This window comes from Pelosinus sp. sgz500959 (assembly GCF_042610375.1).
Lineage (GTDB): Bacteria > Bacillota > Negativicutes > DSM-13327 > DSM-13327 > CTSoil-075.
On record NZ_JBGJZL010000020.1, the window covers coordinates 1 to 54,740 of the forward strand.

A 54,740-nucleotide genomic window follows, 5' to 3' on the forward strand; every position below is an offset into this window, starting at 1 on the left:
TTAAAGGCTGTCGTTTTACCTGCACCATTAGGGCCAATGAGACCAATCAGTTCACCTTTTTCAATGATCACTTCAAAGTTCGATACGGCTTTAAGTCCGCCAAAGACTTTTGAAAGTTTAGTTGCCTTCAGTAGTGCCATGTTTCTTACCTCCCATCAGCCGACTAAAAAGCTTCAGGCTTATTTCTTTATTACCAAACAGTCCTTGCGGACGATAGAGCATGAGGATAATGAGCATCAAGGAATAAATAATCATACGCCATTCTGGATAACCAGCAAGAGCGGCTGAAACGAAGGTCAAAAGAACAGCAGCTGTGATCGAACCACTGATACTGCCTAAACCGCCAAGAACCACAATGGTTAAAATATCAAAGGATTTCATAAAGGTAAAAGACGCTGGATGAGCGATATAGAAATAATGGGCAAAGAGTGCGCCTGCGACACCAGCGAAAGCAGCTCCCATGGTAAAGGCCATTACTTTGTATTTAGTTGTATCAACACCCATGGCTTCGGCAGCAATTTGATTTTCACGTACGGAAATACACGCACGGCCATGAGTGGAGTTAATGAAGTTTCGAATAAAGAGCACGGTAAATACGGTGATAAAGAACACCCACGTAAAAGTCGTATAACGAGGAATTCCCATAAAACCAGAAGCGCCGCCTACATAAGGAATGTTTAAAATGCTAATGCGAATAATTTCACCAAGACCTAAGGTCGCAATGGCTAGATAATCCCCGTCAAGACGAAGGGTAGGAAGACCAATCACAAAACCTAGAAAACCGGCCGTAGCGGCACCGCCCAAAATTGCAGCAATAAAAGGAAGTTGCATTTTAACAGTCAGTACTGCACTCACATAGGCACCCACTGCCATAAATCCAGCATGACCGATGGAAAATTGCCCTGTGAAACCGTTAATCAGATTGAGACTTACAGCCAAAATGATGTTAATGCAAACCAATACAATATTCAGCTGCCAAAATGGCCCGATGATATCAAATTCAATGAGCATTTGCATGGCAGCATATACTGCAAGGCAAGCCCCAAGGGATTGCCAGACTTTTTTATTATTTCCCATTATCGCTCACCTACACTTTCTCACGAACATTTTTACCCAGTAACCCCGATGGCTTAAAGAGTAAAATAATAATCAAAATGGCAAAGGCTGCAGCATCACGGAAGGTTGAGGAGATAAAGCCACTCACTAACGCTTCAACGATACCCATAATCACACCGCCAAGTATCGCGCCTGGAATGATACCAATACCACCAAGAACGGCAGCAACGAAAGCCTTGAGACCTGGCATAATGCCCATGAGTGGATCAATGGAGTTATAATACACACCTACTAGCATACCAGCAGCGGCAGCGAGAGATGAACCAATGGCAAAGGTGATGGAAATAACTCGGTCTACATCGATTCCCATAAGACGTGCAGCATCTGTATCAAAGGAAACAGCCCGCATGGCTTTACCAATTTTAGTCCGTTGAACGACATATGTTAGAATGATCATTAAGGATAAGGCCACTGCTAAGATCAAAATCTGTTGACTATTCACAACGATGTTACCAAAGGTATAAACTTCTGCTTGAAAAATCGCTGGGAAAGTCCGTGGTTGAGGAGAAACGAGAAGAATACCACCGTATTCTAATAATAAAGACACACCAATAGCGGTAATGAGTACTGCAATACGCGGTGCATACCGTAGAGGACGATATGCCAACTTTTCAATCACGACTCCAACAATAGCGGCAACTACCATGGAGAGAATAAGTGCTGGAAAAAAGGATAATTTTAACGCCGTTGTCGCAAAGAAAGCCACATAAGCACCAACCATATAAATATCACCGTGGGCAAAATTGATCAATTTGATAATGCCATACACCATGGTATATCCTAAAGCAATCAGCGCATAAATGCTTCCGAGAGATATACCGTTAATTAACTGTTGNCAACCATATAAATATCACCGTGGGCAAAATTGATCAATTTGATAATGCCATACACCATGGTATATCCTAAAGCAATCAGCGCATAAATGCTTCCGAGAGATATACCGTTAATTAACTGTTGCAGCAATTGCTGAGTAAATGTAAATTCCACGCCCTTGCCTCCTTTATTTTAAATAAGTTTTCTTAAGTCTACAAAAGGGATAAGACTGCCGCCTTATCCCTTTAACTTTTTTAATTAGTATACTAATTAGGGATTAATTTTTTCCTTGAATGTTTGCTTACCCTCTTTCATTTCAATGATAACAGCACTTTTTACAGCATCATGTGTTTCATTAAGGGTAATTTTTCCTGATACTGCATTATAATCTTTGGTTTTTGCCAATTCATCTTTAATTTTAACAGTATCCACACTATTTGCTCTTTTGATTGACTCAACAACCATCATCGTTGCATCATACGCAAGGGCAGCAAAAGCATCTGGAGTTTCGTTATATTCTTTTTTATACGCTTCTACAAAACTTTTAATGGATTCACTATTATCATCAGGAGAATAATGATTTGCAAAGAAAGTATTATTGAGAGCTTGCCCTCCAGCAATTTCTGGAAGTTTAGCAGAATCCCATCCGTCACCACCTAGAATTGGCATATTAAGTCCAATTTCACGTGCCTGTTTAATGAGCATCCCAACTTCTTGATAATAACCAGGAACAAAGACTACATCTGCATTAACAACTTTAATTTTAGTTAATGTCGCTTTAAAATCAGTATCTTTAGCTAAATACGCTTCCTCAGCAACGATCTGTCCACCATTTTTGATAAAAGTTTCTTTGAAGAACTGACCAAGACCTTTAGCATAATCACTTGAATTATCAATATAAATGGCTGCAGTTTTAGCTTTTAATGTTTTTGTTGCAAAATTAGCCATAACCGATCCTTGGAAAGGATCAATAAATGCGGCTCTAAACATAAAGTCTCTCACTTTATTAGTAGCAGGATCAACTGTTACTTTTGGATTGGAGGCCGTTGGACTAATGGCTAATACTTTATTATCTTGATTAACTTGAGCACCAGCGATAACACTTGAAGAAGCAATTGGCGCAATAACAGCCACCACTTTATCTTGCGTAATCAACTTTTGCATAGAATTGGCTGCTTCAGCTGCTTCACTTTTATTATCAGCTACAACTAAGGATAGCTGTTTTCCAAGAACACCGCCATTGGCATTGACTTGTTTAATGGCCAATGCAGCACCGTTGCTCGCAGATTTACCAAAAGTCGCATTATTACCTGTCATCTCTAAATTAGCACCAATTTTAATGGTGTCCGCGGACTTTTGACCGCCACCACACCCTGTCATGGCAACCGCTAACATGGCAACTGCTGCAAAGACGCTCGCTAACTTGTGAATTTTTTTCATAATCATTCTCCCTTTGTATTATGAATAACAAACTAATAAAATGTAACATACCAACGTTTACATCAGAATATTCAACTTTATTTAGTTTTTCATAGGTAGCCATTTCACATGTCTTTAAAGTGAATAATTCTATGTAATACAAGGTATATTATAGATAGATTACTTTATACTGTCAATGCTCCTTAAAGAGACTTTTGGCTAATTGTCCTTTCAGTGTGTACATTTCGTGTTTTACACTGTACGGGACAATTAGCCAATTTGTCTTAAGGATTAATTTTTTCTTTAAATACTTGCTTACCATCTTTCATTTCAATAACTACACCACTTTTAATTGGGTTATGGTTAGCATCCATTGTAATAACACCTGTTACTACTTGTAAATCTTTAGTTTGTTCTAAAGCATCTCTTAATTTCGCTGGATCTGTACTATTAGCCCGTTTAATTGAATCGATAACCATCAATGCTGCATCATAACCTAAGGCTGCCAATGCATTTGGTTCTTGACCATATTCAGCTTTAAAAGCTGCAACAAATTTTTGAATCCGTGGATCAGTATCTTGAGCTGAATAATGGTTGCTGAAGAACGTATTATTTAGTGCTTCTACACCAGCAATTTCTACCACTTTAGGATCATCAAAACCGTCTGTACCAATTAGTGGTACATTGATTCCAAGTTCACGAGCTTGTTTTGCAATTTTACCCACTTCTTCATAATAAGCAGGAATAAAAATAGTGTCAGCATTCATAACTTTTATTTTTGTTAATGTGGATTTGAAATCTTGGTCTTTTTGTAGGAAAGCTTCTTTACCTACAATTGTTCCACCATCTTTTACAAACTGGGCTTCAAAAGACTCTGCAAGCCCTTTTGAATAATCTGAGCTATTATCAATGAAAATAACTGCAGTTTTTGCTTTTAGGGTTTTAGTTGCAAAGTTCGCCATTACAGTTCCTTGGAATGGATCGATAAAGCAGCTGCGGAAAGCATAAGGTCTTACTTTACCATTATCCACTGTAATTTTGGTATTTGTACCTGTAGCAGTAATCACTGGTATCTTGTTATCTTGACCAACTTGTAATGTTGCTAACACGTTAGAGCTGGCAACAGGCCCCATGACAAGAGACACTTTATCTTGTGTAATAAGCTTAGTAATTGCATTTGTGGCTTCAGATGGTTCTGACTTATTATCCGCAGTAACTAAGACAATCTTTTTACCAAGGACACCACCTGCAGCATTGGCTTCTTTAAATGCCAATTGGACTCCATTCATGGTTTGCTTACCATAATTGGCAACTCCACCAGTCAACTCGAAATTACCGCCAATTTTTATTTCTTTAGAATCAGCTGCTGGAGTTGATCCGCAACCTGTCAACATAACCCCTAATAAACTAACTGCTGTTAATAAACCGATCAATGATTTTTTCTTTAACATTGTTATTCCTCCCCCTACTATAAACCTTAAGAAACCGATAATTTATGATTTACGTTTTTAGATTACCACTCCTTTATGACCTATCACTTTCTACTTTGCTAAGTGTCTTCGAAAGATTTTCAAACTGTCCACACTCAATTGTACTGTATTTACATTTTAAAAATCTTAGTGTGCGCCCTCAAAATATATTTGTGCTTTAATGCTATTATATTTGTTCACTGAAATACTGTCAATACTCTTTACCTCGATCTGTCTACTAAAAATAATAAAACCTATGATTTTTCGTATTTTTTAAGTTTTTTTGGCGAAAAATGCATAAATACTATGAATTATAATTACTTTTATAAACATCAGGGCGACGATGTTTTAATAATGGCAACTGTTCTCGCACTGTGCACATTTTCTCTAGGTTAATCTCAACGATTAAAATTTCTTCTTCTATCCCTGTGCTGCCTATGATATTCCCCCAAGGATCGGCTGCCATAGAGTGCCCATATGCCTGACATGCCGATTCTATAGTGGTCGCCGGCGCAGCTCCCACTACAAAGACTTGATTATCAACAGCTCTCCCTCGTATTAGTAATTCCCAATGATCTGGTCCAGTTGACACACTAAAAACAGCTGGAAAAATCAGCATATTTGCACCTGCTAATGTCATCAAACGTGATAATTCTGGAAAACGGATGTCATAACAAATAGCAATTCCTAAGGTTACCCCTGCAATCTTAACAACTGTACAATCCTGTCCTGGAGCTAATATGCTCGACTCTTTAAATACAGTTCCACCTTTAATCTCTACATCGAATAAATGTATCTTACGATGACGTCCTATTAAAGTTCCTGTTTCATCAAAAATAAAGCTCGTATTGTAAACATTTCCAAACTTATCTTTTTCGGGTATTGAACCACCTACTATTCCAATTTTTGAATCAGCTGCTGTTTTTGATAGCATCTGAATGGTCTCACCCTCAGGATAAAATTCAGCATATTGAGAAAACAACTCTGCTTTATAAGGACAATTAAACATTTCAGGTAAGATTGCCAATTGACAATTTTGCTGTGCTGCGGCTTTGATCATGGACTCAGCCTTACTGAGATTCACCGTTTTATTATCAGTAATAGCCATTTGGCAGATTGCCAATTTCAAAATATGATTCATCATAACCAGCCTCCTATTTTGAAAAAGGCATCAATACTATTGGTAAGTATTGATGCCTTTTTGTGTAAAGAGTTACAAACTATATAATTATTTGTTGTTTATTATCATGCATAGACCAGATACCGCATGGGCAGACCCCTGTGCAGATTCCACAACCTATACATTTATTAGGATCGGAGATATATTCAAAATTACCTTCTGGATGAACGATGCGCGTAATTGCTTTTTCTGGACATGATTTTTCACACATATGACAATCACGACAAGTACCACAGCTAATACACCGTAAATGATCTTCATTTGCTTCAGGTACTTCACAACTATGACACTTATTGAAATATGCCGTTGTTAGACGCTTAGCATCAATTTTGGGTTTTGCTATAGACTCATGTGTTTTGCCTGTCAGATAAGTGTCAATGGCTAGCACTGCTTGACCTGCTGCACCAATTGCATCAACTAATCGACCTGGTTTCACTGTATCACCCGCAGTATAAACACCTTCAGCAATTTGATAATCCTGATTTGGTTTTAAATAACCGCGTTCTGTAATAATATCTTTAGGCAAATAGTCAAGATCAGGCATTTCACCAACATTGATGATAACCGTATCTGCCTCAATAAGTTCACCACTTTTGGTAATAATACCTTCAGCAGTAATTTCTTGCGTCAATACTGGCCACATGATTTTACCACCTAGCTCTTCAACATGAGCAATTTCAATCGCATCAGCAGCTGGCCGTTGAACGTCAATACAGGTTACTTGCTCTGCGCCCATTTGGTAAGCACCAACAGCTGCGTCCATTCCAGAATTACCACAGCCAATAACGATGACACGTTTACCAACTTTAGGATTTTTCCCTTTGTTTACAGCTTTTAAGAATTCAATACCTTTTACAAGTCTTTCATGACCTGGCCAAGGGAAAACTCTACCAATATGTCCACCTGTTGCCACAACTACAGCATCAAAAGTAGCTCTCAGTTCTACAAACTTTTCTTTATCAATTGTCGTATTTGTTTTAAATACAACGCCCATATCTTCAATTCTTTTAAGTTCCTTGGCTAGTGTCTGCCCAGGTAAACGCGTACGTGGAATAACCTGTTCCATTTTTCCACCCATACGTTCATCAGCTTCAAAAACTGTAACATCGTGTCCTTTGCGAACCAATTGCCATGCTGTAGTAAGCCCTGCAGCACCACCGCCAATAATGGCTACAGTCTTGCCAGTCTTAGCTTCAGCTTTCGGCAATGTAACATCGACAGAATAGGTGCCAAGCTGACCAACCTGTACGGAAATATCAACTTTCTTACGAGTACACTCATCCATACACAAATTAGGGCATACAGCTCCGCATACTGAGCCTGGAAAAGGGGTATAATCAAGTACAAGTTTATAAGCTTCATCAATATTACCTTCACGCAATAAATTGTACCTACGTTGTGAAGGAATGGATGCTGGACAATTAAATTCACAAGGTGCTGCATAAAATCCATTTTCCCATACAGGCACACGTTGACGATATACGTTAGTCGTTACAAGCCCAATAACATTGAAGTTATCACTGCATACATCGCTAAAAATCCCACCAGTTACCCATTGTTCTTTACGGAATGGTTGAACATTCGTATTGACCATTTTAGGACGTTCATCATATGTCAATGGCACCACTTTATGCCAGTCTGCCCACTGACTTAATTCTTCTCTAATTTCCGGCCTAGCAATTGAAGTAAGAAAATCATCCATCTTGCCATCAAGATAAGCAATATCCTGGACAGCAAGTGGTAGAATCTTAACATCTTTTGTGGAAATCCCTGAGGCATTTCCCCGGAAATATAAAGTCCCACCTACCATACCGACACAAGAGCGATCACCTAATATTGATGTAAATTCTTCACTATCATAACCACAGACAACAGCAATACCACCCGACATAAATTCAAAAGAAAAACTACCTGAGTTTTTTAAAACCCAAAATTCAGGTGGTGCATATAAAGGATCATGTTTCATCATAGAACCAGATCGCGTACCTGCACGCCCACCAATATAAATTGTTCCCGCTGCCGCACAATGTGCTGCCGTATCACCAGCATCACCACGAACGACTATTTTACCACCAGCATTTAACCAGCCCACATCGGCTGAAGCTGAACCATCAACAATGATTTCCGTTCCTTCTAAGCACATGGAACCAACCCGTTGCCCTGGATTTGTAACAGAAAAGGTTAGAGTTTTTCCTTCAGGATGCCATAATGGTCCGCCAATATCATGCTGACCGGAAGCATCAATTTGAAAGTCTGTTTCGCCTTCCGCGATGGCCATATTAATGGCCTCTAAAAGATCTTGGGTTGACATACGTTGATTTCCATCAAGACTCGTTATCTTTAACATGCTGCTTCCCTCCTAACACACATATTGGATAGCCAATTTTTCAGCAATCCCGCGATCAGTTGTCACCAAGGCATCAGAACGGCCTACAGGCACTGAGCTATTACCAATTGGTGCCATCAATTTTTTCAATTCACTATCAAGTGCTAACATATACTCAACAATATTTTGGGCTGCTTTATCAATATCAAGGCGTTGTACTAAACGTGGATCTTGCGTACAAATACCAGCTGGACATTTACCTGTATTACAAGAGTTACATCTACCTTGTTCATTACCAACACAACCCATTAACTGGATCAATAATTTACCAATAAAGACACCATTGGCGCCCAAACAAATCATTTTAAAAGCATCGGCTGCTGCATTGCCAGTAAGACCAACACCGCCACCTGACCATAAAGGAATTTGTCCTTGACGTCCTTGTTTCACTGCTGATAAATAACATTCACGAGTTTTAGATACAATAGGGTGTCCAGTATGATCGAGAGAGATTTCGTTGGCGGCACCAGTACCACCTTGAATACCGTCTAAGAAAAACCCACCGCAGATTTTATAAGGATCACGAAGCAAGTTATTATATACGGATACGGAAGTTGCTGAAGCAGCACACTTAATGGCAACTGGTACTCTAAATTTAAATGCAGCATTCATCGACAAGAACATCTTTTGTACTGATTCTTCAATAGAGTAAAGTCCTTGATGATTTGGTGGTGACATAAGGTCAGCCTTTGGCACACCACGAATGGCCTGAACATGGGAAGCAACTTTCGCTGCAGGTAACAGTCCTCCATCACCAGGCTTTGCCCCTTGACCAATTTTGATCAAAATTCCTGCTGGGTCAACTTTCATTTTAGGAATTGACTTCACAATCCGATTCCAACCGAAATGACCTGATGCAATTTGTAAGATCATATATTTAAGTTGTTCAGACTCAAGTAGTTTAACAGGCATACCACCTTCACCAGAACTCATACGTACAGGCATGTTATACTTTTCATTCAAGTATGCAGTCGCTAACGCAACAGCTTCCCATGCTCTTGTCGATAAAGCCCCAATCGACATATCACTAAAAATGACTGGATAAATCCAATTCACTGGTGGTAATTTTCCCGTCAGGTTTATTTCACCATTTTTTACACTGAGAGGTAATTCATTGGCAGGTAATACGCGACCAAAAGGTGCTAAGATATCAAAAGTATGTCTTTCTGAGTCAAGAGCCGGATCTGTCATCTGAGAGATACGACCGATAATAATATTATCAAGTGTCCGAGCACTATTTAAATTGCTACGTCCACCACGTTTGATAGGAGAACCACCTTTTCTTGCTAGCAAATTAAAACGTGAATCTTGATTACGTACAGGTTTAATTGCTTGATTTGGACATGTTTTTTCACACATGCCACAGCCAGTACAGGACTCTGTTATGCTATTTTTTTGTTTGATTACAAGTACTGCACTATGTTTACTAGTGGGTTCAGGTTGATTGCCTGTGGAAAAAGTTGTCGAGCGGCGCTCCATTACTGGCTCAATGGCCTTAAAAGTACAGGCTGCTACACAATTACCGCACATGGTACAGCGTTCTGATTTATATTCAATTTTCCATGGCAAATCGTTGACCGTTACATCCTGAGTTGCTACTGTTTCCATCGCTCTACCTCCAATGCTTCATTAATAACAACCACTTCGCGTTCGTTAGGATAGATATCTATTTCCTGATTTCTGTGAGGCAAAATAGCATTTAAGCCACATACTTCAGATGAAATGGCTACCATATTTTCATCTCTCCCCACGACAACAGGGCGTAATTTTTTTGAATCACAGCAAGTCATCATATTGCCATTCGGTAACATAGCAATAATCGTATTTGGACCATTAATTTCCATATGCCCAAGAGATTGACGAATGGCTGTGAGTTCTGCACGATCAGATCGTTTGGCAATATCACTAAATGGTAATGGCGTAATAACATGCTTATAATATTTAATCGGCCATTGTAATTCATGAAGTACATAATGCAGTGTATAAAGGAAATTTTGAGAATCTGATTCAAAACCAATGTATCCACGATGAAGTGTTTTTTGGTATTCTTTATTTTTAGTATAGAAAGTATTTTCTCCATTGGCGCACAAAGTATATCCCTGCATAAAGAAAGGATGAGCTGCATAACGCACAATATCATAGTTAGTATTTTGGCGACATTGTGTCACAATATTTTTTGCCATCAACGCCCCATTGTCATCCCATAATTTAAAATAGGTAGCAATGTCACGAGGATCGCCGATTTCCTTTAATGTAAGGGCATCAGGCCAAAAAGAATATACATATCCTTGATCATCTTTTTCTAATAAAGCTCTGAGTGCAAGCCGAGTATCTAGTAGTAATGTCTCTTTCGCTTCTTGACTTGCATCGTTATAATGTTCAGGATAATCATAGTTACGGAATATATAATAAGGCATGGCTTCGATATCTAACTTAGTATTTTTCACACCACGAGGAATCCACTCTGCTAATTGAACAAAGTTGTTTGTTTCCATATATTCTTCGACAAGTCTAGCCCCAGTTTGCGTACAGGCTAGGGACAACAATGGCTTATCTTTATGTTTTAAAAATACGCCTCCCAAATCCTGCATAACCATGGCAAAACCTGAGTTATCATGTCCTTCTTGCTGTGGCAACATTAAATGTAGGGCTGCCGATGGATGAATAAATTCCTTACTTTTAATCGCACCAATTCTGCACATATGTCTTTACCCACCCCTTCAAAATAATTTTATTATTTTTAAAATATAGCCTCACTATTTTCGCAGAAAAGCCCTGGGGGAAGTGCTGGATGATTAATTTTGGCTAGATAATGGTACCACACTAACGGCTATCACCATTAAGCCTCATTGATCCAGGACTTTCCGCAGGGCCTTTTCTACCCACGGTGTTGTGCTCTTTGCACCTGTACCGCTCGGACCAGCCCGCTATATAGCACGGAACCCTAGGTACACTCCTAAAATTCTTTTGTCTTAATACAGGGAACTTAATTTACATACTTTATTATAAAAACCAAATGCTATACTGTCAATATTGTATATAAAATAATACAATATACCTTTAATATGAATATAAAATAGTTCATTCTTCTGAAAAGTCCACTATTTTCAAGCCTAGACGGCATGTATCATCAATATTGATTGTATATTTATTCACATTCATTGATTTAAGTGGCTGTAAGGTCATTTTGTTGGAAGTGTTAAGCACGACTTCCTAATAAAGATACTTCCATTAGTGATGAAGATTTTTCTTTATAAAATAAATATGTCATTTTAATTGTAAAATTATTACATTTATATTATTTCACTCCTCCTCTGTTTTCTCTTCTAATAATGTATAACATTCTTCATCTTTGCTTATAATAACTTTATACTTCACACCATGTACTTGATATCTAATTTGCAAACAGGAGTTATAACATGTTTAATAATATTTTTAAATTTCCAACATTAACATCTGAATTTAAGTCAAATATCAATCAACCTACTGCTCTTTATGATCTTTCTACCCATTTGAGAACAATCATGCGTGAAGCTTCTACAGATCAACAAGATTTAGTTATTTTATGTATTGGTACAGATCGTTCAACTGGTGATGCTTTGGGACCATTAACGGGCAGTAAACTACGCTCTTTTAACCCTTATCCTCATATATATGGCACATTAGATGATCCTGTGCATGCTTCTAATCTCCATGAACATATACAATCGATTCAAAGAACTTTTGACAATCCCTTTATTATTGCAGTCGATGCTTGCCTTGGAAGATTGGAAAGTGTCGGTTGTGTATCCTTAGGTCGCGGTTCATTAAAACCAGGAGCTGCAGTTAACAAAGATCTTCCTGCCGTTGGTAATGCTTATGTCACTGGTATTGTGAATGTCAGTGGATTTATGGAACATCTCGTACTTCAGAGTACACGATTAAGTTTGGTTATGAAAATGGCAGATACCATTGCCCATGCTTTTTCATATAGTTTACGTACCTACTCTCGGTAGAATCCTCAAGGAATCATACATCCTATTTGAGGTATTCTTTATATTTTTCAATCACAAAAAATAACAGTCGAAGCGATTATACTTCGACTGTTATTTTTACATTAGTTCTACATTATTTGGTTTCATGATTATCAAACTAAGCACCATCAATATTCCATCATTTAATTTAAGAAACTCGCTGGATTAACGGCAGTACCGTTTACTCTAATTTCATAATGAAGATGTGGACCAGTCGTATACCCTGTATTACCAAGATATGCAATCAATTGACCTTTTTTCACTCTTTCGCCGGTATGTACTACAAGTCGAGAATTATGCCCATATAAGGTAGTAATCCCATTACCATGATTGATTTCAACAGTCTCGCCATAACCACTGGACCAACCACTTTCTGTGACAATACCATCAGCAGTAGCAATAATCTGTGTACCAATATCATTCGCAATATCAATCCCTGGATGGAAATTACTACCGATCCCCCCAGGTGAATTACGCGACCCAAAACGTGAAGTCACTTCTCCCCTTGTCGGCCAGATAGAGGGTCTTGATGCTAATCTAGCTTGCTTGGCCAATAATTCTTCTTTCAGTTCAACCAAACTTTCTTCTCGCGCTTTAACCGCTATCTGTAAATTATTAATCATATTATTAATTTGGTTAATCTCCATTTGTACTTGCTCTTTATCTTGATTACTATAATTTACTGAAGGACGTACTAAACCAGCACGAGATGTCGCTATCGTCTCTTCATTGTTAACAATACGCCGTAACTCCACATCAAGAGAATTTAATCGCTCCATATCTTTTTGCAAGATAGCAGTCGCTTGGGCTAATTCTTGAATTTGTTTAACCTGTACGCCATTAGTCTGCCGTAACATCTCTAATTCGATTTTGTCTGCATTTGCTGTATTTATCGTTTGCTTATAATTTACAACTAACCCAATCATTAATATGATCAACAAGCCCACTGCACCAGCGATACATTTAGCAACCCTCATCGGTATACGAATACTCTCTAACTGCTGTCTAGGATTTGTACTATTGATTATTTTTTTCTTAGAATCACTCACATTTTTATTTTTTTTTGTCAAACTTTTTCCTCCTTTTATCATTCATTATAACGAGACTATTTTTACCTTCGCCCTAAATTGGATAATTCCTGCCATTTTATTTTTTTTCTATTGCCTGTGTTAATGCTTGCTTTTCTTCCTCAGTCAAAAAATAAGATGAACTACCCGAAATAATTGGTTTTGCATATGTATGAGATTCACTACGACTATAAATGCTAGAAATAATAACACCATTATTCTGATAATCCAATAAAGCAATCGCGAAGCTCAAGTCACTCCCCATATCTTCAAAAGCATTAAATCGAATTACACCAAATTTTTGGATGGCCTTTCGCGAAGAGATATCTAACTTTTGGCATTCAATTGATAAATTGTCTACTTTGTGTACCACTTGCTTTACTTCATCAATATGGGCAAGCAACATTTGTTCAACATTTACCCCTTCCATTCCCTTCATCATTGTGCGGTATCGTTTATTCATCTTAGCAAGTTTTATATTAATGCTAATAAATATAACCAATGCTAATAAAATCATTACTGTCATTCCCAAAAGTACATATTGTACATTACTCATAATTAAATTAGATAACTCTGCCAACTGATCCATCATATCATACCTTTCTCTTTACACTCGAATTTGATTTAACTGATTTAATATTTTCTAAGACCATAATAAAACAATCACTGCCGCAACAGGTACTGCAGGAAGTAAGTTAGCTACTTTTATTGTCTTAATTTCCAATACAAGTAAACTTATCCCAATAATTAACAAACCACCTACGGCTGTCATTTCTCGAATCATTGCTTCAGAAATAAAACCGCTCAAACTACTTGCTAATAACGTCAGTGTCCCTTGGTATAGTAATACGGAAATACTTGATAAAGCTACACCAATTCCCATACCAGAAGCAAATACAACTGATGCAACAGCATCAAGCATGGATTTTGCATATAAAGTGCTCGCATCACCTGTTAAGCCATCTTGTATAGAACCCACAATTGCCATTGCACCTACACAAAACACTAAACTACCAGTAATGAAGCCTTCTCCGACACTACCATACTTGTTTCCCATTTTCATTGTCAACCATTGTCCAACCCGATTTAAACACCGATCGATGTCCATAAATTCGCCAATCAGACCACCAATGACGATACTAATGATGATAATCAGTATATTTTGTGTCTTTAAAGCCATCTGTAACCCAATCAACCCTATTGATAATGATAAACCTTGCATCACGGTTTGCTGATATTTTACTGGGACATTCTTTTTTAATAAAAGCCCAATTAATGATCCACAAACGATCCCAACGAAATTTACTAATGTCCCTTTCAATTCAGCCCCCAACTCCTTGAACAATCTATTTTACAGTTTCAAGAGCCTTAGTGCAACTATACATTCACAAAACGTAATCGCCAAGACCTATTTATTAAATTTAAAAGTTCTTAAGACCATCAAAATTACTATATCTCATGAAAATTTCATATAATGTTTCACGTGAAACATTATATGACCCTTTTCATTTCTATACAACAAATATCCCCTTCGGTTTATTTGATATTGCTGTCGATTCTCCACTTAGAATGTCAAGAATACGCTCAAAATCTTCAGGGGAATAAAATTCAATTTCTATTTTGCTTTTTAGTTTACCAGGTTTTATTTTCACCTGTGTCCCCAAAATTAATTTTAATCGATCTTCAGCTTCAACTACAAAAATTCCTTTTTCATCTGATGATTTCATCGTTTGTTTAGCTGGTTTAGGAATTTCACATAATCGTTTAACCAATTCCTCTGCACCACGCGCTGACAAATCATCTTCAATAATGATCTCTGCTGCTTCTAGTTGTAATTCACTGGTCTCTAATGCCAATAAGGGGCGAGCTTGTCCCATTGATAATGTTCCACGTGAAACATATTCTTGAACTGTTGGATGCAAATTTAACAACCGTACCATATTGGCGATCAGAGAGCGACTTCGTCCGACTTTACGACCAACTTCTTCCTGTGTTAATGAAAGTTCATCCATTAGCCGACGATAAGCTAACGCTTCTTCAATTGCATTTAAATCTTCTCGTTGTATATTTTCAATGAGTGCGATTTCAGTCATTTCCCCATCAGTATATTCTTTAACGATTGCTGGGATCTCATTCATACCAGCTTGCTTAGAAGCTCGCCAACGACGTTCGCCAGCAACAATTTCATAACCATTTAATACTTTTCTAAGAACAATTGGTTGCAATATGCCATATTGCGCGATGGAATCTGCTAGTTCAGTGAGTGCCTCTGGATCAAACACACGCCGTGGTTGAAATTTGTTAGGACTTATTTTTTCGATGGGAATATTATTTATAATGGGTTGTTCTTCACCATTACTACCACCTGAAAATAATGCATCAAGCCCCCGCCCGAGACCTCGCTGAGTTTTATTCATGATCGATCACCTCTCTTGCCAAATCAAAATATACCTGTGCTCCTTTAGATTTAGGATCATATTTGATTACGGGTTGACCATGACTCGGCGCTTCGCTAAGACGGACATTACGAGGAATAATTGTTTGATATACTTTATGACGAAAGTGATTCTTAACTTCATCAACAACTTGAATTGATAAATTTGTTCGTGCATCAAACATGGTTAACACGACTCCTTCTAAAGACAATGCTGGGTTTAAATTTTTCTGCACAAGTGTTACAGTATTCATTAATTGAGAGAGACCTTCTAATGCATAAAATTCACATTGGATAGGCACCAATACAGAATTAGCTGCCGTTAAGGCGTTAATTGTCAATAATCCTAAAGATGGAGGGCAATCAATAATCACATACTCATAGTTATATTTGACATTATCCAACACCCGTTTAAGTTTAGTTTCTCTTGACATAATTGACACCAATTCTATTTCGGCACCTGCTAATTGAATTGTCGCTGGTAAAAGCATCAAATTTTCAATCTGGGTTTTTAAAATAACATTTTCTGCTGGTATGTCATTAACTAAAATATCATAAATAGATTGTTTAATTTTGGTTTTATCGAAACCAAAACCACTCGTAGAATTACCTTGGGGATCAAGATCAACTAGTAATACTTTTTTGCCTAACTCAGCTAAACAGGCACTCAAATTAACAGAAGTCGTTGTTTTACCTACGCCACCTTTTTGATTGGCAATTGCAATAACCTTTAACAATCAATTCACCTCATCTTCTTATTTATATTTCAAATCTAGCCCTTATTATCTTAATAGCCACCAGCCACGAAATATTTGATATTTTTAGTCATTCCACACTCTCAATAACATTTCCTGCCGAAAATAGCATGGATAAATAGAAGTCCTAGTAAAAACCCTTCTTTTGAAGTAAACTTTTCTAATCTCAAGCCTTAGTATAAAGAAAAACCTCTATTTACCTCACTTTCAACTGCCAATATAAACTAAATCCTTTCTACTTAACATCAAGAAGATCATCTATTTTTTATTTATAAAAACATTGACATTTATGACATTCTGCTTTATTATAAGTTAAAATTTTATCATTTGTTCTCTTATCGAGAGTGGTCGAGGGACTGGCCCTATGACACCCAGCAACCAGCATAATGCAAATGGTGCTAAGTCCAGCAGAGTCTCATCATTCTGAAAGATAAGAGGAAAGAATAGTTTATATAAAATAAGCCTCTTTCCTCAAGGAATAGGGCTTATTTTTTGTATAAAGAAAACTTGACTTTGGTCAAGCCTTAGCGCAGACCAAAGTCTTAGTTGCTCTTACTTGTAATCAAGAAAGTGCTATACTTTCTGATTACGCAAAAAATATCTCTTTTGAAACTGCTGGTTATTGTTTTCAAGAATAGAGTAAACTGATAAAATGTACTTATAATATGAAGTGAAAATCTAATCATTATTTAAGAAATTTTTTTGATAAACTGACTAAAATAGCTATAAAAAATAATACGAGGAGGAATACAATGCCAGTCTATAACCCAGCTTTAAAACCTCTCAATCTTAGTGAGATAAAACGTTATTCCGGTTTAGATCAATATGCGGAATTTCCTTCTGAATTAATTGACCAAGCTTGTACAGAATCATATCTTCTAGTTCAGCCTCAGGCCACATGGCAAATATATGATTATGATGCGAATACCGCTACAATTATGGGATCTCCTCCCCTTACATTACACGCACCTAAAATTATTAATTATTTGTCTCAAGCTATACAGATTGCAGTAATAGGTTTAACGATCGGTCCAAAGCTTGAACAGAAAGTCAGTAACTATTTTTCCAATGGTGAATATACATCAGGCTTGTTACTAGACGCCGCAGGTACAACAGCCGTCGAAGTAGCAGCCGATCAAGTATGTGATTTTATAAAAAATCAAGCTATGCGCCAAGGCTATCTAACCCTCCCCCGTTTTAGCCCTGGATATGGAGGATGGGATATTACTGTACAACCTCTTATTTTAGATTTAGCCAATGGAGATGCTATTAACTTAAAAGTTACAGAATCGTGTATGTTATTACCACGTAAATCAATTACTGCAGTCATTGGAATTACTGCTCATCAGCATGATACAAACGTTGGCTACATGTATCAAGATACAACTTGCCCTCAATGTACACAAATAAATTGTCTGGCTAGAAAGGATTGAAATAACTATGATTTATATTTTTGATGGTGCTATGGGAACTATGCTACATGATGCCGGTTTGCCAACAGGTGCCTGCCCTGAATTGTGGAATATTGAGCAACCAGCAGCCATAACAGCAATACATAAAAGTTATGTTGATAGTGGTGCTGATATTATCGAAACCAATACCTTTGGTGCCAATCGTATCAAATTAACACATTATGGCCTACAAGATAAGGTCGCTGCAATCAATGTGGCTGCTGTTCATGCTGCTCGAGCGGCATGCGGCCCCCACACCAAAATCGCAGGGTCCGTAGGTCCTACTGGTAAATTAATTGCGCCGTTAGGGGATTTAACTTTCGACTATGCTTATGAAGTCTTTTTCGAACAAATTAATGCCCTCGATCAAGCTAATGTTGATATGATTATTATTGAGACAATTATTGATATTCAAGAAATGCGTGCTGCCCTCCTTGCGGCTAAAGCAGCAACGAAGAAACCCATTATTTGTCAAATGTCTTTTGAAGAAGATGGACGCACAGTTACGGGTACTGATCCTGTTACTGCAGCAATTATACTCGAAGCAATGGGTGCTGATATTATTGGTGCAAATTGCTCTTTAGGCCCATCTCAATTATTGACTATTGTTGAAAAATTATCCAAAATTATTACTTGTCCCATTAGTATTCAACCAAATGCAGGAATGCCAAAACTGGTAAATAAACAGACAGTCTTTCCAATGACTCCTGAAGAAATGGGCACATGGGCTAAACGATTGGCTAAGGCTGGCGCCAGCTATATTGGTGGCTGCTGCGGTACTACCCCTATGCACATCAAAGCTATGAAAGAAGCATTAAAAAATATTTCTATCCCTATTCTTCCTATTCCAAAATGTTTGAATAAAAATACAGCCTTAACAAGCCGCAGTAAAACCATCTATATTGGCGCTGGTCAACCTACGGCTATCATAGGGGAACGTATTAATCCTACTGGTCGTAAGCAATTAGCTGCCGATATTCGAGAAGGACAGTTCATGTCAGTGAAAAAAGAAGCGTTAGAGCAGCTTCGGGCTGGAGCTCATATTCTAGATGTGAATATGGGAGTACCAGGAATTGACCAAGCATACGCTATGCAACACGTCATAGAAGAATTATCAATGCTTGTCGATGCCCCCCTCGTCATCGATACAACAGACCCAGTTGCATTAGAAGCTGGCCTCAAGGCATACCCTGGCCGGGCGCTTATTAATTCAGTCAGCGCAGAACCTGAACGATTGGAAACCTTCTTACCTTTAGCGAAAAAATATGGAGCTGCTATATTATGTTTACCCATTGCACCAGGTGGTGTCCCCACTACTGCCATGGAACGATTGCATATTATTAGACAAATTACTCAAGCTGCTTTCGCAGTTGGCCTTCGCCCCCAAGATTTTGTACTTGACGCTTTAGTTCTCACAGCTGCGGCTGATTCAAAAGCTGGTTCTGAAGTACTTTCTGCACTAAAACTATATAGAGAACAATTAGGTTACCCCACTACCATGGGACTGAGCAATATCTCCTTTGGACTACCACGTCGCGATATTATTAACTCCACCTTCTGTGCAATGGCTCTAGCCTCCGGTCTTGACGCACCTATTTTAAATCCTTATGATTCACTTATGCAGGATACCTTAGCTGCTTCAGCTGCACTCCTTGGTCATGATGCTAACGGTCGAGGGTACAGCATGCATTATGCACCAAATAGACAGGAACAACAAGAAGTCACTCCCTCAGTACCTAAAGGACTTGTAGAACAAATTCGTCATGCTGTGATTTCAGGAGAAAAAGAAGCAGTAATTCCTTTAGTTAAGCAGGCCCTCTCTGAAGGCATCAACTCAAATTCAATTACCGAAGAAGGCTTAACTGCCGCTATGAATGAAGTCGGTATCGCTTTTGGTAGCGGTCGCTGTTTTCTCCCCCAAGTACTCTTATCTGCTGAAACTATGAGTGCTGCCTTTGCTACTATCAAACAAGTTTTACCTGCTCATACTATTACTAGCCTTGGTACAGTTATTTTGGCAACCGTTAAAGGTGATATCCATGATCTAGGCAAAAATATTGTCTCTGCCTTGTTAGAAAATAGTGGTTTTCATATTATCGACTTAGGTAAAGATGTTTCCACTGAAGAGATTGTTCAAGCAGCTTTAACCCACAATGCAGATATTGTAGGTCTATGTGCCCTTATGACAACAACAATAACACAAATTGATCAAACGATTGCAGCACTTAAAGCTGCAGGTAGTACAACCAAGACTCTCGTAGGCGGAGCGGTGGTTACCCAAGAGTACGCTACACAAGCTGGAGCCGATGCCTATGCCGAAAATGGCGTAGAAGCGGTAACTATAGCTAAAAAACTTCTTCTTAAATAAAAACCTTAGTAAGCATTTTTATTTGGAAACAAAATAACATATATTCTTAATTTATAAAAATAGAGACATCGTGCTTATCGAGCACGATGTCTTTATTTTTATAAAATCTACTTTTTATGAAAAATACTTACAAAAATTGCAGGATTTTTCATAACATAGCAAGAATTTTCATTATACATGTATACATGTAAATACTAATAATTTAGCTAACGAATAGGCAGGGTAGCATATGAATAATGAACAGGAACTGGACCAAAAATCGATTGATGAGTTGCTAGCTGCTGCTAATAAAGAATTATCAGAATCCGATATCCCTCCCACATCAGAAATAACTGAAGATCAACAACCATCAATTACAGAAACATCGACTACGTCGGAAAGCACTGAGAACGTTATACAACCAAGAAAAAAAATTTTTACGAAAAAGGTCGTTTCAGTTATTATTATCTTATTTACATCCGTGAGTACAATTGGTGGAATCCTAGGTTACAAAATGGCTGATCATGCCATTGCATCAAGATCTCCTCTCGAAAAACTCATCCAACAAGGCATCACTTTCGAGGAAAAAAATTTTGTTGCGTACGCAGGACGTGGTGACAAAGATATTGTCACTGCCTTCTTAGAGGCAGGTATGCCGGTAAATGTAGTTCGTGATACTGATGGATGGAGTCCCTTAATCGCTGCTAGCTTTTACAAAAAGACAGAAATAGTAAAACTTCTACTTGAAAGACAAGCCACTGTTAATCTACAAGATAAGTATGGTAAAACAGCTCTCATGGAGGCGTCGGCAATGGGTGCTGAAGATATTGTACTTATGTTGATTGAGTATGGAGCCAATCCTAACGTGCAGGACAATAATGGACGTACTGCCCTTATGGAAGCCTATTTTAAAAAACATGCCAAAATTGCTGAAACACTCAAAAGTCTTGGAGCACTTCCAACGATTCAAGCGAATGACATCGCAAAAGCTCCTCCTGCACCTCACTCCTTACCAAAGGAAGAGTTACCTCCTTCTCCATTATCATCAGCAACGTCTGATGAAACTCGCCTGAGTATGAATAAAGCTGGTTCTATACAAATTGGTATGCCACTAGAGGATATACAAAAAAAATATCCAAATCTCACGATCACTGGAAAATATATTGATGGGCTGAAAAAAACAATTGCTACTATTTATTTAAAAGATCCCAGTACTCCTTCATTACAGTTAGAACTATCTAGCGGTAAGCTAAAACTTATTTCTACGATTAGTGTCTATGATGAGCAATTTTCAACAGATAAGCAAATTACAATTCACTCCACAGTGGGTGATATTCGCAATCAATATACAATCAATGATATTAAAGTAATTAATAGTTCTTTATTTCTTGTCGTGAAAAGCATTAAAATGCTCTTCGAACTTGACTTAAATAAAGGGTCAATCCCTACTGAATGGCTAAATACCGGGAATCCTAACTCCATACCTCCTGATACAAAAATTAAACGTATCATCATTTATTGACAAAAACACCTGATATAATCAAGTGTTTTTGTCAATTTTTTATATCGTTATCTTTGTTTTGGAATACGCAAATTAATATGAATATATTCTTCATCTTGTTCTTGCTTTACCTTGATTTTAAGTCCTGTTTTTTTCATTTCACCAACTACACTATTAATGGTGTTGATAAAAATCCTCACATCTCTAATTACTTTTACCACACTACGCTTTGGTCTATTTTTTTCCTCAATTTGTTTGGCAATATCTTCTAAAAATTCTTCAATTAGTTCTTCTGTCTCTCGGACGTTTAAACCTTTCTCGCGAATTAATTCCAATACTTCCATTTGTAATCGAGAATCATCTATTTTAAGTAGAGAACGAGCATGACGTTCTGTCAATTTTTCTGCTGCCACTACAGCTCTAACCTCTGGTGCCAATTTTAACAACCGCAGTTTATTAGCAATGGTTGACTGTTTTTTCCCCATCCGCTTAGCCAATTCTTCTTGAGTAAAAGAAAAGCTAGTAATGAGTTGTTGAAAACCTTCCGCTTCTTCCAAAAAATGTAGATCTTCACGTTGTAGATTTTCAATCATGGCAAGTTCTGCCACTTCTTTATCCGTAAAGTCTTTTACAATGACAGGTACTTGCTCTAATCCTGCTAATTTTGAGGCTCGCAGTCGGCGTTCGCCGGCCACCAATTCAAAACCATTTAAGACATTACGTACAATTAAGGGCTGAATTACACCATATTCTTGAATGGAAGCAGCCAATTCTTGCAATGAATCATTGTTAAATATCTTACGAGGTTGAAAAGGATTTGGCATAATATCAGCACTATTGATTTGGTGTACATTATCTGCCTCATCACCGTGACCAGCAGTTGTAATGCTTTGTATACAGTCTAGATCTGTTTCAATAGGTTTTTCGTCTTTAGTCTGCGCGACTATTTTAGAGGGTGCTGAGCTCAACCCCAATAATCTGGCCAAATTTTTCATTTATACACCACCTTATCTATAATAGCCTCACTAATATGGTAATATTCGCCATTATTGAAATAATTCCTCTTGAAATGCATTTACTATAATGGATTTTTTTCTGCCATACCAGGACGGCGGGGATAAGATAGTGGGGTTTTTCTTACTTTTTTTATATAGATAACTGCCCGCACGTCATCAAGTCCCGGTAGCTTTACATTCTCTACTTTGACGATTTCTCCTCCTAAGAGCTCTAAGGCCCCTCTGGCCTCATCAACCTCTAGGCTATACTGTGACCCCTTAAGTGCAATAAAAAAACCACCTACGGCTACGAAGGGCAGACACCACTCACATAAAACATTTAATCTAGCGACTGCTCTTGATACTGCTATATCATACTGTTCTCGCAGTTGTTTATTTTTTCCACCATCTTCAGCGCGACTATGTACAAAATTAATATCCATAATTCCTAACGCATTTGCAACAGCTTGTAAAAACAAGATTCTTTTATTTAAAGAATCAAATAATGTTAATTTAAGATCTGGCCTGAAAATCTTGAGAGGCAATCCTGGAAAACCAGCACCAGTCCCCACATCAATAATCCTTGCACCCTTTTTGAAAATTGACGGTTCATAACAAGATAGGGAGTCGATCATATGCTTAACAGCTACGTCTTGAGGAGCGGTAATTGCTGTTAAATTAACTTTTTCATTCCATTCGACAAGCAATTCAAAATAAGTATTAAAATCTTCAACTTGTCCGTCGGTCAATGTCAATCCATACTCACAAGCAACTCTTCTTATTATATCTTTAAATATCACTTCTCACCTTCCCCCTTCCTACGCCATTGTTCTAAATAGACCATTAACATTCCAATATCAGCAGGTGATACTCCAGAAATTCGTGATGCCTGCCCAATTGATAATGGACGAATCTCATTTAATTTTTCTTGCGCTTCTACTGCCAAACCGCTCAACTGAGTATAATCAATCGTTGAAGGTAGTAATTTTTCTTCTAATTTGGAAGCTCGCTGCACTTGTTCAAGTTGTTTGCTAATATATCCATCGTATTTAGCAGAGATCTCAACTTGTTGCCGTACTCCAGGGCTGAGATCAGGAATTTCAAAATGTTGCTGTAACATTTTATAACTAATCTCCGTGCGACGCAATAAATCATAGAGTGTGATACCTGTTCTAAGTTCTGCTGTACCCATTTCTTTCATTTTTTCCTGTGTTTCAGGAGTCGGTGTAATGACCATACTACGTAAGGTCAAAAGAGCAGCACTAATCGCATCACGTTTAGTGATAAATCTTTCATATCGCTCATCCATCACTAAGCCAATTTGTCTTCCTTTTTCCGTTAGGCGTAAATCCGCGTTATCTTGTCTTAAAATAAGCCGATATTCAGCTCTTGATGTCATAATACGATAGGGCTCATTCGTCCCCTTTGTCACTAAATCATCAATCAATACGCCAATATAGCCATCAGCCCTTGATAAAATAAGCGCCTCTTCACCTTTTACTAAACGAGCCGCATTAATTCCCGCAATCAGCCCTTGCGCCGCAGCTTCTTCATAACCTGATGTTCCATTAATTTGTCCTGCTGAAAACAATCCTGTAAGTTTTTTAAATTCTAAGGATGGTTTCAATTGAGTCGAATCAATACAATCATAATCAATCGCATAACCCGGGCGCATAATTTTAACATTTTCCATCCCAGGGATCGTTTTTAAAAATTCATACTGAACATCAATTGGTAAACTTGTCGACATTCCCTGAACATACATTTCATGAGTATTATATCCTTCAGGCTCAATAAAGAGTTGATGGGCTTGTTTATCTGTAAACCGTACAATTTTAGATTCAATTGATGGACAATATCGTGGACCAACGCCCTCAACGATACCTGTATACATGGGTGCTCTATGTAGATTGTTACGTATAATCTCATGAGTTTCTTCATTTGTGTATGTAAGCCAGCAGGGTAATTGTTCACGTGTTTCAATATCACTCATAAAAGAAAAATTATGAACCTCTTCATCTCCAGGTTGAATATGCATTTTTGAAAAATCTAAGGACCGTCTATCTACACGTGCCGGTGTCCCGGTTTTGAACCTCATAATACGAATACCAAATTCCTTAAGAGAATCTGTCAACTTCTCTGATGCCCGTTGCCCGCTCGGACCACCGCTATAAGCAAGTTCGCCAATAATAATTTTTCCACCTAAATAAGTACCTGTAGCCAAAATAACACTTTTACCATAATAAATTTCACCGGTTTCTACTTGTATACCATATACAGCTTGATCTTTAACTAAAAGTTTATCAACCATTAACTGCTTGGCTTCCAAATTAGGTTGGTTTTCAATAGTCTCTTTCATGACTGCCTGGTACAATTTTCGATCAGCTTGTGCCCGAAGTGCATGTACTGCAGGCCCTTTACTGACATTGAGCATACGCATCTGTAAACTAGTTTTATCACTATTGATTCCCATTTCTCCGCCTAGTGCGTCTAGCTCTCTAACCAAATGTCCCTTCGCTGGTCCGCCAACTGACGGGTTACAAGGCATTAATGCTATATTATCAAGATTTAAAGTCGCAAGTAATGTATTACAACCAATACGAGCAGCTGCTAATGCAGCCTCGCATCCGGCATGCCCTGATCCAATAACAATGACATCATAACTTCCTGCAATAAACAAAATTTGTCACTCCCTTATTTACCAATACAAAAATTCGTGAATATCTGCTCAATAATATCCTCACCAACAGTATCACCAGTAATTTCACCAAGGGTATCCCAAGCATCCCGCAAGTCAACAACAATACAATCTGGTGGCATATCATTATCAATGGTTTCAAGCACTGCGACGAAATGCTTTTTAGCAACTTCTAGCAAACTCGCCTGGCGCAAATTATTCACAAATGCACCTTCTTTTTGCTGAACTTGTCCACTATACACTAGATCAAAAATTCCTTGCTCAAGTTCAGCTAAGCCGATATTTTCAACGACTGATATTTTAATAATTTGTTGATCTGATACATAACGATGGACTTCATCCATATCTAAAAGAGTCGGCAAATCACTCTTATTGACTAATACAATGGCTTCCCGCTGAGAAAGCAGCTGCAATACTTCTCGATCTTCCTCCGATAGCGGTATGGATGCATCAAGTAATACAAGAATTAAATCCGCTGTAGTAATAAATTCTCGTGATTTTTCCACTCCTAATTTTTCAACAATATCTGTCGTTTCTCGTATACCAGCAGTATCTACAATTTTTAACGGTATACCTCGAATATTGACAAACTCTTCAATACTATCTCTCGTTGTACCTGGTACATCTGTGACAATCGCTCTTTTTTCTTTAAGCAGAGCATTCAACAAACTAGATTTTCCAACATTGGGCTTACCAATAATCACAGTTTCAAGCCCTTCTCTTAATATCCTACCAGTTTCTTTCGTTGCTAACAAATAATCGATTTCTTCCACCAATGCGATAACAGCCTTTTGTACATCATGAGCTGCTAATTCTTCAATATCTTCTTCTGGAAAATCAATTGTTGCTTCAAGATTGGCGATCATTCCTAAAATCTCATGTCGCATAGTACGAATTTTTTCTGATAATGCCCCGGCTAGCTGTCCTAATGCCATACGTAGTGAAGCATCTGTTTTAGCCCTGATAATATCAATGACAGCTTCTGCTTGTGCCAAATCCAGCCGTCCATTCAGAAAAGCTCTTTTAGTAAATTCACCTGGCTCCGCCAATTTCGCCCCATACCGCAAAGTTAGTTCTAAGATTTTTTTAAGTGGTATACTCCCTCCGTGACAATGAATTTCCACAACATCTTCTCTCGTATATGACCGCGGTGCTCTCATCACCACTACTAATACTTCATCAATTATTTTTTGATTTTCTGGATCTACAATATGACCATATGTCATTTTCTGCGATTCAATCTCCATTGTTTGTTTAAGCTTAAGTCCTTGAAAAATTTCATTTAAAATCGAAATCGCTTTATTACCACTCATACGAATTATGCCGATAGCACCTTCACCTACTGCTGTAGCGACTGCACTAATTGTTTCCTCTTCAAACACTTCACACACTCCTGACTTATCCATCTTTTTAACTATTTTATCACACATAAACTTGATTTATTTATAATACTCAAAACAAGATTTCTGATCTTATAAGAAAAGACTTGGCTTGTGCCAAGTCCTCAGACTTAAGGCACGAGCCTTAGTCTTTCTTACTTAGAATCAGAAAAGTGTTATATTTTCAGATTCCGCTAGTAAAACCCAGCAATAAATAATTATTACTGGGTTTTATATTATGAACATTTTTATCTTTTTAAGGCAATCACAACTTTACGATAAGGTTCTTCCCCTTCACTATACGTAACAATGCGTTGATCGTTTTGTAAAGCCATATGAATAATTTTACGTTCATTTGAACTCATCGGTTCTAATACTACTTTTTCTCCACGTCGCTTAACATTATCGCCCAAACGACTAGCCAAACGAATCAAGGTATCAGTACGACGTTGACGATAATCTTCTACATCAAGCACAATGCGTACTTTACCTTCAGCATCACGGTTTGCCGCTAAATTAGTTAGATATTGTAATGCATCTAAAGTCTGACCATGTTTACCAATCAAAATTCCTAAATCATTACCGCGAATATTGAATGTAGTAATATCTTGCTTGGTTATCTTCTCGATCTTTATTTCTAAATTCATTAAACTAAAAATTTTTTCCAAAAAATCCTGAGCAACCGTCATTGGATCAATCGGCTTAACTATCACTCGTACTTTTGCTAATTTGGTACCAATAAAGCCAAGAAAACCCCGACTTGGTGCTTCTAACACTTCATAATCAATGCGATCTATACTTACTTCGAGTTCACTCAAAGCTGAAGCTATCGCATCTTCAATGGTTTTACCAGTTTTTTCCACAGAAGTCATCGTGTTAATTAGCCTCCCTTATTTTTGAGGTGTACCACGGTACATCCACCACTGTTGGGCTATTTGGAAAGTATTACTCACTACCCAATATAATACTAAACCAGCAGGAAACGTAATGCTGATGTAGCCAATAAATAGCGGCATAAAATTCATCATCATTTTAGTTTGTTGGTTAGTATCAGTAGTTGTCTGCTTTTGTTGAATATAAGTAGTGGCTGCAGATAATATCGGTAACACATATAAATGATCTGGCCCAGATAAATCAGCAATCCATAAAAAACTCGGCAAATGGGCATATTGATAATCCCGTATGGCATAAAAAATCCCCATAAGGATAGGCATTTGCACAAGCAGAGGTAAGCACCCTGCCAAAGGATTGACTCCAGATTCTTTATATAAAATGGCCATTTCCTTATTTAATTTTTCTGCATTACCTTTGTATTTTTCTTGCAATTCTTTCATTTTAGGCTGCAAATCTTGCATTGCCTTCATACCCTTAACCTGTTTAACGGTCAATGGATACAATGCTAATTTGATAACCAAAGTAACCAAAATAATCGCTATACCATAATTGGCCATGCCGAGAGAAACCGTTACACCATAAAAAAAGGTCAATAAATCCTGCAAAAGACCAATGGCCGAGTCAAACAAAACCAAAATCTCACGTCCTCAATATTAATTTGGCATAAACCAATTTAAAATAATCTTTTATTCAATATATATTAAACAGGATCATAACCACCAGGATGAAATGGGTGGCAACGTAAAATTCGTCCCACAGCTTTTCGTCCTCCTCGTACTATCCCGTATTTTTCAATTGCTTGTAATGCATACTCTGAACAAGTCGGCACAAAACGGCAAGTAGGTGGTTTAAGCGGTGAAATAAATAAACGATAAAATTTGATCATTATTATTGCTATTTTTTTCATTACTCACTACCTACTTAGCCAAAATTTTTGCCTTATTACACAAATGGATAAAAGACTTCGTAACAGCCATACGATCAGCTTTGATGGCAGCTTGTCTACCTACCAATATTAAATCAACACCATCAATCAGTTGAAATTGATTTAAACGATAGGATTCACGCAACAAACGTTTTACACGATTGCGTACTACCGCCCCACCCAATTTTTTTCCTGCCGCAAATCCGACTCGGCGCACATTGTCGCAATTGGGCAATACATACAATACAACCATTCGATTGGCATATGATTTACCTGATTTATATACCGTTTGAAAATTTTTATTTTTGTGTAACATCCCTTGCTTAGATAACTTATATATCACAATTCATCATCCCGCCATATGGACAAAATAAGCCACTTTTAAGGGACCTACTATGCAGATAAAGTTTTTCTGCCTCTAGCACGTCTTTTCTTGAGAACCAATTGGCCACCTCTAGTTTTCATACGTTCACGGAAGCCGTGTGTTCTTTTTCTCCATAATGTGTTTGGTTGATAAGTACGTTTCATTTATTTACACCTCCTTGCTAAAATACAAAAGCTTTCAAGTTAAAATACCTATTTTTAACTACTAAACATTATAGACTAAATACGCCTGAAGTGTCAAGAAAATTGCACTTTAACTTTTATCTAAGCTTTCTCTAAGCTGTTGATAATTTTTATATCATAATGTTCTAATTTGTAAAAACCTGTTGATAACTTATATTCTTTTTGTTAATATAACATATATAAGTTATCAACAGGCCTTTTTTATATGTTAGTTATCTACATATATTTAAAGTTATTCACATTTCGACCTATTTATTAACAACCTTATCCACAAAGAAAATTAACGCTAATTACTCTAATAAATACAAGGCTGCGAATTTATTTTTGCCTTCGCTATTGTATTTTTTTTTCGCTAAAAAGTATCTTTTTGAATATAGTTATTCACATTTGTTGATAACTATGTGGATAACTTATCTAGATGTTAATAAATTTTGTTGATATGTTATATTATAAGGTATAAAAACAGTATTAACGCTAAACCTACTAGCTCTATACTCTAACCTTTTCTTCACCAATCTAGTTATGAGTCGGATAGCATTAGTTATTATTTGTATAAACAGAAAGGATTGAATGTATGGACACCCTACAAGCAACAATAGTGTGGGAACAGGTATTAAAAAAATTAGAACAAGAATTGTCCAAGCTCATGATTGATACCTGGCTCAGACCAACGGTTCCCTTGAATTTAACTGAAACCACCCTTGAAATAGGAACTCCTAAACAAATTATCAAAGAATGGTTAGAATCTAGATACCTACCAATTATTCTATCGACCGTCCATTACATTACCAATAAACCTTTAGATGTCATTTTTATTAATTTAGATGTAGAGGATCAAATTAATAAAAATGATCTTAATGAAGAACTCAAAACTGACACAATTGAAATTGAAGAGATTCCTGAACAATTTCTACAACCAGAAAAACCTAAAGTAACACCTCCTCCCAAAACCCTCATGCGAAATGTAGCGCAACCTCAAGTATATAAGCCATCTCCTGATGCGGAACAAAAACTATCTCTACAAGACAATGTCGCAGAAGAATCAATGGCAATACTCAATCCTAAATATATTTTTGAAACATTCGTTATTGGTAATTCAAATCGATTAGCTCATGCTGCATCTTTAGCCGTCGCCGAAGCACCAGCAAATGCCTATAATCCCTTCTTTATTTATGGAGGTGTTGGTCTCGGTAAGACTCACCTTATGCATGCAATCGGTCATCGAATTTTACAAAATCATCCCAAACTTAAGCTATTATATATTTCTAGTGAAAAGTTTACGAATGAGCTAATTAATTCGATTCGTGATGGTAATCCTGAAAGTTTTCGTCAAAAATATCGAAATATTGATGTTTTATTAGTTGATGATATTCAATTTTTATCAAAGAAAGAACATACTCAAGAAGAATTTTTCCACACTTTTAATACGCTTCATGAAGCAAATAAACAAATCATTATGTCTAGTGATCGTCCGCCTCGTGAAATTCAAACATTGGAAGATCGCTTGCGTTCACGCTTTGAGTGGGGACTCATTACTGATATTCAGCCTCCTGATTTGGAGACAAGAATTGCAATTTTACGAAAAAAAGCAATGATGGAACACTTAAATGTCCCAAATGATGTCATGGTGTATATTGCTAGCCGCATTGACAACAATATTCGTGAGTTAGAAGGTGCCTTTATTCGTGTCATTGCTTATGCTTCTTTAACAAATCAAACTGTCGATATTGATTTAGCAACAGAAGCATTGAAGGACATTTTTCCACAAGGTAAACCAAAGCAAATCACGGTTGAATTAATACAGGAAATTATTGCGTCCTACTTCAAACTTAAAGTTGATGAATTATTAGCGAAACGAAGAACACGCAACGTCTCTTATCCAAGACAAATCGCCATGTATTTATCTCGAGAATTAACAGAAACTTCATTACCCCGTCTTGGTGAAATGTTCGGAGGACGTGATCATACGACGGTCATTCATGCCTATGAAAAAATAAGCCGTGAACGTAACGAAGATGTCAAACTAAGTAATACCATCAAAGAATTAATCAAAAAAATTGAAAATAATTAGAATTTCTATAGCCCATAACTCCTAAAATCCGCTATTTTACTAACATCGCGGACTATCGTCGACACAAATAGTGTATAACCTTGTTAATAACCTACATGTTTCCCTGTAGACTATTTGTTATCAACTTAATTATACGAAAATCCTGTGGATTTGTGGATAACCCCTATATTGTTTACTGACAGCTTATTAACAGTCTTCTTGTTAATTCGACAAGGGGCTGTCGATAGTTATCAACATATCTACAGCCCCTACTACTATTACGACTATTTTATTATAAAAACGTACTTTTAGTACTAATATACCGATTGGAGGTCACAAAATGAAAATTTCCTGCACAAAAGATATGTTAAACCACGCAATACAAACCGTACAAAAAGCAATTGCCACTAAAACACCTATGCCTATTCTGACAGGTATTTATTTATCTGCTAAAGATGCAACTCTAGAACTTCAAGCTACTAATTATGAGATTGGTATCAGTTGTATCATTGATGCAATTGTGGATGAACCTGGTGATATTGTATTATCTGGTCGTTATTTTCAAGAAATAATACGAAAGCTGCCAGGTGAAAACATTGAAATTTCTTCTAATCAAGAAGATCGAACAATCAAAATCACTTCAAATCAAGCACAATTTAATTTATTAAGCTTACCAGCTGAAGAATTTCCAGTATTAAATAAACCAACAAGTGATACCGTATTAACAGTAAAAGATAATATTCTACGTGAATTGATCAAAAAAACGGTGTTTGCTTGCGCAAATGATGAGTCTAAACCAATCTTTACTGGCGGATTATTAGAAGTTGATCAGCATAATATCACAATGGCTGCTACAAATACTCATCGGATCGCTATTAAAAAAGACCATATTGGTCATAATACTAATACGGTTAAAATGATCATCCCTGCCAAAATCTTAAATGAATTAGCACGAGTGATGGTCTCAGATGTCCCTATGGATGTAACAATTTATTATCAAAAAAATCAAGTATCCTTTGCTTTTGATAATGTATATATTTTGTCACGCCTAATTGAAGGAAATTTTCCTGATTACAATAAAGTAATCCCTCCTAATTTTGCTACTATTATCACGACTAAAACTCATGATTTTATGGATGCTGTTGAACGTGTCTCTTTATTAGCTCGTGACACAGATTATAATATTATTAAATTGGCTTTTAAAAATGATTGTGTTATTATTACATCTAACAATCCTGATATCGGAAAAGCATCTGAAACAGTACCGATTAGCATGAAAGGGAATGAAATCGAAATTGCGTTTAATGCTAAATATGTCACTGATATTCTGAAAAATATTACGAGTGAACAACTCATTTTTTCACTGAATACCCCACTCAGTCCAGCAAGTATTAAACCAACAGATGATCAAACCTATAACTATATCATTACGCCTGTGAGGATTAATTAAATGGAAATAATAAACATATCAACACCAACAATACAACTCGATCAACTATTGAAATGGGCTGGTATTGCAGAATCAGGTGGACAAGTTCGATTGTTTATCGATGATGGCTTAATTTCATTAAATGGAGTAAAAGTCCATGAACGCCGTAAGAAAATTCAGCCTGGTGATATCATTGAAATTCAAGAAATTGGAATATGGAAAGTTATGGCTGAATAAAAGGTGTAGCAATGAAAGTAACTAAAATAATATTGCGAAATTTTCGTAATTATGTAAACATCACATTGGATTTTACGCACAGTATTAATATTTTTATTGGTGAAAATGCGCAAGGTAAAACAAATATATTAGAATCAATTTATTATGGTGCAATGGGGCACTCTCACCGTACAAATACAGATACTGAATTAATTCGCTGGGAAGAAGAGAATGCTAGTATTAGTATTTTTTTTTCTCGCTTATCCATTGAAAATAGTTTATTATTTAAATTTAATACCCAACAAAAAAAAGAAATTATTTCCAACAATTATACGATAAAGCCTAAAGAATTAATGGGATTATTGAATGTTGTATTATTTTCTCCTGAAGATCTAATGCTAATAAAAGGTATGCCAAACTTACGTCGACGATTTTTAGATATGGAAATATCACAAGTTAACCCATCATATTATCAACAATTATTAAAATATAATCGCATTGTATCTCAACGTAATACACTTCTTAAGAAAATTAGAGAGAATAAAGAAACACCTGATATGCTTGATGCTTGGGATGAGCAGTTGGCAATTGTAGCTACTCAAATTGTTACTAAAAGGCAATCTGCAATTAAAAAACTTGCTATGCTCGCAAATTTGATGCACAGAAAAATTACTAATAGTAAAGAAAATCTGACAGTGGTTTATCAAAAACACGGTATTGATGAAATTGATAGTAAAAATCTAGCTGCTGAGTATAAAAATAAATTAATACATTCACGGCAAAATGATATTTGGCGAGGGAGTACAAGTGTAGGACCCCATCGTGATGATTTGATATTATCAGTGAATGGAATTAATTTACGAACCTTTGGTTCTCAAGGGCAGCAACGTACAGGGGTACTGGCCTTAAAATTAGCAGAATTAGAATTTATTAAATCTGAAACTGGTGAGTATCCAGTTTTATTACTTGATGATGTCATGAGTGAATTAGATGCTTCTCGTCGAGAACATTTAATCTCATTCATCCAAGATCGTGTACAAACATTTATTACTGCAACTGAAGAAAAATATTTCCCTGATCGGAAATTTGGAAAATTTCATCATGTAATAAACGGTACGATTGTGGAGTGATAAATATGCAGAGAATGGTGGATATAGTTCCAATTACGATTCGAAATATGGGGTTACAAAAGAAATATAATAGCCAATCTATTATTGTACATTGGAAAAAAATTGTTGGTGATGAGATTGCTACTCATGCTTACCCCACCAACGTACAAAGTGGTATCGTGGTCCTTAGTGTGAATAATTCAGTGTGGTCCCACCATTTATCAATGATGAAAGAAAGTATTATTTCAAAAATTAATGATTTTATTGGTGAAAAACTTATCTTAGATATTCGATTTCAAGCAGGATATTTAAAAAAGTTACAGAATGAAGAAGATACTAATACGGATATGCACTCTTCACATAAACATAAATTTAATAAAATAAAATTAGAAGAATCTGATCTTAAACTTATCCACCAAACAGTCGAACCTATCCATGACAACTATTTAAAGCAAAAAATAGTACGTATTATGCGTAGAGATTTTTTGCTGAAAAAAATAAAAAAACAGAGTAACTGGCACCAATGTGCCAGTTGTACTGTTTTATGTCCACCAGATCAGTCTTACTGTAGTGTATGTAAATTGACAAAAAAACATGAAGTCATCACTCGAATTATAAGTACTTTAAAACAAATTCCATGGATACGCCATCATGAGCTCAACGAACATATACCTTGTACAGATGAAGAATTTCATCAAGCAAAATATACATTAGTATCATCGATTGGTAGGGCGATCCAAGATGGAGACACTGATAAATTTAACATCATGATTTTTATTATGTTAACTACTGGAGCTAAAATTGAAGCCATTAATGAAGCTGTTATCAACAAAACTTTGGATAAATTCAGGAGGAAAAAGTAATGTTTTTACATCTAGGCGCTGATATCGTTGTTCCTTTGCGTGATGTTATCGCGATTACAGATTTTAAATCTGGTAAATCCGGTATTAATAAAGAATTTTTAAATAAGATGCAAGATGAAAAAAAAATGATTGATATCTCAGAAAAAAATTGTAAAAGTTTTATCATTACGAATAAAACAGTTTATTTGTCAGCCATTTCATCGTTAACATTAAAAAAGAGAGCTAATAGTTTTTCAATGTCCAATTCCTTAATAAGTATATAAATATACATAGTTGTAGTTGATTTTAGGTTGGAGGTAAACAATGAGTATTGAACAAGATATGACAGTAAATAGTAATTATGGTGCTGAACAAATACAAGTATTAGAAGGTTTAGAGGCTGTACGTAAACGTCCAGGAATGTATATTGGTAGTACTTCTGCTAAAGGGTTACATCATTTAGTTTATGAAGTTGTTGATAATAGTATTGATGAAGCATTAGCTGGTCACTGTAATAAAGTTGATGTTACTATTTGTCATGACAATAGTATTATTGTTTCAGATAATGGGCGTGGTATCCCAGTCGGTATGCATGAAACTGGTAAACCCGCTGTAGAAGTTGTTCTGACAATCCTACATGCTGGTGGTAAATTTGGCGGCGGTGGCTATAAAGTATCAGGCGGTCTTCATGGTGTAGGTATATCTGTCGTGAATGCTCTCAGTTCTTATTTAGAAGTTGAAGTAAAACAAAGTGGCAAAGTTCATAGTATTCGTTTTGAAAAAGGTTATACTGCAAGACCTTTAGAAATCGTTGGTGATACTGAAGAAACAGGCACTAAAGTAACTTTTAAACCAGATGGAGAAATATTTGAAGAGACAGTATATAGTTTTGATACGTTAAAACAACGTTTAAGAGAATTAGCATTTCTAAACAAAGGTCTTACAATTACGTTAACGGATGAACGCACAGCAACAGAAAAAGTCTTCTTTTATGAAGGTGGTATTTGTTCTTTTGTTGAGCATTTAAATAAAAATAAAACTGTATTACACGTAGCGCCTATCTCTATCTTTGGTTCAAAAGATACGAGTATTGTAGAAATTGCTTTACAATATAATGAAAGTTATGTAGAAAATATTTATAGTTTCGTTAATAATATTAACACCCAAGAAGGTGGTACTCATTTAAGTGGTTTTAAAATTGCACTGACACGGACTGTCAATGATTATGCCCGTAAATTTAATATATTAAAAGATAATGATGAAAATCTAAGTGGTGAAGATGTTCGTGAAGGTTTGACTGCGGTCATTAGTTTAAAAATTGAAGAACCACAATTTGAGGGACAAACTAAAACTAAATTAGGAAATAGTGAAGTCCGCGGTATTGTAGATAGCGTTGTTTCTGACCGTTTAAGTGAGTTTTTTGAAGAAAATCCAGCGGTTACTCGGAAAATTATTGAGAAGTCTGTTATGTCTGCCCGAGCTCGTGATGCAGCTCGTAAGGCACGAGAGCTTACTCGTAGAAAAAATGCTTTAGAGGTAAGTTCATTACCAGGAAAACTAGCAGATTGTTCTATGAAAGATCCAATGCAGACTGAGATTTATCTTGTTGAGGGAGATTCAGCAGGCGGTTCGGCAAAACAAGGGAGAGATCGTCGTTTTCAGGCAATCTTACCTCTTCGAGGTAAGATTCTTAATGTCGAAAAAGCTCGCCTTGATAAAATCTTAAATAACGAAGAAATTCGTGTTATGATTACAGCCTTTGGTAATGGGATTGCTGAAGATTTTGATTTAGAAAAAAGTCGTTATGGAAAAATTATTATCATGACAGATGCTGACGTTGATGGTGCCCATATTCGTACTTTATTGTTAACTTTCTTCTATCGTTATATGAAACCTCTGATTGAAGCTGGGCGTATTTATATTGCTCAACCACCTTTATATTTAGTTAAAAAGGGTCGTGAGAGTTGGTATTTATATAGCGACGATGAAATGACTAAATTATTAAGCCGCATTGGCCGCGATAATATTAATGTACAGCGCTATAAAGGTCTTGGTGAAATGAATCCTGATCAGTTGTGGGAAACTACAATGAATCCTGAAGGGCGTACAATTCTTCAAGTCGAACTTGGTGATGCCTTAGCTGCTGATGAGATGTTCTCTGTCCTTATGGGAGATAAAGTAGAACCACGACGTAAATTTATTGAAGATAATGCCCATGATGTTAAAAATTTAGATATTTAATAAAGTTAATACGTGGTATATTACTGATTCCACAAAAAAAGCACAACATATCAAAATGACATGTTGTGCTTTTTTACAATAGATGGTTTATTTAAGAACGGCCCCTTTGCTCGATGAGGTGACAAGTTTTGCATAACGAGCAAGATAACCTTTTTTTACTTTAGGCTCAGGTTTAATCCAAGCAGCGCGACGTTTAGCTAATTCTTCATCACTCACTTGGAGGGTTAAAGTACGACCTGGAATGTTAATACTAATGATATCTCCATTTTCTACGAAAGCAATTGGCCCCCCATCCATAGCCTCTGGAGAAACATGACCAATACATGCACCGCGAGTGGCACCGCTAAAACGTCCATCTGTCAGAAGAGCGACCTTCAGACCCATCCCAGTAATAATAGCGGTTGGATTTAACATTTCTTTCATACCAGGACCGCCTTTTGGTCCTTCATAGCGAATAACGACAACTTCCCCATGATTAACTTTTTTCGCAAGTAAAGCATCAAGGACTTCTTCTTCAGAATCAAAAACATGAGCTGGTCCTTCAAAGACAAGCATATGGTCTTCAACAGCACTTTCCTTGACAATACAATTTTCAGGAGCAAGATTGCCAGATAAAACAGCAATACCACCTGTTTTGCGATAGGGATTGTCTGTAGTATGGATTACATCAGGTCTCGTGATGTGGGCTTCTTTGATTCGGTCAGCTACGAGGCCTGTGACAGTTAAAGCATCTGTATGAATGATGCCAATCGTTGATAATTCTTTCATGACAGCACTGATACCGCCGGCTTCATTAAGGTCTTGCATATGGTGTGTACCACCTGGGCTTAGTTTTGTAATATAAGGTGTTTTTGCACTTAAGCTATCAAATAAAGATAAAGGTAACTCAATTTCAGCCTCATTCGCAATGGCTAATAAATGAAGAACCGTATTTGATGAACCACCAATTCCCATATCCACAGTAATTGCATTTTCAAAGGCTTTGAGAGTCATAATATCCCGTGGTTTGATATCTTTTTTAACCAAATCGATAATGACAGCACCAGCTTGTTTAGCTAATTTTTTACGTGCTCCCAAATAAGCAGCTGGTATAGTACCATTACCTGGTAGGCCCATTCCTAAGGCTTCAGTGAGGCAGTTCATGGAGTTAGCGGTAAAAAGACCAGCGCACGAGCCACAGCTAGCACAGGCTGCTTGTTCCATATTATCTAGTTCTTCTGCATCAATTTTTCCACTTTCGTATTTTCCAGCTGCTTCAAACATCGTACTCACGCTAATATCTTTAGCTTCATATCGACCTGCAAGCATTGGACCACCGCTTACAACAACACAAGGGATATTAAGGCGAGCAGCCGCCATGAGCATACCTGGAACAACTTTATCACAGTTCGGGATGAGGACAAGACCATCAAAGGCGTGAGCTCCAGCAACTGCTTCAATGGAATCTGCAATGAGTTCTCGACTGGCTAATGAAAAATTCATGCCTTTGTGTCCCATCGCAATACCGTCGCATACACCAATTGCAGGAAATTCCATTGGTGTTCCGCCAGCTGAAGCCACTCCGAGTTTAGCTGCTTGGGCAATATCTCGAAGATGGATGTGACCGGGTATAATTTCATTAAATGAGTTTACAATTCCGATCAAAGGTTTATCAAGATCTTCTGGCGTATAACCCATAGCATAAAATAGTGAGCGATGAGCTGCTTTTGTTGATCCTTTTTTTACAATATCACTGCGCATAAAAAAAAGCCCCCTTAAATATAATTTTTTAATAAATGTCTTGCTATATTTTGTGCAAGAAGTATCGATCAGATGGTTCATATAGAGTTACAATATTTTCATTATATTTCATTTGTTACTCTTGTCAAGTATACAATGTTTTATAATTTTAATATATATGTTTTGTGAAAAAAAACATATATACAAACAAATGTTCTTAAAAGGTTTGTAGAGTACTGTAAATGAATGGTATAATAATAGTAGCATAAATGAAAAGGAATTAGGTGGTAAGCATTGGCTAAAAGAAATTCTACAAAAAAGATAGATGACAAAAAAGAAAGTCATATCAATCCGCGTTTGCCTTCTGAAATCATAGGGATTGTACTCTTAACAGTAGGTGCTATTTCAATCTTTAGTTTATTTAACTTTAATACAGGTTGGGTTGGATTATATATTTCTAAATTTTTACAATATGCATTTGGTTTAGGGGCTATCGTTATACCTATTTTAATGATTATTATTGGAATATTTTATATAAAAACTGACCATGGAATTGTATATAGTATACGTTTTTGGGGATTAGCCTTATTATATATTTCATTATTAGGAATCATACATCATTTTATTATTATTGAAAATCAAGAAATTATGCCGGAGAGTTTGGTGAATGGTGGTGGTTTAATCGGTGGTATGTTGCTCTTTATGTTACGTAAATTTCTTGGATTTTATGGAAGTTTAATTATATTATTAGCTTCTAGTTTATGTGGCGTGTTAATTGCAACAACATGGTCATTATATCAGACTTTTATTGCAGCTCGGGAGCAAGCTCATCAAGGGATATCAACGGCTTATGAACAAATAGAGAAAGTCGGGAAAATTTATAATCAAGAAAGAGATCGACGTTTTGCAAAAAAAATAGTGCAGGAAAAAGCTATTTCAGAAGAAATGGTAGCTACAGTCGAAGAACCTATGAGCAGTGTTGAGAATCCTTTATTAGAAAAATTATTAGAACAAGCAGCTTTACAAGAGCAGGCCGAGGCAAGATCTGCCTCTCGGGTTGAAGAAAAGACTCGAAGTTCAGAACCAATTATTAAAGAAAAAATAAAACCATCCACACAAAGTCAAGTGATAGATGATTCTTCTATATTAAATCCAGAACAGGCAATAGTAACTGGTTATGTAATACCTCCTCTATCCTTATTAAAACAAACAATAGCTCCAACAGATGGTAAGCTCGTTAAGGAAGTAGCTAATAATGCAAAAATTCTTGAACGGACATTAGAGAGTTTTAATATTAAAGCGAAGATTGTCAATATAAGCCAAGGACCGACAGTGACTCGCTATGAATTAGAACCAGCACCTGGAGTTAAAGTGAGTAAGATTGTTAATTTGGCCGATGATATTGCACTCAGCTTAGCGGCATCAGGTGTGCGGATTGAAGCTCCTATTCCAGGTAAAGCAGCAATTGGTATCGAGGTACCAAATAAAGTGACATTAAGTGTCCCCTTACGGGATGTTCTCGAAAGTGATGAGTTTTTAAAATCTTCATCAAAATTGATTGTGGCTTTAGGAAAAGATATCGCAGGTCAAACGGTAACGGCTGATTTAGGCAAAATGCCACATTTATTGGTAGCAGGATCAACGGGATCAGGAAAAAGTGTTTGTATCAATACATTATTGACCAGTATTTTATTTAAAACTACACCTCAAGAAGTAAGGCTTATTCTTATTGATCCCAAGGTAGTAGAATTGACGAGTTATAATGGATTACCTCATTTATTGACACCTGTGGTAACGGATTCAAAAAAAGCAGCTTCATCACTACGTTGGGCAGTACAAGAGATGGAGCGACGGTATGAAACCTTTGCTGCTGGTGGAGTACGAGATATTGGTCGATATAATGAAATGATCGATCAATTTCCAGCTGGATCAGGCTCAAGTGGAGAAAAGATGCCTTATATTGTGATCATCATTGATGAATTAGCAGACTTAATGATGGTGTCACCAGTAGATGTAGAGGATGCTATTATTCGTTTAGCTCAGAAAGCAAGGGCTTCAGGAATTCATATGGTTTTGGCAACGCAGCGTCCATCCGTCGATGTTATTACAGGCTTAATTAAGGCAAATGTACCATCAAGAATTTCCTTTGCAGTATCTTCACAAATTGATTCTCGAACCATTCTCGATATGGCTGGTGCAGAAAAATTGCTAGGTAAAGGGGATATGCTATTTTATCCAATTGGTATGTCGAAGCCACTTAGGGTACAAGGGGCATTTATCGCTGATAGTGAGGTAGAGCAGCTTACTGAATATATCAAAAAACAAGTTGAGCCACCAGAATATCTTGAAGGAATCACTGCTTGTGAAGTGGGCAAAAAAGAAGAAAAAGAACAGAGTCTATATGAGGATGAATTATTTCCAGAAGCGATCAGAGTGATCATTGAAAATAATCAAGCATCTGCTTCCATGTTACAACGAAAGTTTCGCATTGGTTATACTCGGGCATCAAGATTAATTGATACGATGGAAGAAATGAAAATTATTGGTCCCAACATAGGAAGTAAACCTCGCGAGATTATCATGAGTTATGAGCAAATACATACACGTTATCTTGCAAAAGAGGTTCAGCCTAAGGGTGATGATGAAGATAATGTGAGGTGATATTGTGCTAGGGAAGCATAAATATAATACGCAAAAAGTAGGTATGCCACCAGGTACTCTCTTGCATATTGGGGCAATGAGAAGTGAAAAAGTAAAAATATCAATGCTGTGTTATAGCAAAGATGTATGGACTGAAGAACAGTTTAATCATGTTGATGAATTATTACAATATAAATCTACAGCAGATGTGAATTGGGTGCATATCAGTGGTATTCATGTTGTTGATGTGATTGAAAAAATAGGAAATAAATTTAATATACATCCATTAATTTTAGAAGATATCGTAAACACAAATCAGCGACCAAAATTGGAAGAAAGTAAGGATTATGTATATATTGTTCTAAAAATGATTCATTATTTTGAACAACGCAGCAATATAGAGTTTGAACAAATCAGCATGATCGTTGGTAGTCATTATATAGTATCTTTTCAGGAAAATGATAATCAAACCTTTCAGCAAATTAAAGATAGAATAAAAAAAACCAATGGTAAAATTAGAACCAAAGGTGTTGATTATTTAGCATATGCATTAATTGATTGTATTGTTGATCATTATTATTTGGCTCTTGAATATTTAGGAGAAAAAATAGAACTTTTAGAAGATCAATTAATGTCAGATCCAGGACCGGATGTACTTAAGGAAATACACCGATTAAAAACAGAAATGTTATTTGTTCGTAAAGCGATATGGCCTTTAAGAGAGATTATTAATGCTTTATCAAGGGGAGATTCGGCATTATTTAATCATGATACTCTAATTTATCTTCGCGATGTTTATGATCATATTATTCAAATTATTGATACCATTGAAATGTATCGTGATATGGTCACTGGAATGTTCGATATTTATATATCAAGTGTGAGTTATAAACTAAATGAAGTCATGAAGGTACTAACCATTATTGCCACTATTTTTATACCGCTGACTTTTATTGTTGGGCTATATGGTATGAATTTTAAATATATGCCTGAACTTGAATGGGAGTGGGGATATCCAGCTGTTTTAGTTTTAATGCTGCTCATTAGCATATTTATGATACTATATTTTCGCAGGAGAAAATGGATAGGCAAATAGAAAAGACTTGGCAAAAGCCAAGTCCTTTCTTTACGTAATCAGAACGTATAAAACTTTCTCGATTATAAGTAAGGGCAACTAAGACTTTGGTCTACGCTGAGGCTTTACCAAAGTCAAGTTTTCTTTATATTTTTGGTGCAATATCAAAGTACTTACTTGTGAATTTTAGCCACTCTTTAGCAGCAAAAGATAAATAACGATCTTTTTTCCAAATAATTCCTAAATTCCAACGAATCATAGGCTCGATGACTGATATGATCTTAACACGCTTTGGATCAATATCTTGACAAACTGTTTTTGGCAATAAAGCAACACCAAAATTAATCGCAACCATTTCAGTAATAAAATCCCAATGATTACTTTTGAATACAATTTTAGGCGTAAAACCACTTTCAATACAGCGATTGATAATACGATCATGAAGAGTAAAACCTTCACGGAAGAAAATAAAATTTTCATCTTTAAGCTCACGTAGCTCAATAGTTGTTTTTTTAGCTAAAAAATGATCAGGATGAACAATAAGTACGACGGGTTCATTGATAATTGAAATGACTTCAAAGAGACTTTCATCAATAGGTAACATAACAACACCAATATCCAGGTGCCCATCATCGACACCTACTTGTACTTCTTGTGAGCCAACTTCAAGTAAAGTCAGTGAAATTTCTGGATAGGTAGCTGTGAAATCAGAAATAATTTTTGGGAAAAATTTAGCACCCACCATGGGTGGTAAACCAACTGTAATTGAACCCTTTTTAGAGTTAATAACATCCGCTAAGTCAGAAGTTAAATTTTGAAAGGAGTTTACAATTTGTTGAGATTGATGTAATAAGGCTTTTCCAGCATCAGTGAGTTCAATTTGCTTAGCTGAACGGTAAAATAACACTACATCTAATTCTTCCTCTAATAATTTAATCATTTTACTGATTGACGGCTGAGTTATATGTAATGCTTGGGCAGCCTTAGTAAAGCTACGATGTTGAGCGACTTCAATAAAGTATGTCAAATGACGAATATCCAATAGAATGACTCCTTTCAAGCATTTAATCGATGAATGTGCGAACTTTATAAGTATTATAATCTATGTACAATTTATATGGTAGATAAGATTAATTTTATAATTAAATAAAGCCAGAGTCTATTATTTTAATTATAAAAAATATTGTAATCATATACATATTACCAGATTTTTTTTAGGAAAGAAAAATAAGTTCATTTAATTTCAAATATATTTTAATTAAATGAATAAATCTGCGATGTAAAATCCATATAGATATCCTATTTATATTAAATATAAATAGGATAATGAATTGACCCAAGAAAAACTAGTACATGAATGTGTTATAATAAATAAAAAAGCATTATATTTATGTACATATAATAAGGGGTGATACTATCAAGTGGATATTATCTCACTCCTTATTGTTTATTTTGGAGGTAATGTATGGAAAATGCAAGCATTGATATGATTTTATTTTTAATTGTTTCTGGTTTTATTGCTTCATTTATTGATTCTGTCGTTGGTGGTGGTGGATTAATTTCTTTACCAGCATTATTATTAGTTGGATTGCCACCTACCATGGCATTGGGAACAAATAAAGTGGCGAGTGTGATGGGAAGTTGTACGAGTACTATTTCTTTTTTACGTTCAGGAAAAATTGACATTCATCTTATTAAATTTTTATTTCCTTTGTCTTTTATCGGTTCAGCTTTTGGAGTCATTATTGTACAACAAATACCTTCCCAGTTTTTAAAGCCATTAGTTGTTGTTATGCTACTAATTGTGACAATTTATACTTTTATGAGAAAAGAGTGGGGAGATATTTCAACTTATCAAGGAATGACGAAAAAGACAGCTTATTTAAGTGGTTTTGTAGCTTTGGCTATTGGATTTTATGATGGATTTTTTGGACCTGGGACAGGCTCATTTTTCATTTTTGCATTTTTAATGATTGGTTTTGATTTTGTAGTAGCTGCTGGTAATTCTAAAGCTCTTAATTTTGCAAGTAACATTGCTGCTGTTATTATGTTTATTTATTTTGGTTCAGTTAATTATTATTATGCAATTCCTATGGGCATATCAATGATTTTAGGTGCAATCGCTGGCTCTCATTTAGCAATCAAAAAAGGCGCAGCTTATGTGAGACCTTTGTTTTTATTTATGTCTGTTGTATTGATTAGTAAACAATTATGGGATGTATTACATTAATATAATCGTATGAGGCCTAATATAATTAAGATAATACCTGGTATGTAAGGAAAGCGTTTTTTAAGTTTTTCAGAAATAAAATGTTTGGAAGTATAAATACCCGTTGCAATGACTAGAATTTGAATAAGTCCCATAATTAGTGGTGTATATAAAGGTAAGGGTTCCATTAAGGTAGCTGCGAAGGTGGCAATCATGTTATCAACTCCAAGTGCCAGACCTAAAAAGAGAGCCTCTAAAGAATTAATACCTTGGGAGTGATCGACATCTGCCCTTTCTGGATCAGCCATAATATTAATTACTAAGCGACCAATTGAAAAAGTCATTTTCGGGGAGAGTCCCCCTTCGTTGATCATATCATCCTGGGCATCTTTAGTAAGATATTCTTGAAAGAGACTAAATAGACCAATGAGGATTAGTAATAATGCACCGCATAGTATCGCTAATTGTGTATTAATAAAGGTTCCTAAGATACAGGCGGTTGACATAGCTATAATTGTAGATACAATAGTAGTCATGCAAATAATGAGTAAAGAGGTCAGTGGTATGCAGATGTTTTTTAATCCATAAGCAATACCAGCTACAAAACCATCAATACTCACGGCAAAACCTAAGAATAATAGATAAAAAAAAATCATTTCTTCTATCCTCCTGCAGATAAGTAATCAATAATTCTATCTGAAGTAATATATGTAAAATTTAAACTTTGGTGATGATTAAATACTAGTATTATTGGTGGTCTTTAAAAGGATTTTTTTGATATGGTGAAATTATATGGTATAATAAATAATTAGCAATTAAATAATATGTTTTACAATCATGAGATTAGGATGTGCTTGGAATCCCATCATGATCGAACTTCATGATTGTAAGAATGGCTAAGGTATTATCACAATTTAAAATTGTGTTTTTGAGGTGAGAATGTGGATTTTGGCTTAGGTAAAGTATTACCGATAAGTATTGAACATGAAATGAAAAGTTCGTATATTGATTATGCCATGAGTGTTATTGTCATGCGGGCATTGCCTGATGTGCGTGATGGTCTAAAGCCCGTGCATCGTCGTATTTTATATGCAATGCATGAGGCTGGTATGGCATCTAATAAACCCTATAAGAAATCAGCACGTATTGTCGGTGAAGTATTAGGTAAATATCATCCTCATGGTGATAGTTCAGTGTATGATGCTATTGTACGTTTGGCTCAAAATTTTTCTACTCGCTATTTGATGGTGGACGGGCATGGGAATTTTGGTTCTGTTGATGGTGATTCAGCGGCAGCCATGCGTTATACTGAAGTTAGAATGTCTAAAGTTGCTGAAGCAATGTTGGCTGATATCGAAAAAGATACAGTTGATTTTCGTCCCAATTATGATGAATCATTAGAAGAGCCTAAAGTTTTACCATCTAAAATACCTAATCTTTTAGTCAATGGTTCAGCGGGTATTGCAGTTGGTATGGCGACTAATATTCCTCCCCATAATTTGCGGGAAGTTGTTGATGCGACCATCATGATGATTGACAATGCTGATGTGACAATTCCAGAACTCATGACAGCGATCAAAGGCCCCGATTTTCCTACTGGTGGTCTTATTTTAGGTGAAGAAGGAATTCGATCTGCTTATACCACTGGACGTGGTGTTGTTAAAATGCGGGCTAAAACACGCATTGATAAAATGGCTAATGGTAAACCAAGGATTATAGTGAATGAAATCCCTTATCAGGTTAACAAAGCTAGGTTGATTGAAAAAATTGCCGATTTAGTAAGAGACAAAGTCGTTGATGGCATTACTGATCTTCGAGATGAGAGTGATCGTAATGGTATGCGCATTGTGATCGAACTTAGACGTGATGCAAATGCTGATGTTATTTTAAATCAATTATATAAACATACTCAATTGCAAGATGCTTTTGGCATTATTATGTTGGCTTTAGTTGAGTCACGGCCGCAAGTTCTAAACTTAAGAGAAGTACTTTATTATTATATTGAACATCAAAAAGAAGTGATTATAAGAAGGACTAATTATGAACTTGCAAAAGCCAAAGCAAGAGCTCATATCTTAGAAGGTTTAAAAATAGCCCTTGATCATATCGATGCAGTCATTCAGACTATTCGTAGTTCGAATAATGTAGAGATCGCTCGTAACGCTTTGATTGATGGTTTTGATTTAAGTGAAAAACAAGCTCAAGCCATTTTAGATTTACGTCTTCAACGCTTGACTGGTTTGGAACGGGAAAAAATTGAAAATGAATATAAAGAGCTTTTAGCGCTTATTGAATGGTTAGAATCTGTGTTAATGGATGATCAAAAAGTGTTGAATATTATTAAAGAAGAATTATTAGATGTAAGAAAACGTTTTGGCGATGATCGCCGTACGATGATTACAAATGATACATCCAATATGGACGTTGGCGATTTAATTGCTGAAGAGGATATTGTATTAACTTTGACTCATTCTAGCTATATTAAGCGCTTACCAGTTGATACATATCGTAATCAAAAACGTGGTGGTCGTGGTGTAGCCGGCATGGGCACTAAGGAAGAAGATTTTGTTGAGCATTTATTTGTCACAACAACACATCATAATATCTTATTCTTTACCAACCGCGGAAGAGTTTATCGACTAAAAGGTTATGAAATACCTGAAGCAAGTCGCACATCTAAAGGTACATCAATTGTCAACCTTCTTCCTCTTGAAGGACAAGAACGAATTACGGCTGTGATTCCAATTCGAGAGTTTTCCAATACTCGCTATTTATTTATGGCTACAGTAAAAGGTATTGTTAAGAAAACTGAACTTATGGAGTTTAATACAGCTCGTAAAACAGGATTAATTGCTATTTCATTGGATGAAGATGATGATTTGATTGGTGTGAAATTGACAAATGGTGAACAACATGTCTTGATGGGGACACGTGATGGTCTTGCCATTTATTTCCCAGAAACAGATGTTCGTCATATGGGACGTACAGCACGCGGTGTAAAAGGTATTAATTTACATGAAGGTGATGGCGTCGTTGGCATGGATACGCTAAAAGCAGATGGCGAAGTATTAACAGTCACCGAGGAAGGTTATGGAAAACGTACACCTGTCAGTGAGTATCGCGATCAAAAACGTGGTGGTAAAGGGATTATTAATACAAAAGTCACTGATAAGACTGGCCAAGTTGTTGGTATTAAGGTCGTACGCCCTGGACAGGAACTAATGTTGATCAGTAGCGATGGTATTGTAATTCGTATTGATATTGATGATATTTCTGTTATTAGCCGTAATACCCAAGGTGTCAAGCTAATGAAAACTGGCGATAAAGATAAAGTAGTGGCACTGGCTGCTGTGGAGAAAAAATCAGATACAGATTGATTTATCTTACATCAAGTAAATAATAGTAAGACGACAAATTGGCTAAGGCCAGTTTGTCGTTTTTTTATAGAATGAGAAATTACATATGATTAAGTGGTTTATCTATGAGAAAAGACTTGGCACAAGCCAAGTCTTTTCTTGTTATTATTTTCATCATACAAATTCTTCGTGCTCATATAAATAATAACAAAGAAATTCATGTAAGTTTTTTTCTTACATGAAATAAAGTTATTTTTCTTACTAAAAAATCAGAAATTTTACTGATACCTAATTTTTCATTATAATGCAATAATTTAATTATAGTTTTTCTACAACAAACAAATGGAGATGATGTGTATGAAAAATAAAAAAAAAATTGGAAACATTTTTTAATCGCAGGAGTTGCTGCAGTACTCGTATCAAGTATTTATATGCCTGATGCATCAGCAAAAGCCACAGTAAGCGGTTTTGACTTACAAGCCCATCGCGGTGGTCGTGATGCTCGTCCCGAAAATACCCTTCCAGCATTTGCCTATGCTATGAATTTGGGTGTTAGTACTTTAGAAATGGATATGCAATTAACAAAAGATGGTTATCTAGTAATCAGCCATAATCCTAAATTAGAAACTCACCTTGCCAAAGATCCCCATGGCAATTACGTAGTTGATGGTGAGCAACCTGATATGAGGGCCATGACTCTTGCCGAAATCAAAGCTTATGATATGGGTACAATGAATCCTGCAGCCGGTAGTTATTATGAGGGACATGGATTAACTCAATTATCCGTTCCTGGAACCCGTGTACCAACTTTGAATGAAGTTTTTGAATTGGCGATTGCGTATGGTAATAAAGATGTTAAGTTCAATATTGAAACTAAATCTTACGTAGATCCTGTTGATCCACTTAACCCTTCTCCTAAGTTTTTCGCACAAAAAGTCATGGAAGTTGTTAAAAAATATCATATGCAAAATCGTGTAACAATTCAATCCTTCGATTGGAAAACACTTCAAGAAGTCCGTAAGATCGATGAAAATATTACTCTTGTAGCATTAACCTGTGAACAAGCATCATGGGGACCTGATGGGCTTTATCGCCAAGTTGGTGTACCTGGTAAATCTCCTTGGATGGGTGGCCTTGATATTGATGATTTCAAAGGTGATTATGTAAAAGCTGCTAAGGCAATCAATGCAGATGTCGTTTCTCCTTATTGGGAAGAAGTGACGCCTGAATTAGTAACTGAAGCGCACAAATTAAATATGAAAATTGTTCCTTGGACTGTAAATAATGAAAATGCTATGGAATCACTTTTGAATATGGGTGTTGATGGTATGATTTCTGATAAACCAGAAGTACTTCGTAACTTCTTAATTAAGAAAGGTATCAAAGTACCTGCTCCAACTCCTGGAATGCTTTATTATACAGGTACTAAGATGGTCAGTGGTACGACTAAAACATTAGCGAATGGCGGAGACTCAGCGTATTAATCCTTAAAAAGGATTATACTCCTTAGTATCCTACTTAAAAAAATAAATGAGGTGCAAAATGTTAGAAGATATTTTTAAGCTTTTTATGACAGGTAAGGATAAACCCTTAATGACTGGCGATCAAAGCCAAATTGCAACGGTTTTTAATAAGATACGTTGGCAAGTTTTCACATCGATTACCTTAGGATATGCATTATTTTACGTTTTACGACTTAATTTCTCGGTTATCAAAAAACCATTAATGGCATCAGGGGTATTAGACGCCCAACAACTTGGTATTATGGGATCAGTATTTTTTGCTACCTATGGTCTTGGTAAGTTTACAAACAGTTTTTTAGCCGATCGATTAAATATTAAACGTTTCTTTGCTCTTGGACTTTTTCTATCATCGATTATTACTGTAATTATGGGTTTTTGTAATGAATTTACTCCCCTAGTCGTATTATGGGGAATCAATGGTTGGTTTCAGTCTTTTGGTGCAGGTCCTTGTATCGTTGCTTTAAATCAATGGTTTAGTAATAAAGAACGAGGTACTTTCTATGGAGTCTGGTTTACCAGTCATAATCTTGGTGCAGCCTTTACTTATGTAGCAACTGCGGCTATCGTAGGAGCTTATGGATGGAAAATGGGTTTTATTATGCCAGGTATCGTTTGTGCTATCGGTTCCATCCTCATTTACTTCTTTATGTCTGATCGACCAGAGACTCGTGGTTTGCCAAATGTTGCAGATTTTAAAAATGACCACGCTGCTATCGTTGAAAAAGATAAATCTGTTGGAAGCCTACAATGGGAAGTTGTAAAACGTCCTGCCGTCTGGATACTTGGTATGTCAAGCTTATTTTGTTATATTGCTCGTTATGCTATTGAAAGCTGGGGTATTATTTATCTAACAGAAGCAAAAGGCTATACAACCATGGGTGCTAGTGGGGTACTATCTGTTATGCAGTTTGCTGGAATTTTTGGTTCTCTTACTTGTGGCATGATCTCGGATAAGTTCTTTAATCAAAAACGTAATTTACCCGCTTTGATTTATGGTATTTTATATGCTATTTCAGTCGCAGCTTTTGTATGGGCACCTGCTAGTTATTGGGTTGATATGGGTAGTATGGTTCTGTATGGTTTTACGATGGGGGCACTTGTTTGTTACCTTGGTGGTTTGATGGCGGTTGATATTTGTCCTAAACGTGCTACGGGCGCCGCAATGGGTATGATTGGCTTACTCAGTTATGGTGGTGCTGCGGCCCAAGAAGTTATCAGCGGTTATTTAATTAATTCCCATATGACAATTGTTAATGGTAAAAAAATCTATGATTTTGCTCTTGCTGCTGACTTTTGGGTAGGATCTGCAGTCATATCATTCTTATTAGCTGCTTGTGTCTGGAATGCGAAAGTAAAAGATTAAATTTTAAAAGTCTACATTAATAAAATAAGGGTTATGATTTTGAATAAAATTCGAAATCATAATCCTTATTTTTTAATTATTTTATAATAAAAAAATCAAACTTCCAGCTAAAAGGAGTAGGAAAATCCCTACTCCTTTTTCGCTGGAAGCAAATCATATTTAAGGGCGTATTCAACTAATTGACTTTTTTGTGTGCAATTTAATTTTTCCATCATACGTGTCTTATAAGTATCGACTGTTTTTACACTGAGGCAGAGAAATTCACCAATTTTACTCATTGAATGTCCTCTGACCATGAGTTTTAGTACTTCGCGCTCACGAGAACTCAATACAATATAAGGACTTAGAGAATTTTCTTGGGGCGTATCGGTTAAAAGACTATTGAGAAGCATTTGTGCATTCTGAGGGTTTAAGTAACGTTGACCATTTGATACTGTTTTTACAGCATCAAATAATTCTGTATCTAAAGCATGTTTTTCAACATATCCTAAGGCGCCAGAACGCATGACTTCTTTGATATATTGTTCATCATCATACATAGTTAGTACTAAGATCTTAATTGCATATCCACGACTTTGAATTTCTTTAATACATTCAAGTCCTCCCATATTAGGCATAGATAAATCAATAATAAGTACATCGGCTGGCGTAGATCGTAATAAATTAAGAGCGCCTTCTCCATCTGATGCTTCGCCAATTACGATAAAATCTGGCTCATTATTGAGTAATAACTTTAGACCAGCTCTAAGAACAGAATGATCATCTACTAAGATAATTTTAATTTTAGATTTCATTGTATCTTCACTCCAAATTTGTAATCGGTAATATGACTGTAATGATTGTTCCGTTTCCACTAATAGAATGGAAATTAAAACTACCACCTAATAACTCTACACGTTCTTTCATACCATATACACCGAGGCGATTATTTAGACGAGCCGATTCTAACTCTCCAGGGCGAAGACCCAAGCCATTATCGGCAATAATCAGTGAAATTGTAGTTGGACTTTTTCTCAATGTAACATTTACTTCAGTCGCACAGGCATGTTTATAAATATTAGTTAGGCTTTCTTGCAAAATACGGTATAATGCCAATGAAATATCATTGCCGATCATTAACTTGTCATCAGGAGGCGAAAAATAGATAGGAATATTGTGCTGAGTACTAAAATGATTAATATATTTGCCAATGGCAGCAATAATTCCTAGATCATCTAGCACTGGAGGACGAAGTTCAACAGCCATTTTTCGTAAACCATCCAATACATTAATTGCTACATCGCGGGCACCCAGTAATAACTCTTTTTGATTATCATCTGTTAATTTCGAGAGCAATACTTTCATATAAGCGAGTAAGGATGCCAATGATTGGCTTGTTTCATCATGTAATTCCCGGGAAATACGTTTACGCTCTTCTTCTTGAATTGTAAAAAGTTTATTCATTAAAATTGTTCGCATGGCTTCTTTTTCTCTTAGTTCTTTTAGTAAATGCTTATTTTCAAAGTCTTTTTCTTGGAGGCTACTGACCATTTCATTAAAAACTGTAGTCAGATGGCCGACTTCATCTCCTCCTTTTACTTCAGCTTGCACAGAAAAATTCCCAAGTTGTATTTGTTTTGTAGCATTGGTTAAACTACGTAATGGATAGATAATGACATAGGCCAGATGAGTGGCACCAAATACTGCTAATAAGCAAATTAAAAAAGTAGTAATAAAAAATTCATCTAGTTTTTTATTTAATAATTGTTGTGTACTATTTTCTGACATTCCGACACGTACAAAACCAATGGCTCCATTCTCGATTGGAACAACAATTTCTCGTAGAGGTCCCTCATTACTATTCATTTTAATAACATGGTATTCACCATTATTTTTTGATGTATTATCTAAGGGCAAAGATCCATCACTCTTGTTTTGGGACGTCATTGGTAAACCTTTTGGTAAATTGCCCGCGAAAGTATTAGCAATGATACCACCGACAGAATCTGTAATTAAAATATAACGTACATCTTCCCGATTATTTTTTGTTTTGTTAATGCGATCAAATAAAGCGTAATGATCATCAAGTAAGATATCATTGCTACTCAACGCAGCAATATAAGTACCGACTTCAACACCTCGTTGCTCAATTTGTTGTTCAAGTAGTTTTGAGGTGGTTTTGATCATAATAATACCAATCACAAGGCTTAGTAATAATAACATACCAATGATAATACCATTGATTTTATAATAAATACTCAATTGCCTTAGCCATCTCATAAGATCACACTTGTCCGATCATATAAATTGCGTAACGGCGCATAAAGTTCGGGGGTTGGTACAATAAATTTGTCAATCACTAGACCTTGCATGGCTTCAGATACTTCAGGATCTTCACTCATTGTCAGGAAAATATGACGCAGCTGCTCTTTTTGTTCATTTTTAATCTTTTTATTGATGACAATAGGACCTGTTGGGGCTGAACCAATTGAATCGATAATGCGAACATTTGCCGCAAGCTCTGGAGTTTTTTCTTTTGTATACTCATAAATTTGGCTATCAAAACTGGCACCATCTGCAATTTTATTCGCGACTGCCCATATGGATTTATCGTGGCTATAAGTATAAAAATAGCGATTGAAAAATTTTTCTGGAATGGTATTTTTTTGTCTTAGATATTCTTCAATCGCCATATGACCAGAATAACTAAGAGGATCAGTAAAGGCAAAAACCTTACCTTTTAAATCTTGAATGCTTTGAATAGTACTGTCTTTATGAACAATAATTTCAGCAGTATATAAAGAATTACCCAAATGCTCAGCCATGACTAATAACTCAATTTCATTCATACCGCGGTAAGAACTATAAGCACCCGTTGATAAGAAGGCAATATCAACATCTCCATTAGCAAGTAACATATTAACTTCCGCGTAGGTCTTACGCTGAACCAGTATGGCTTGACGACCTGTCTTATGTGAAACATAGTCAGCTATCTTTCGATAATAACCAATCGTTTCGTGTGGCGACATGACAGAGGCTAACGCAATTAAGATCGGACGTTGATCTGAATCTGCTTTATTCATAATGGATGTATTTTCTGACGATTGGCTAAAATCAATATAAGGAACGTTGCTATCATTATAACCATTAGCAAAAATGAGTAAAAAGCAAAGAATAGTCAAGGCACCAATAATTGCTTTCATCTATATCACCTATTTTTTATAATTTTATTACCTTATAAATGGGACTTTCCTATTATCTATTTATATACTATAAATTTAGACCATTATAACATATAAATAGAAGGTAACAGTACTTAAGGGAGAAGACAAATAAAAAGATAGAAATAAATTGCAAAAAAAATTGACATGTATAATTGAATATGGTATTATAAATGAGTTGCCAGCACGGCTGACAACGAAAAGCAAAAATAACATGTTGACATAAAGTTGTGGATGTGTTACAATAAAGATCCGCTGTGAGAAACGGTGGTGCGATTGTCGAAAGATGGTCGGGTGTTCTTTGAAAACTAAACAATGTAAGTAAAGTTAAAATAAGCCAGGTGTGCCGTACTCGTTTT

At 36.2% G+C, this 54,740-nt stretch carries 46 protein-coding genes, 1 pseudogene and 1 riboswitch; of the genes and pseudogenes, 17 read left to right on the top strand and 30 right to left on the bottom strand.

All coding sequences use genetic code 11. The features are described 5' to 3' along the window. From ACAN52_RS20260 to ACAN52_RS20305, 10 genes and pseudogenes are all read right to left on the bottom strand, one after another. Positions 1–140: ATP-binding cassette domain-containing protein (locus tag ACAN52_RS20260; protein ID WP_378956947.1), on the bottom strand; the 140-nt coding region annotated here is incomplete at its 3' end. Further along, a complete protein-coding gene (locus tag ACAN52_RS20265; protein ID WP_378956887.1) occupies positions 118–1,077 on the bottom strand; it encodes a branched-chain amino acid ABC transporter permease in 960 nt (319 codons plus the stop codon). The genes ACAN52_RS20260 and ACAN52_RS20265, both read right to left, overlap by 23 nt. A gap of 10 nt (positions 1,078–1,087) precedes the next feature. Further along, a complete protein-coding gene (locus tag ACAN52_RS20270; RefSeq protein WP_378956948.1) occupies positions 1,088–1,942 on the bottom strand; it encodes a branched-chain amino acid ABC transporter permease in 855 nt (284 codons plus the stop codon). A gap of 23 nt (positions 1,943–1,965) precedes the next feature. After that, a pseudogene (locus ACAN52_RS20275) lies at positions 1,966–2,103 on the bottom strand (branched-chain amino acid ABC transporter permease); the annotation flags it as partial. Between the two features lie 96 nt (positions 2,104–2,199). After that, the gene (locus ACAN52_RS20280) at positions 2,200–3,369 is read right to left on the bottom strand and encodes an ABC transporter substrate-binding protein (protein ID WP_378956888.1); all 1,170 of its coding nucleotides are present in this window, start codon (positions 3,367–3,369) and stop codon (positions 2,200–2,202) included. A gap of 263 nt (positions 3,370–3,632) precedes the next feature. Next, entirely contained in the window at positions 3,633–4,799 is a 1,167-nt protein-coding gene (locus tag ACAN52_RS20285; RefSeq protein ID WP_378956889.1) for an ABC transporter substrate-binding protein, read from the bottom strand. A 322-nt stretch (positions 4,800–5,121) separates the two neighbouring features. Next, positions 5,122–5,961 (bottom strand): carbon-nitrogen hydrolase family protein, encoded by an 840-nt coding sequence (locus tag ACAN52_RS20290; protein WP_378956890.1) that lies wholly within the window; start codon positions 5,959–5,961, stop codon positions 5,122–5,124. A gap of 76 nt (positions 5,962–6,037) precedes the next feature. Further along, the gene (locus ACAN52_RS20295) at positions 6,038–8,344 is read right to left on the bottom strand and encodes an FAD-dependent oxidoreductase (protein ID WP_378956891.1); all 2,307 of its coding nucleotides are present in this window, start codon (positions 8,342–8,344) and stop codon (positions 6,038–6,040) included. 12 nt (positions 8,345–8,356) lie between these two features. Beyond that, positions 8,357–9,991, bottom strand: a complete 1,635-nt coding sequence (locus tag ACAN52_RS20300) for a glutamate synthase-related protein (RefSeq protein WP_378956893.1) — start codon at positions 9,989–9,991, stop codon at positions 8,357–8,359. Beyond that, a complete protein-coding gene (locus ACAN52_RS20305; protein WP_378956894.1) occupies positions 9,979–11,085 on the bottom strand; it encodes a glutamate synthase in 1,107 nt (368 codons plus the stop codon). Before ACAN52_RS20305 ends, ACAN52_RS20300 begins: the two co-directional genes overlap by 13 nt. Before the next feature lie 717 nt (positions 11,086–11,802). Here ACAN52_RS20305 and yyaC point away from each other — a divergent pair. After that, positions 11,803–12,378, top strand: coding sequence for a spore protease YyaC (gene yyaC, locus ACAN52_RS20310; RefSeq protein WP_378956896.1), 576 nt, complete (start codon positions 11,803–11,805; stop codon positions 12,376–12,378). A 161-nt stretch (positions 12,379–12,539) separates the two neighbouring features. Here the strand turns inward: yyaC and ACAN52_RS20315 are convergent, their stop codons facing one another. From ACAN52_RS20315 to ACAN52_RS20335, 5 genes are all read right to left on the bottom strand, one after another. Then, entirely contained in the window at positions 12,540–13,466 is a 927-nt protein-coding gene (locus ACAN52_RS20315) for a M23 family metallopeptidase (protein ID WP_378956897.1), read from the bottom strand. A 76-nt stretch (positions 13,467–13,542) separates the two neighbouring features. After that, positions 13,543–14,055, bottom strand: coding sequence for a DUF4446 family protein (locus ACAN52_RS20320; RefSeq protein WP_378956898.1), 513 nt, complete (start codon positions 14,053–14,055; stop codon positions 13,543–13,545). Positions 14,056–14,106: 51 nt separating this feature from the next. After that, the gene (locus ACAN52_RS20325; protein ID WP_378956901.1) at positions 14,107–14,784 is read right to left on the bottom strand and encodes a DUF554 domain-containing protein; all 678 of its coding nucleotides are present in this window, start codon (positions 14,782–14,784) and stop codon (positions 14,107–14,109) included. A 190-nt stretch (positions 14,785–14,974) separates the two neighbouring features. Next, positions 14,975–15,880, bottom strand: a complete 906-nt coding sequence (locus ACAN52_RS20330; protein WP_378956902.1) for a ParB/RepB/Spo0J family partition protein — start codon at positions 15,878–15,880, stop codon at positions 14,975–14,977. Next, entirely contained in the window at positions 15,873–16,634 is a 762-nt protein-coding gene (locus ACAN52_RS20335) for a ParA family protein (protein ID WP_378956903.1), read from the bottom strand. The genes ACAN52_RS20330 and ACAN52_RS20335 overlap by 8 nt, the downstream gene beginning before the upstream one ends. A 350-nt stretch (positions 16,635–16,984) precedes the next feature. Then, positions 16,985–17,089, top strand: a riboswitch (SAM riboswitch). A gap of 315 nt (positions 17,090–17,404) precedes the next feature. Here ACAN52_RS20335 and ACAN52_RS20340 point away from each other — a divergent pair. The 3 genes from ACAN52_RS20340 (at position 17,405) to ACAN52_RS20350 (ending at position 21,972) form a co-directional block, all read left to right on the top strand. Beyond that, entirely contained in the window at positions 17,405–18,085 is a 681-nt protein-coding gene (locus ACAN52_RS20340) for a methionine synthase (protein WP_378956904.1), read from the top strand. A 7-nt stretch (positions 18,086–18,092) separates the two neighbouring features. After that, positions 18,093–20,471 (top strand): homocysteine S-methyltransferase family protein, encoded by a 2,379-nt coding sequence (locus ACAN52_RS20345; protein ID WP_378956907.1) that lies wholly within the window; start codon positions 18,093–18,095, stop codon positions 20,469–20,471. 229 nt (positions 20,472–20,700) lie between these two features. Next, positions 20,701–21,972: an ankyrin repeat domain-containing protein gene (locus ACAN52_RS20350; protein ID WP_378956908.1), complete on the top strand. Its 1,272-nt coding sequence runs from the start codon at positions 20,701–20,703 to the stop codon at positions 21,970–21,972. A gap of 47 nt (positions 21,973–22,019) precedes the next feature. Here ACAN52_RS20350 and noc read toward each other — a convergent pair whose 3' ends face one another. From noc to rpmH, 9 genes are all read right to left on the bottom strand, one after another. Beyond that, positions 22,020–22,946 carry a nucleoid occlusion protein gene (noc, locus tag ACAN52_RS20355; protein WP_378956909.1) on the bottom strand — a complete coding sequence of 309 codons (927 nt, stop codon included), beginning with the start codon at positions 22,944–22,946 and terminating at the stop codon, positions 22,020–22,022. Positions 22,947–23,029: 83 nt separating this feature from the next. Then, the gene (gene rsmG, locus ACAN52_RS20360; protein WP_378956910.1) at positions 23,030–23,746 is read right to left on the bottom strand and encodes a 16S rRNA (guanine(527)-N(7))-methyltransferase RsmG; all 717 of its coding nucleotides are present in this window, start codon (positions 23,744–23,746) and stop codon (positions 23,030–23,032) included. Further along, complete coding sequence (mnmG, locus tag ACAN52_RS20365) at positions 23,743–25,626, bottom strand: tRNA uridine-5-carboxymethylaminomethyl(34) synthesis enzyme MnmG (RefSeq protein ID WP_378956911.1); 1,884 nt, start codon at positions 25,624–25,626, stop codon at positions 23,743–23,745. Before mnmG ends, rsmG begins: the two co-directional genes overlap by 4 nt. Positions 25,627–25,640: 14 nt before the next feature. Next, positions 25,641–27,026, bottom strand: a complete 1,386-nt coding sequence (mnmE, locus tag ACAN52_RS20370) for a tRNA uridine-5-carboxymethylaminomethyl(34) synthesis GTPase MnmE (protein WP_378956912.1) — start codon at positions 27,024–27,026, stop codon at positions 25,641–25,643. 245 nt (positions 27,027–27,271) lie between these two features. Then, the gene (gene jag / locus ACAN52_RS20375; RefSeq protein WP_378956913.1) at positions 27,272–27,895 is read right to left on the bottom strand and encodes an RNA-binding cell elongation regulator Jag/EloR; all 624 of its coding nucleotides are present in this window, start codon (positions 27,893–27,895) and stop codon (positions 27,272–27,274) included. Positions 27,896–27,913: 18 nt separating this feature from the next. Next, positions 27,914–28,552, bottom strand: coding sequence for a YidC/Oxa1 family membrane protein insertase (locus ACAN52_RS20380; RefSeq protein WP_378956914.1), 639 nt, complete (start codon positions 28,550–28,552; stop codon positions 27,914–27,916). A 65-nt stretch (positions 28,553–28,617) separates the two neighbouring features. Then, positions 28,618–28,824 carry a membrane protein insertion efficiency factor YidD gene (gene yidD / locus ACAN52_RS20385; RefSeq protein ID WP_378956916.1) on the bottom strand — a complete coding sequence of 69 codons (207 nt, stop codon included), beginning with the start codon at positions 28,822–28,824 and terminating at the stop codon, positions 28,618–28,620. A 10-nt stretch (positions 28,825–28,834) separates the two neighbouring features. Continuing rightward, the gene (gene rnpA / locus ACAN52_RS20390) at positions 28,835–29,185 is read right to left on the bottom strand and encodes a ribonuclease P protein component (protein ID WP_378956917.1); all 351 of its coding nucleotides are present in this window, start codon (positions 29,183–29,185) and stop codon (positions 28,835–28,837) included. A 50-nt stretch (positions 29,186–29,235) separates the two neighbouring features. Then, positions 29,236–29,370, bottom strand: coding sequence for a 50S ribosomal protein L34 (rpmH, locus tag ACAN52_RS20395; RefSeq protein ID WP_378956919.1), 135 nt, complete (start codon positions 29,368–29,370; stop codon positions 29,236–29,238). Between the two features lie 613 nt (positions 29,371–29,983). Here rpmH and dnaA point away from each other — a divergent pair. From dnaA to gyrB, 7 genes are all read left to right on the top strand, one after another. Continuing rightward, positions 29,984–31,480 (top strand): chromosomal replication initiator protein DnaA, encoded by a 1,497-nt coding sequence (gene dnaA / locus ACAN52_RS20400; protein WP_378956920.1) that lies wholly within the window; start codon positions 29,984–29,986, stop codon positions 31,478–31,480. A 319-nt stretch (positions 31,481–31,799) separates the two neighbouring features. Then, positions 31,800–32,909 carry a DNA polymerase III subunit beta gene (gene dnaN / locus ACAN52_RS20405; RefSeq protein WP_378956922.1) on the top strand — a complete coding sequence of 370 codons (1,110 nt, stop codon included), beginning with the start codon at positions 31,800–31,802 and terminating at the stop codon, positions 32,907–32,909. Continuing rightward, complete coding sequence (locus ACAN52_RS20410) at positions 32,910–33,125, top strand: RNA-binding S4 domain-containing protein (RefSeq protein ID WP_378956923.1); 216 nt, start codon at positions 32,910–32,912, stop codon at positions 33,123–33,125. It abuts the gene before it with no gap. A gap of 11 nt (positions 33,126–33,136) precedes the next feature. After that, complete coding sequence (gene recF / locus ACAN52_RS20415) at positions 33,137–34,234, top strand: DNA replication/repair protein RecF (protein WP_378956925.1); 1,098 nt, start codon at positions 33,137–33,139, stop codon at positions 34,232–34,234. 5 nt (positions 34,235–34,239) lie between these two features. Next, positions 34,240–35,076 carry a DUF721 domain-containing protein gene (locus ACAN52_RS20420; RefSeq protein WP_378956926.1) on the top strand — a complete coding sequence of 279 codons (837 nt, stop codon included), beginning with the start codon at positions 34,240–34,242 and terminating at the stop codon, positions 35,074–35,076. Beyond that, a complete protein-coding gene (gene remB / locus ACAN52_RS20425) occupies positions 35,076–35,339 on the top strand; it encodes an extracellular matrix regulator RemB (RefSeq protein WP_378956928.1) in 264 nt (87 codons plus the stop codon). The genes ACAN52_RS20420 and remB overlap by 1 nt, the downstream gene beginning before the upstream one ends. Before the next feature lie 40 nt (positions 35,340–35,379). Beyond that, a complete protein-coding gene (gyrB, locus tag ACAN52_RS20430) occupies positions 35,380–37,296 on the top strand; it encodes a DNA topoisomerase (ATP-hydrolyzing) subunit B (protein WP_378956929.1) in 1,917 nt (638 codons plus the stop codon). Positions 37,297–37,383: 87 nt separating this feature from the next. Here gyrB and ilvD read toward each other — a convergent pair whose 3' ends face one another. Then, positions 37,384–39,036: a dihydroxy-acid dehydratase gene (gene ilvD, locus ACAN52_RS20435; protein WP_378956930.1), complete on the bottom strand. Its 1,653-nt coding sequence runs from the start codon at positions 39,034–39,036 to the stop codon at positions 37,384–37,386. Between the two features lie 273 nt (positions 39,037–39,309). Between ilvD and ACAN52_RS20440 the strand changes: the two genes are divergently transcribed. Beyond that, the gene (locus ACAN52_RS20440) at positions 39,310–41,676 is read left to right on the top strand and encodes a DNA translocase FtsK 4TM domain-containing protein (protein WP_378956932.1); all 2,367 of its coding nucleotides are present in this window, start codon (positions 39,310–39,312) and stop codon (positions 41,674–41,676) included. 4 nt (positions 41,677–41,680) lie between these two features. Then, on the top strand, positions 41,681–42,751 hold the full coding sequence (gene corA, locus ACAN52_RS20445) for a magnesium/cobalt transporter CorA (protein WP_378956935.1): 1,071 nt from the start codon (positions 41,681–41,683) through the stop codon (positions 42,749–42,751). Between the two features lie 124 nt (positions 42,752–42,875). Here corA and ACAN52_RS20450 read toward each other — a convergent pair whose 3' ends face one another. After that, on the bottom strand, positions 42,876–43,772 hold the full coding sequence (locus ACAN52_RS20450) for a LysR family transcriptional regulator (RefSeq protein ID WP_378956936.1): 897 nt from the start codon (positions 43,770–43,772) through the stop codon (positions 42,876–42,878). Between the two features lie 423 nt (positions 43,773–44,195). On the opposite strand from ACAN52_RS20450, the gene ACAN52_RS20455 reads away from it, so the two are divergent. Then, complete coding sequence (locus ACAN52_RS20455; protein WP_378956937.1) at positions 44,196–44,960, top strand: sulfite exporter TauE/SafE family protein; 765 nt, start codon at positions 44,196–44,198, stop codon at positions 44,958–44,960. On the opposite strand, the gene ACAN52_RS20460 is transcribed toward ACAN52_RS20455, so the two are convergent. Then, the gene (locus tag ACAN52_RS20460) at positions 44,957–45,595 is read right to left on the bottom strand and encodes a manganese efflux pump (protein WP_378956938.1); all 639 of its coding nucleotides are present in this window, start codon (positions 45,593–45,595) and stop codon (positions 44,957–44,959) included. The genes ACAN52_RS20455 and ACAN52_RS20460 overlap by 4 nt on opposite strands. A 285-nt stretch (positions 45,596–45,880) precedes the next feature. Here ACAN52_RS20460 and gyrA point away from each other — a divergent pair, with 285 nt between their 5' ends. The 3 genes from gyrA (at position 45,881) to ACAN52_RS20475 (ending at position 51,181) form a co-directional block, all read left to right on the top strand. Beyond that, entirely contained in the window at positions 45,881–48,316 is a 2,436-nt protein-coding gene (gene gyrA, locus ACAN52_RS20465; protein WP_378956939.1) for a DNA gyrase subunit A, read from the top strand. Positions 48,317–48,726: 410 nt separating this feature from the next. Next, positions 48,727–49,779: a glycerophosphodiester phosphodiesterase gene (locus ACAN52_RS20470; RefSeq protein WP_378956941.1), complete on the top strand. Its 1,053-nt coding sequence runs from the start codon at positions 48,727–48,729 to the stop codon at positions 49,777–49,779. Between the two features lie 58 nt (positions 49,780–49,837). Then, positions 49,838–51,181, top strand: coding sequence for an MFS transporter (locus tag ACAN52_RS20475; protein ID WP_378956943.1), 1,344 nt, complete (start codon positions 49,838–49,840; stop codon positions 51,179–51,181). A 128-nt stretch (positions 51,182–51,309) separates the two neighbouring features. On the opposite strand, the gene ACAN52_RS20480 is transcribed toward ACAN52_RS20475, so the two are convergent. Genes ACAN52_RS20480 through phnD form a run of 3 tightly spaced genes read right to left on the bottom strand, consistent with a single transcriptional unit; the run spans position 51,310 to position 54,363 of the window. After that, positions 51,310–51,975, bottom strand: a complete 666-nt coding sequence (locus ACAN52_RS20480; protein WP_378956944.1) for a response regulator — start codon at positions 51,973–51,975, stop codon at positions 51,310–51,312. Between the two features lie 7 nt (positions 51,976–51,982). Continuing rightward, positions 51,983–53,422 (bottom strand): ATP-binding protein, encoded by a 1,440-nt coding sequence (locus tag ACAN52_RS20485; RefSeq protein ID WP_378956945.1) that lies wholly within the window; start codon positions 53,420–53,422, stop codon positions 51,983–51,985. 14 nt (positions 53,423–53,436) lie between these two features. Continuing rightward, positions 53,437–54,363 carry a phosphate/phosphite/phosphonate ABC transporter substrate-binding protein gene (gene phnD / locus ACAN52_RS20490; RefSeq protein ID WP_378956946.1) on the bottom strand — a complete coding sequence of 309 codons (927 nt, stop codon included), beginning with the start codon at positions 54,361–54,363 and terminating at the stop codon, positions 53,437–53,439. Positions 54,364–54,740 lie beyond the last annotated feature (377 nt).

Coding starts and splice junctions, on each gene's coding strand:
- dnaA (WP_378956920.1), top strand. CDS start 29,984: ATGGACACCCTACAAGCAACAATAGTGTGGGAACAGGTATTAAAAAAA.
- ACAN52_RS20340 (WP_378956904.1), top strand. CDS start 17,405: ATGCCAGTCTATAACCCAGCTTTAAAACCTCTCAATCTTAGTGAGATA.
- rpmH (WP_378956919.1), bottom strand. CDS start 29,370: ATGAAACGTACTTATCAACCAAACACATTATGGAGAAAAAGAACACAC.
- ACAN52_RS20320 (WP_378956898.1), bottom strand. CDS start 14,055: ATGATGGATCAGTTGGCAGAGTTATCTAATTTAATTATGAGTAATGTA.
- ACAN52_RS20410 (WP_378956923.1), top strand. CDS start 32,910: ATGGAAATAATAAACATATCAACACCAACAATACAACTCGATCAACTA.
- ACAN52_RS20470 (WP_378956941.1), top strand. CDS start 48,727: ATGCCTGATGCATCAGCAAAAGCCACAGTAAGCGGTTTTGACTTACAA.
- ACAN52_RS20460 (WP_378956938.1), bottom strand. CDS start 45,595: ATGATTTTTTTTTATCTATTATTCTTAGGTTTTGCCGTGAGTATTGAT.
- ACAN52_RS20350 (WP_378956908.1), top strand. CDS start 20,701: ATGAATAATGAACAGGAACTGGACCAAAAATCGATTGATGAGTTGCTA.
- noc (WP_378956909.1), bottom strand. CDS start 22,946: ATGAAAAATTTGGCCAGATTATTGGGGTTGAGCTCAGCACCCTCTAAA.
- yidD (WP_378956916.1), bottom strand. CDS start 28,824: ATGAAAAAAATAGCAATAATAATGATCAAATTTTATCGTTTATTTATT.
- yyaC (WP_378956896.1), top strand. CDS start 11,803: ATGTTTAATAATATTTTTAAATTTCCAACATTAACATCTGAATTTAAG.
- ACAN52_RS20280 (WP_378956888.1), bottom strand. CDS start 3,369: ATGAAAAAAATTCACAAGTTAGCGAGCGTCTTTGCAGCAGTTGCCATG.
- ACAN52_RS20290 (WP_378956890.1), bottom strand. CDS start 5,961: ATGATGAATCATATTTTGAAATTGGCAATCTGCCAAATGGCTATTACT.
- ACAN52_RS20300 (WP_378956893.1), bottom strand. CDS start 9,991: ATGGAAACAGTAGCAACTCAGGATGTAACGGTCAACGATTTGCCATGG.
- phnD (WP_378956946.1), bottom strand. CDS start 54,363: ATGAAAGCAATTATTGGTGCCTTGACTATTCTTTGCTTTTTACTCATT.
- recF (WP_378956925.1), top strand. CDS start 33,137: ATGAAAGTAACTAAAATAATATTGCGAAATTTTCGTAATTATGTAAAC.
- ACAN52_RS20455 (WP_378956937.1), top strand. CDS start 44,196: ATGGAAAATGCAAGCATTGATATGATTTTATTTTTAATTGTTTCTGGT.
- ilvD (WP_378956930.1), bottom strand. CDS start 39,036: ATGCGCAGTGATATTGTAAAAAAAGGATCAACAAAAGCAGCTCATCGC.
- remB (WP_378956928.1), top strand. CDS start 35,076: ATGTTTTTACATCTAGGCGCTGATATCGTTGTTCCTTTGCGTGATGTT.
- ACAN52_RS20305 (WP_378956894.1), bottom strand. CDS start 11,085: ATGTGCAGAATTGGTGCGATTAAAAGTAAGGAATTTATTCATCCATCG.
- ACAN52_RS20345 (WP_378956907.1), top strand. CDS start 18,093: ATGATTTATATTTTTGATGGTGCTATGGGAACTATGCTACATGATGCC.
- ACAN52_RS20285 (WP_378956889.1), bottom strand. CDS start 4,799: ATGTTAAAGAAAAAATCATTGATCGGTTTATTAACAGCAGTTAGTTTA.
- ACAN52_RS20480 (WP_378956944.1), bottom strand. CDS start 51,975: ATGAAATCTAAAATTAAAATTATCTTAGTAGATGATCATTCTGTTCTT.
- ACAN52_RS20420 (WP_378956926.1), top strand. CDS start 34,240: ATGCAGAGAATGGTGGATATAGTTCCAATTACGATTCGAAATATGGGG.
- ACAN52_RS20295 (WP_378956891.1), bottom strand. CDS start 8,344: ATGTTAAAGATAACGAGTCTTGATGGAAATCAACGTATGTCAACCCAA.
- ACAN52_RS20330 (WP_378956902.1), bottom strand. CDS start 15,880: ATGAATAAAACTCAGCGAGGTCTCGGGCGGGGGCTTGATGCATTATTT.
- dnaN (WP_378956922.1), top strand. CDS start 31,800: ATGAAAATTTCCTGCACAAAAGATATGTTAAACCACGCAATACAAACC.
- jag (WP_378956913.1), bottom strand. CDS start 27,895: ATGACTTCTGTGGAAAAAACTGGTAAAACCATTGAAGATGCGATAGCT.
- ACAN52_RS20265 (WP_378956887.1), bottom strand. CDS start 1,077: ATGGGAAATAATAAAAAAGTCTGGCAATCCCTTGGGGCTTGCCTTGCA.
- ACAN52_RS20475 (WP_378956943.1), top strand. CDS start 49,838: ATGTTAGAAGATATTTTTAAGCTTTTTATGACAGGTAAGGATAAACCC.
- gyrB (WP_378956929.1), top strand. CDS start 35,380: ATGAGTATTGAACAAGATATGACAGTAAATAGTAATTATGGTGCTGAA.